Annotated in this window: 50 protein-coding genes and 2 riboswitches (2 of these 52 cut by a window edge); of the genes, 36 read left to right on the top strand and 14 right to left on the bottom strand. The window is 38.4% G+C overall.

Annotation, left to right across the window (positions count from 1 at the left end):
- Both mtnK and A5N88_RS09020 read right to left on the bottom strand, forming a co-directional pair.
- Positions 1–185, bottom strand: the beginning of a protein-coding gene (gene mtnK, locus A5N88_RS09025; RefSeq protein WP_066264988.1) for an S-methyl-5-thioribose kinase. The gene continues 1,018 nt to the left of window position 1, outside the view; 185 of the gene's 1,203 nt are visible here — the first part of the coding sequence; the start codon lies at positions 183–185; its stop codon lies beyond the left edge, outside the window.
- Between the two features lie 109 nt (positions 186–294).
- Positions 295–449: riboswitch (SAM riboswitch) on the bottom strand.
- A gap of 228 nt (positions 450–677) precedes the next feature.
- Positions 678–1,460 carry a carbon-nitrogen family hydrolase gene (locus A5N88_RS09020; RefSeq protein WP_157090630.1) on the bottom strand — a complete coding sequence of 261 codons (783 nt, stop codon included), beginning with the start codon at positions 1,458–1,460 and terminating at the stop codon, positions 678–680.
- Positions 1,461–1,751: 291 nt separating this feature from the next.
- Between A5N88_RS09020 and A5N88_RS09015 the strand changes: the two genes are divergently transcribed.
- The 5 genes from A5N88_RS09015 to A5N88_RS08995 all read left to right on the top strand — a co-directional run bounded on the left by A5N88_RS09015 (position 1,752) and on the right by A5N88_RS08995 (position 6,377).
- Positions 1,752–2,927: a pyridoxal phosphate-dependent aminotransferase gene (locus tag A5N88_RS09015; protein ID WP_066264984.1), complete on the top strand. Its 1,176-nt coding sequence runs from the start codon at positions 1,752–1,754 to the stop codon at positions 2,925–2,927.
- Positions 2,928–3,000: 73 nt separating this feature from the next.
- Positions 3,001–3,112: riboswitch (SAM riboswitch) on the top strand.
- Positions 3,113–3,326: 214 nt separating this feature from the next.
- Positions 3,327–4,547: a 2,3-diketo-5-methylthiopentyl-1-phosphate enolase gene (locus A5N88_RS09010; protein WP_066264982.1), complete on the top strand. Its 1,221-nt coding sequence runs from the start codon at positions 3,327–3,329 to the stop codon at positions 4,545–4,547.
- Positions 4,544–5,203, top strand: coding sequence for a 2-hydroxy-3-keto-5-methylthiopentenyl-1-phosphate phosphatase (locus tag A5N88_RS09005; protein ID WP_066264979.1), 660 nt, complete (start codon positions 4,544–4,546; stop codon positions 5,201–5,203). Before A5N88_RS09010 ends, A5N88_RS09005 begins: the two co-directional genes overlap by 4 nt.
- Positions 5,203–5,841, top strand: a complete 639-nt coding sequence (locus tag A5N88_RS09000; RefSeq protein WP_066264977.1) for a methylthioribulose 1-phosphate dehydratase — start codon at positions 5,203–5,205, stop codon at positions 5,839–5,841. The genes A5N88_RS09005 and A5N88_RS09000 overlap by 1 nt, the downstream gene beginning before the upstream one ends.
- Positions 5,838–6,377: a 1,2-dihydroxy-3-keto-5-methylthiopentene dioxygenase gene (locus tag A5N88_RS08995; protein WP_066264975.1), complete on the top strand. Its 540-nt coding sequence runs from the start codon at positions 5,838–5,840 to the stop codon at positions 6,375–6,377. Before A5N88_RS09000 ends, A5N88_RS08995 begins: the two co-directional genes overlap by 4 nt.
- Positions 6,378–6,665: 288 nt before the next feature.
- Here the strand turns inward: A5N88_RS08995 and A5N88_RS08990 are convergent, their stop codons facing one another.
- The gene (locus tag A5N88_RS08990; RefSeq protein ID WP_083953090.1) at positions 6,666–7,067 is read right to left on the bottom strand and encodes a YkvA family protein; all 402 of its coding nucleotides are present in this window, start codon (positions 7,065–7,067) and stop codon (positions 6,666–6,668) included.
- Positions 7,068–7,526: 459 nt separating this feature from the next.
- On the opposite strand from A5N88_RS08990, the gene A5N88_RS08985 reads away from it, so the two are divergent.
- The 4 genes from A5N88_RS08985 (at position 7,527) to A5N88_RS08970 (ending at position 12,938) form a co-directional block, all read left to right on the top strand.
- Positions 7,527–7,802 (top strand): aspartyl-phosphate phosphatase Spo0E family protein, encoded by a 276-nt coding sequence (locus A5N88_RS08985; protein ID WP_066264972.1) that lies wholly within the window; start codon positions 7,527–7,529, stop codon positions 7,800–7,802.
- A gap of 1,011 nt (positions 7,803–8,813) precedes the next feature.
- Positions 8,814–10,409, top strand: a complete 1,596-nt coding sequence (locus A5N88_RS08980) for a bifunctional metallophosphatase/5'-nucleotidase (RefSeq protein ID WP_066264970.1) — start codon at positions 8,814–8,816, stop codon at positions 10,407–10,409.
- Between the two features lie 67 nt (positions 10,410–10,476).
- Positions 10,477–10,926, top strand: a complete 450-nt coding sequence (locus A5N88_RS08975) for a MarR family winged helix-turn-helix transcriptional regulator (RefSeq protein ID WP_066264968.1) — start codon at positions 10,477–10,479, stop codon at positions 10,924–10,926.
- 317 nt (positions 10,927–11,243) lie between these two features.
- Positions 11,244–12,938, top strand: coding sequence for a M3 family oligoendopeptidase (locus tag A5N88_RS08970; RefSeq protein ID WP_066264967.1), 1,695 nt, complete (start codon positions 11,244–11,246; stop codon positions 12,936–12,938).
- Positions 12,939–13,060: 122 nt separating this feature from the next.
- Here the strand turns inward: A5N88_RS08970 and A5N88_RS08965 are convergent, their stop codons facing one another.
- From A5N88_RS08965 to A5N88_RS08955, 3 genes are all read right to left on the bottom strand, one after another.
- On the bottom strand, positions 13,061–14,413 hold the full coding sequence (locus A5N88_RS08965) for an MFS transporter (protein WP_066264965.1): 1,353 nt from the start codon (positions 14,411–14,413) through the stop codon (positions 13,061–13,063).
- Between the two features lie 299 nt (positions 14,414–14,712).
- Positions 14,713–15,462, bottom strand: coding sequence for a hypothetical protein (locus A5N88_RS08960; protein ID WP_066264964.1), 750 nt, complete (start codon positions 15,460–15,462; stop codon positions 14,713–14,715).
- 413 nt (positions 15,463–15,875) lie between these two features.
- Positions 15,876–18,011, bottom strand: a complete 2,136-nt coding sequence (locus A5N88_RS08955) for an ATP-dependent Clp protease ATP-binding subunit (protein ID WP_066264963.1) — start codon at positions 18,009–18,011, stop codon at positions 15,876–15,878.
- Between the two features lie 951 nt (positions 18,012–18,962).
- Here A5N88_RS08955 and A5N88_RS08950 point away from each other — a divergent pair.
- Entirely contained in the window at positions 18,963–20,003 is a 1,041-nt protein-coding gene (locus A5N88_RS08950) for a YkvI family membrane protein (RefSeq protein ID WP_066264961.1), read from the top strand.
- A gap of 5 nt (positions 20,004–20,008) precedes the next feature.
- On the opposite strand, the gene A5N88_RS08945 is transcribed toward A5N88_RS08950, so the two are convergent.
- The 3 genes from A5N88_RS08945 to A5N88_RS26105 all read right to left on the bottom strand — a co-directional run bounded on the left by A5N88_RS08945 (position 20,009) and on the right by A5N88_RS26105 (position 21,267).
- Positions 20,009–20,617, bottom strand: coding sequence for a CPBP family intramembrane glutamic endopeptidase (locus A5N88_RS08945; RefSeq protein ID WP_066264960.1), 609 nt, complete (start codon positions 20,615–20,617; stop codon positions 20,009–20,011).
- 160 nt (positions 20,618–20,777) lie between these two features.
- A complete protein-coding gene (locus A5N88_RS08940; protein WP_066264959.1) occupies positions 20,778–20,969 on the bottom strand; it encodes a YkvS family protein in 192 nt (63 codons plus the stop codon).
- A 166-nt stretch (positions 20,970–21,135) separates the two neighbouring features.
- Complete coding sequence (locus A5N88_RS26105) at positions 21,136–21,267, bottom strand: hypothetical protein (RefSeq protein WP_260525550.1); 132 nt, start codon at positions 21,265–21,267, stop codon at positions 21,136–21,138.
- Positions 21,268–21,742: 475 nt separating this feature from the next.
- Here A5N88_RS26105 and ykzS point away from each other — a divergent pair, with 475 nt between their 5' ends.
- The 8 genes from ykzS (at position 21,743) to A5N88_RS08900 (ending at position 30,473) form a co-directional block, all read left to right on the top strand.
- The gene (gene ykzS / locus A5N88_RS08935) at positions 21,743–21,937 is read left to right on the top strand and encodes a protein YkzS (protein WP_066264958.1); all 195 of its coding nucleotides are present in this window, start codon (positions 21,743–21,745) and stop codon (positions 21,935–21,937) included.
- A 336-nt stretch (positions 21,938–22,273) separates the two neighbouring features.
- Positions 22,274–23,212, top strand: a complete 939-nt coding sequence (locus A5N88_RS08930; RefSeq protein WP_066270389.1) for an AAA family ATPase — start codon at positions 22,274–22,276, stop codon at positions 23,210–23,212.
- The gene (locus A5N88_RS08925; RefSeq protein ID WP_066264957.1) at positions 23,212–24,378 is read left to right on the top strand and encodes a DUF58 domain-containing protein; all 1,167 of its coding nucleotides are present in this window, start codon (positions 23,212–23,214) and stop codon (positions 24,376–24,378) included. Before A5N88_RS08930 ends, A5N88_RS08925 begins: the two co-directional genes overlap by 1 nt.
- A complete protein-coding gene (locus A5N88_RS08920) occupies positions 24,372–25,628 on the top strand; it encodes a hypothetical protein (RefSeq protein ID WP_066264955.1) in 1,257 nt (418 codons plus the stop codon). The genes A5N88_RS08925 and A5N88_RS08920 overlap by 7 nt, the downstream gene beginning before the upstream one ends.
- 394 nt (positions 25,629–26,022) lie before the next feature.
- Positions 26,023–26,289, top strand: a complete 267-nt coding sequence (locus A5N88_RS08915; protein ID WP_066264953.1) for a phosphocarrier protein HPr — start codon at positions 26,023–26,025, stop codon at positions 26,287–26,289.
- Complete coding sequence (gene ptsP / locus A5N88_RS08910; protein ID WP_066264951.1) at positions 26,289–28,004, top strand: phosphoenolpyruvate--protein phosphotransferase; 1,716 nt, start codon at positions 26,289–26,291, stop codon at positions 28,002–28,004. The genes A5N88_RS08915 and ptsP overlap by 1 nt, the downstream gene beginning before the upstream one ends.
- A gap of 645 nt (positions 28,005–28,649) precedes the next feature.
- Complete coding sequence (locus tag A5N88_RS08905) at positions 28,650–29,435, top strand: SDR family oxidoreductase (protein WP_066264949.1); 786 nt, start codon at positions 28,650–28,652, stop codon at positions 29,433–29,435.
- Positions 29,436–29,600: 165 nt separating this feature from the next.
- Positions 29,601–30,473 (top strand): NAD(P)-dependent oxidoreductase, encoded by an 873-nt coding sequence (locus A5N88_RS08900; RefSeq protein ID WP_066264947.1) that lies wholly within the window; start codon positions 29,601–29,603, stop codon positions 30,471–30,473.
- A 310-nt stretch (positions 30,474–30,783) separates the two neighbouring features.
- Here A5N88_RS08900 and A5N88_RS08895 read toward each other — a convergent pair whose 3' ends face one another.
- Entirely contained in the window at positions 30,784–31,944 is a 1,161-nt protein-coding gene (locus A5N88_RS08895; protein ID WP_066270387.1) for an aminotransferase A, read from the bottom strand.
- 385 nt (positions 31,945–32,329) lie between these two features.
- Here A5N88_RS08895 and A5N88_RS08890 point away from each other — a divergent pair, with 385 nt between their 5' ends.
- On the top strand, positions 32,330–32,824 hold the full coding sequence (locus tag A5N88_RS08890; protein WP_066264945.1) for an RDD family protein: 495 nt from the start codon (positions 32,330–32,332) through the stop codon (positions 32,822–32,824).
- Positions 32,825–33,248: 424 nt separating this feature from the next.
- On the top strand, positions 33,249–34,151 hold the full coding sequence (locus A5N88_RS08885) for a chemotaxis protein (protein WP_066264943.1): 903 nt from the start codon (positions 33,249–33,251) through the stop codon (positions 34,149–34,151).
- Between the two features lie 493 nt (positions 34,152–34,644).
- Here A5N88_RS08885 and A5N88_RS08880 read toward each other — a convergent pair whose 3' ends face one another.
- Positions 34,645–35,109, bottom strand: coding sequence for a YkyB family protein (locus A5N88_RS08880; RefSeq protein ID WP_083953089.1), 465 nt, complete (start codon positions 35,107–35,109; stop codon positions 34,645–34,647).
- Between the two features lie 159 nt (positions 35,110–35,268).
- Here A5N88_RS08880 and A5N88_RS08875 point away from each other — a divergent pair, with 159 nt between their 5' ends.
- The 5 genes from A5N88_RS08875 to fadH all read left to right on the top strand — a co-directional run bounded on the left by A5N88_RS08875 (position 35,269) and on the right by fadH (position 42,964).
- The gene (locus tag A5N88_RS08875) at positions 35,269–35,721 is read left to right on the top strand and encodes a MarR family winged helix-turn-helix transcriptional regulator (protein WP_066264939.1); all 453 of its coding nucleotides are present in this window, start codon (positions 35,269–35,271) and stop codon (positions 35,719–35,721) included.
- 2 nt (positions 35,722–35,723) lie between these two features.
- Positions 35,724–38,807, top strand: a complete 3,084-nt coding sequence (locus A5N88_RS08870) for an MMPL family transporter (protein ID WP_066264938.1) — start codon at positions 35,724–35,726, stop codon at positions 38,805–38,807.
- Positions 38,808–39,235: 428 nt separating this feature from the next.
- Entirely contained in the window at positions 39,236–41,281 is a 2,046-nt protein-coding gene (locus A5N88_RS08865; RefSeq protein ID WP_232317551.1) for a sensor domain-containing protein, read from the top strand.
- Between the two features lie 342 nt (positions 41,282–41,623).
- Positions 41,624–41,845 (top strand): hypothetical protein, encoded by a 222-nt coding sequence (locus A5N88_RS08860; protein WP_066264937.1) that lies wholly within the window; start codon positions 41,624–41,626, stop codon positions 41,843–41,845.
- A gap of 321 nt (positions 41,846–42,166) precedes the next feature.
- A complete protein-coding gene (gene fadH, locus A5N88_RS08855) occupies positions 42,167–42,964 on the top strand; it encodes a 2,4-dienoyl-CoA reductase (protein ID WP_198160207.1) in 798 nt (265 codons plus the stop codon).
- A gap of 277 nt (positions 42,965–43,241) precedes the next feature.
- Here fadH and A5N88_RS08850 read toward each other — a convergent pair whose 3' ends face one another.
- Positions 43,242–43,421, bottom strand: a complete 180-nt coding sequence (locus A5N88_RS08850) for a Sec-independent protein translocase subunit TatA/TatB (protein ID WP_066264933.1) — start codon at positions 43,419–43,421, stop codon at positions 43,242–43,244.
- A 493-nt stretch (positions 43,422–43,914) separates the two neighbouring features.
- Between A5N88_RS08850 and A5N88_RS08845 the strand changes: the two genes are divergently transcribed.
- The 7 genes from A5N88_RS08845 to A5N88_RS08820 all read left to right on the top strand — a co-directional run bounded on the left by A5N88_RS08845 (position 43,915) and on the right by A5N88_RS08820 (position 50,167).
- A complete protein-coding gene (locus A5N88_RS08845; protein ID WP_066264932.1) occupies positions 43,915–44,166 on the top strand; it encodes a YkuJ family protein in 252 nt (83 codons plus the stop codon).
- A gap of 560 nt (positions 44,167–44,726) precedes the next feature.
- Positions 44,727–44,861: a hypothetical protein gene (locus tag A5N88_RS26100; protein ID WP_260525549.1), complete on the top strand. Its 135-nt coding sequence runs from the start codon at positions 44,727–44,729 to the stop codon at positions 44,859–44,861.
- Positions 44,862–45,101: 240 nt separating this feature from the next.
- Positions 45,102–45,548, top strand: a complete 447-nt coding sequence (cbpB, locus tag A5N88_RS08840) for a cyclic-di-AMP-binding protein CbpB (protein WP_066264929.1) — start codon at positions 45,102–45,104, stop codon at positions 45,546–45,548.
- A 108-nt stretch (positions 45,549–45,656) separates the two neighbouring features.
- Positions 45,657–47,168 carry an MDR family MFS transporter gene (locus A5N88_RS08835; RefSeq protein ID WP_066264927.1) on the top strand — a complete coding sequence of 504 codons (1,512 nt, stop codon included), beginning with the start codon at positions 45,657–45,659 and terminating at the stop codon, positions 47,166–47,168.
- A 57-nt stretch (positions 47,169–47,225) separates the two neighbouring features.
- Positions 47,226–48,113, top strand: coding sequence for a transcriptional regulator CcpC (gene ccpC / locus A5N88_RS08830; protein WP_066264925.1), 888 nt, complete (start codon positions 47,226–47,228; stop codon positions 48,111–48,113).
- A 119-nt stretch (positions 48,114–48,232) separates the two neighbouring features.
- Positions 48,233–48,943, top strand: coding sequence for a 2,3,4,5-tetrahydropyridine-2,6-dicarboxylate N-acetyltransferase (gene dapD / locus A5N88_RS08825; protein ID WP_066264924.1), 711 nt, complete (start codon positions 48,233–48,235; stop codon positions 48,941–48,943).
- A 102-nt stretch (positions 48,944–49,045) separates the two neighbouring features.
- Positions 49,046–50,167 carry an N-acetyldiaminopimelate deacetylase gene (locus A5N88_RS08820; protein ID WP_157090629.1) on the top strand — a complete coding sequence of 374 codons (1,122 nt, stop codon included), beginning with the start codon at positions 49,046–49,048 and terminating at the stop codon, positions 50,165–50,167.
- Between the two features lie 234 nt (positions 50,168–50,401).
- Here the strand turns inward: A5N88_RS08820 and A5N88_RS08815 are convergent, their stop codons facing one another.
- Entirely contained in the window at positions 50,402–51,214 is an 813-nt protein-coding gene (locus tag A5N88_RS08815; RefSeq protein WP_066270381.1) for a mechanosensitive ion channel family protein, read from the bottom strand.
- A gap of 297 nt (positions 51,215–51,511) precedes the next feature.
- Between A5N88_RS08815 and A5N88_RS08810 the strand changes: the two genes are divergently transcribed.
- From A5N88_RS08810 to A5N88_RS08795, 4 genes are all read left to right on the top strand, one after another.
- Positions 51,512–52,060: a peroxiredoxin gene (locus A5N88_RS08810; RefSeq protein WP_066264922.1), complete on the top strand. Its 549-nt coding sequence runs from the start codon at positions 51,512–51,514 to the stop codon at positions 52,058–52,060.
- 94 nt (positions 52,061–52,154) lie between these two features.
- Positions 52,155–52,613, top strand: coding sequence for a TlpA disulfide reductase family protein (locus A5N88_RS08805; protein ID WP_066264921.1), 459 nt, complete (start codon positions 52,155–52,157; stop codon positions 52,611–52,613).
- Positions 52,614–52,876: 263 nt separating this feature from the next.
- Positions 52,877–54,631, top strand: a complete 1,755-nt coding sequence (locus A5N88_RS08800; RefSeq protein ID WP_066264919.1) for an ABC transporter ATP-binding protein — start codon at positions 52,877–52,879, stop codon at positions 54,629–54,631.
- A gap of 11 nt (positions 54,632–54,642) precedes the next feature.
- Positions 54,643–56,460, top strand: a complete 1,818-nt coding sequence (locus tag A5N88_RS08795; protein WP_066264918.1) for an ABC transporter ATP-binding protein — start codon at positions 54,643–54,645, stop codon at positions 56,458–56,460.
- 94 nt (positions 56,461–56,554) lie between these two features.
- On the opposite strand, the gene rnjA is transcribed toward A5N88_RS08795, so the two are convergent.
- A protein-coding gene (gene rnjA, locus A5N88_RS08790; RefSeq protein WP_066264916.1) for a ribonuclease J1 crosses the window boundary here: on the bottom strand, positions 56,555–57,671 show its 3' portion. 551 nt of this gene lie beyond the right edge of the window; the window shows 1,117 of its 1,668 coding nt (coding positions 552–1,668); its start codon lies off the right edge, out of view; it ends in the stop codon at positions 56,555–56,557.

The raw sequence follows: 57,671 nt of genomic DNA, 5'->3' as shown, positions 1-57,671 counted from the left end.
GCTTGTTTAATGATGATTCCTTTTTGGCTTTCTTGATCCTTGATATGAAAAACAAGGTTGAGGTTTCCATCACCAATTTCGTTACACATTAATATTTCGTTTGAAAAAAGCCCCAGGCTTTTTGCTAGTGTGACAGCTGTTTTTTCTGTTAATGGCTCATATTCCTTTACTTCGGTATAAGACATAGAAAAATCCCTCCAATTTATTCTGAATGTTGGAAGAGGCTTTTCGAATATCCTGGATTAAAAAAGCCTCTCTCAGTAATGAAAGAGGCTCCGAAGGTATTCTCCGAACCTCTTATCTGCCAGAAAGAATTCTTTCTGTTGGAATTAGCACCGTGCCTTACGGAAAAATCCGGCACTTTAAAAAAGCGCCCCATTGAACAATGGTATTACGGTCGGTTGCTGGGCTTCATAGGGCCAAATCCCTCAGCCTGCTCTTGATAAGAGAATTAATTTTCATATTTTTTAAAAGAATTACAATTCACGATTGCTATATTATCAGTATTTATTTCATTATGTCAATCACTATTTTCAAAAATTAGTTAAAAGCAATGGCTGCTTTTTCACTTTAAGGATGAATCTGTACGATGTTATTGTTGGCGGGCAGCCTACTCTAAAGCTTGAATGATTCAATTTTTATAGCATTCGAGCTTTAAAAGGCTTTGAAATTAATAGTTAATAATATTCCGGCAAACGATCGCTAAAAACAGGAATTTTTCTCCGGACTTCTTTAACCAGGGAAAAATCCGCTTCTTTAATGACGAGACCTTCGTCTTCTCCCCCCTCTGCGAGAATCTCTCCCCACGGGTCAATGATTAAAGAATGCCCGCCAAACGTGTTATTCGGATCATTCCCAACACGGTTACAGGCAATGACATAGCACTGATTTTCGATTGCCCTTGCTATTAAGAGGTTTCTCCAGTGGGAAAGACGGGGCTTTGGCCATTCAGCACTAACAAATAATGCCGAGGCTCCTTCTAAAAAAGGCTTTCGTATCCATTCAGGAAATCGAATGTCGTAACAAATTGCACCTGAGAAGCTTTCGCCATATAAGGTAAACTCACCACTGTTTGTTCCGTGCTGAAGAAACAAATGCTCATCCATCAATTTAAATAAATGGAGCTTACTGTATTCCTTAATAAAATTTCCTTCTCTGTCTACAATCAGCATCGTATTGTAGTGGCCTTGTGCTGTCTTCTTCGCAATGGATCCGCCAATAATGTCCACCTGATATGTTAAGGAGCATCTTTTTAAAAATTTGAATGTTTGTTTTGCTTCTTCATCTGCTATCTCTGAAAGCCTGGTCAGGTCATATCCAGTCGTCCAGAGTTCTGGTAAAATAACCAAATCACATTTTTCCTCACTAGCCTTGTGAATCCATTTCTCAGCATTTTCATAATTTTTTTCAGGCTGCCCAAAATGAATATCCATTTGAATACATGCCATTTTTTTCAGCAAAGGATTTTTCCTCCTCATTTTTAGATTATCTCTTTACATTGGCTTCTTTTCGTTATAACATTTGTTACTAGATTTTAAAAGTTCAAAATTAAAAGAAAAGCGGAAGGGACCTGCTAATCGGCGACCAGCATATGACGGGCCGTCAAAGAAGGTACGATCTTTAACCTTCTTGACGGAATGGCATATGACCTCGAGCCGATGGTTAGGAAGGATTGATTTGTATCCTTCCAGCTGGAGCTGGACAAAAGAAAAGCGGAAGGGCCCCGCTTTGATTGCAGTAAGGAGGAAAAAATGAAAACTTTTTCGAAATCAGATTTGTTAAAATCCCTGCCATCCCAATTTTTTGCTTCTCTTGTAGGTAAAGTCGAAAAAGTAAAGGCAGAGGGTTATGATGTGATAAATTTAGGCCAAGGGAACCCTGATCAGCCTACTCCAGGCCACATTGTAAAAAAACTTCAGGAGGCTGCTGCAAACCCTGTAAATCATAAGTATTCCCCATTTAGGGGTTTTTCCTATTTGAAGGAAGCAGCGGCAGCTTTTTATGAGCGTGAATACGGTGTCAAAGCAGATCCAGCCAAGGAAATAGCCATATTATTTGGGGGCAAGGCCGGGTTGGTAGAGCTTCCTCCATGCCTTCTAAATCCAGGGGATACGGTCTTAGTGCCTGATCCCGGTTATCCGGACTACTGGTCTGGAGTAGCACTTGCCCAAGCGAAAATGCATACTATGCCTCTTTTGGAGGAAAACGGATTTAAGCCTGATTTTTCATCCATCAGTACAGAAGAGGCTGAAAAAGCAAAATTAATGTTCTTGAACTATCCGAATAATCCGACAGGAGCTACTGCTGATTTGGCCTTTTTTAAAAAAACCATTGAATTTGCCAATGAACATGATATCTGTGTCGTGCATGACTTTGCCTATGGCGCTATTGGCTTTGATGGAAAGAAACCTGTTAGTTTTTTGCAGGCTGAAGGAGCGAAAAAGGTCGGAATTGAAATTTACACCTTTTCTAAAACCTATAACATGGCAGGCTGGCGGGTTGGTTTTGCAATAGGCAATGAGAGTGTAATCGAAGCATTGAATCTTTTTCAGGATCATCTATACGTAAGTCTTTTTGGAGCAGTACAAGAGGCTGCAGCGGCCGCATTATTGGAATCACAGGAGTGTGTAGATGCACTTGTTTCTATGTATGAAACAAGAAGAAACATTTTGGTGGAAGGACTCCGAAAGATTGGCTGGAACATTGCCGCTCCAAAGGGATCATTTTTTGCCTGGCTAAAGGTCCCTGAAGGATATACTTCTGAACAATTTTCTGATGTACTTTTATACCAGGCAAAGGTAGCAGTAGCACCCGGAATTGGTTTTGGTACCTATGGTGAAGGATATGTGCGTGTTGGCTTGCTGGAAACGGAAGAGCGGCTTCGGGAAGCGGTTGAAAGAATCGGAGACTTAAAAATATTTAAATAATTTTCAATTGACAATATTGTGTATGGATGGCATAATCCTATTTGAATTAACAATCTGATAATTATATAACTATTTCTTATCAAGAGCAGGCGGAGGGACGAGCCCATTGAAGCCCGGCAACCGATCTAAGGATTTTCTTTAGGCACGGTGCTAATTCTTGCAGCTAAAAGGCTGAGAGATAAGAAGACGGTAGAATTCCACCTCTTCTTATCGAAGAGGTTTTTTATTGTTTATGAAAAGAAAAGGTAAGAAATCGCTCGAGTCATAAGCCCAGCCATCATTGAAGGGGAAGAACACCCTTCAAAGCTGCCTTGTCTTATGCTGTTCGCCGATGGTCAATCGCCCTCCGCTTTTATTGTAGTCAACAAGTTTTTGCATAATTGGTTAAGAGGTGAGGAAATGAGTGAAGTAACAGCAACGTATAAATTTTATGGAAAACCGGGAACTTTCGAAAAAAAGGCTGAGGACATTGCTCTTGGATTAACAGTGGGATCATGGACGAACCTGGCCATATTGGAAAAGGAGCAGCTAAAAAAGCATAAAGGTTATGTTTTGAAAGTTATTGAGGGAGTAGATGAAGATGGCAGAACCTTTGCTGAAATTATCATTTCTTATCCATCAGTAAATTTCAGTCCTGATCTGCCAGCCATTCTTACTACGGTTTTTGGAAAGCTTTCGTTAGATGGAGAAGTAAAACTTTTAAATTTGGAATTTTCAGAGTCGGTTGAAAGGAATTTTCCCGGTCCGAGATTTGGAATCGATGGCATTAGAGATAGGCTGGGCGTAACAGATCGTCCGCTGGTGATGAGCATATTTAAAGGGGTAATCGGCAGAGATTTACTATTTCTTGAAAAACAGCTTCGAGATCAGGCTCTGGGGGGTGTAGATTTAGTTAAGGATGATGAAATCCTTTTTGAAAGTAATCTAGCTCCATTTGCTGAGCGTATCAAAATGGGGAGAAGAGTCCTGGATGAAGTGCATGAGCAAACGGGACATCGAACACTCTATGCGGTCAATCTTACAGGACGCACATCGGAGGTTATTTCCAAGGCACGGCTTGCAAGAGAACTTGGTGCAGATGCTCTTCTTTTCAACGTATTTACATACGGTTTAGATGTATTGCAGGAACTTAGAGAAGACCCGGAAATTGACATTCCCTTAATGGCTCACCCTGCATTTAGTGGAGCGTTTACCCAATCGAGCCACTATGGGGTTTCCCATAAGCTATTTCTTGGAAAACTTCTTCGGTTGGCTGGAGCGGACTTTGGTTTATTTCCATCTCCATATGGAAGCGTTGCCCTTGAAAGAGAAGCAACCCTTGGGATTGGACATGAACTTACAGTTGAACGCCGTTATAAAAAGTCCTTCCCTGTTCCTTCGGCAGGCATCCATCCAGGTTTAGTACCCTTAATTTATAGAGATTTTGGAGAAGAATCTGTGATCAACGCCGGTGGGGGAATCCATGGACATCCAGATGGAGCAATAGGCGGCGGGAAAGCATTCCGTCAAGCGGTTGAAGCTGTTCTTCAAAAACAAACGTTGAGGGAAGCAGCAAAAGAACATAAAGAGCTGGAAAAAGCCATAGTGTTGTGGGGCAGCCAAGAGGTGAGTGAAGGGTGAAGAAGCCAATTATTTTTTGCGACTTTGATGGAACTGTAACGGATAATGATAATATTATTTCTTTAATGAAACAGTTTGCACCTCCTGAATGGGTGCCAATAAAGGATAGGGTGCTGAACCAAACCATTACCATACAAGATGGGGTTAGCCGGATGTTTTCTTTAATAGAGTCTGATAAAAAAAAGGAAATGATTCATTTTTTAAAGAAAACGGCCGCAATTAGGGAAGGATTTCAAGAATTTCTGGAGTTTGCAGAAAATCGCTCTATCCCTTTTTATATTGTAAGCGGAGGAATGGACTTTTTTGTAGAGCCTTTACTGGATCCATATGGGCCCATTAAAGAAATTTATTGCAATCAAGCCAGCTTTAAAGGGGAGTTTGTAGAAATTAAGTGGCCATATCCATGTGATAAGGAATGCCAAAATGGCTGCGGCTGCTGTAAGCCGACCATTATTCGCTCTCTTTCAAGAGAAGAGCATTTTACGATTGTCATTGGCGACTCCATTACAGATTTAGAAGCGGCAAAACAGGCAGATTTGGTATTGGCCCGTGATTTTTTGAGTAAAGCCTGTGAGAAACAGGGAATTCGCTATATACCTTTTGAGACGTTCTTTGATTGCCGGGCAATTCTAGAACAGAATTTGGAGGTGGTGTAATGAGTCTATATCAAGAAAAGTGGAATGAATTAGCGGATATCAAAGCGGAGCTTGCTGAAAGAGACTGGTTTATGGGCACCAGTGGAAACCTTTCGATTAAGATTACAAATGAGCCCTTAGAGTTTTTAGTAACAGCAAGCGGCAAGGATAAACGGAAAAGAACAGCTGAAGACTTTCTACATGTCAATTCAGAGGGAGAAAAGATTGAAGAAACCCATTTAAAGCCCTCCGCTGAGACACTTCTTCACAAGGAAATTTATCAAAAAACCAATGCTGGCTGCAGCCTGCATGTTCATACTGTTGCCAATAATGTCATTTCGGAGCTTTACTACCAGGATTTCGAGGTGGTTTTTAAGGGACAGGAATTGATTAAGGCATTTGATCTCTGGGAGGAAGATGCTGAACTTTCCATTCCTATCATTACAAATCATGCTGATATATCGGTCCTTGCACGGGAGTTCGGCCGTCATATTAAGTCAGATAAAGGAGCCGTTCTCATTCATAATCATGGAATAACGGCATGGGGAAGAACAGGATTTGAAGCGAAAAAGATTCTGGAGGCCTGTGAATTTTTATTCCAGTACCAGCTATCTTTGCTGCAAATAAATAAATTTAGTCGAGGAGGAGTATTATCATGACAACGATTTTAGTACAAGGAACGAAACGCCGTATTGAAAATCAGGAAGAAGTTATTGAATTTTTAAATGATCAAGGAGTTATTTATGAAAGCTGGAATATTGAGAAGCTTCCACAGGAGCTTAAGGAGAAATTCATTTTAACGCCTGAGGAAAACAATCAGATTCTTGAGGTATTTAAAGAAGAGATTGAGGATATTTCTAACCGAAGAGGTTATAAGACGGCTGATGTCATATCGCTTGCTGAGCACACGCCTAATTTGGATCAGCTCCTTGAAAACTTCCAGCGTGAGCATCATCATTCTGATGACGAAGTTCGTTTTATTGTCAGCGGCCATGGAGTATTCATTATTCAGGGAAATGACGGGCACTTCTTTGAAGTACACTTAAATCCTGGAGACCTTATTTCTGTGCCTGAAAATGTTCGGCATTATTTTACTTTAGATGAAGATCGAAAGGTAGTGGCTGTCCGAATCTTTGTCACACAGGAAGGCTGGGTTCCAATTTACGAGAGTGAGGCACAATCTCAGGAAGCTTGAACAGGTAATTGCACTTATCGGAATTTCGTTTTTTTAAGCTTCTTCGTAGAGACTTCATAAAAAAGATACTGCTCGTTTTTTAGCTCATTTTACAGTAAAGAAAGAGACCAAAAGCAAACTTGTTTGCTTTTGGTCTCTTTCTTTACTGTAACCTTTCAGCTCTGCTGAAAGGCGTGTGAAACGGCCGTTTCACACGAATGAGCTAAAAAACAACAGTGTCCTATAACACAGCCAAAAGATTAAGCCGGTTGAAAAAACTTCCACTGGCTTATATTATGTAGGCGGCATTTAATCCAGTTGCTGCTGTTTCCAAGCGGTAAATTTTTTAAGATCTTTATCCGTTTGTCCTAAAATGAAGGCAATGACGGCTGCATCATCCAAATACCCTATACCAGGAATGAAATCCGGTATTAGATCAAAGGGAGAAAGGAAATATACAAGGCCAATCATAATCATCAGGATACTGCGATAAGGGACCAGCTTATATTCACCTGAAACCCATGCTCTAATAAGCTGGATGAGGATGCCAAGACGCTCCCATACCCCTTTAATACTCAGCTTTTTAGACAAAGCTTTTCGTTCTATCCTTGTTAACACAGAATCTGTTTGGTTTCTGTTTTTTAAATAATTGTTTGCCCTTTTGTAAAATAACCAGTACGCAATCTTTTGAATAAGCCATCTTATCAGCATTTTTTCCCTCCTCAGATTAAAGTTACATTGTCGGTTATTTCAATACGTTAGTCCAAATTTGTAAAAATTATAGTTCTTCTTATTTTAGAGGAGGGGCTGATTAGTATGCATTCTACAATTTTCCTCCTTTTTCCAATATAATTGCCTTGTAATACAATTATATTTACATTCATTTATAATCTTTATAAAGCTCCGGGTTTAATGGGCCTGAGCTTTTCTATTATTATTTTCCCAATTATCCTTTTTAAAAAACCCAGTAAATTGAAGGCTTTTGTCGAATTTTTATATGAGGAATGTAGAAAAGAGGGTGTTTTATAAAAAGAATGTCTTATATTGCGAATCTATTTACTTTTCAATCAATTATTGCGATAATTCACAAGTAATCGAATGAGAGAGACAAAATCTGAGATATTCTGCTTATATGAGAGAGGGTAAATAAAAAGAAGGAGATTGGATCAAGTGTACAGTAATACGATGAATGAAAGTAAATTTCTAAAGAAAATTCAAACCAAGCGTGAGGAAATGATTAGACTAGGAAATTGTTATGGACTGTTGGACGCGAAAACCATTGATTGCAGTCAGCAGCTGGATAGCCTGTTGAATGAATATTACAAATGCTTTCAAGTAACACATACTAATCAAAAATTTCCCTTGATGATTAAAGAAATATCATTCTTTTTATACAAAAGGGAAGATTATGCTGCAACTGAAGTCAATGCTCTCGCTTATCAGTAGATATCAATGCTGGGCCTAATACTAATCGGTTGGGAAACATCCTCAATTGCTAAACCTCAATACCGCCATCATAATATTTTCAAAACCCGCTATATGAATAGACTTTGGTCTTATGCTTTTAGGTAAGTGCGTTCAATTAAAGGTATTCCGGATAAAATGAGCCTGCTTGGGACAAGCAGGCAAAGGGTGATCCTACAGGCGCGATTAGCGCCGGAGAGACTCCCTGTCTGCCCTGCGGAAAGCGAGTGCCTGGAACGGAAATCAATAGCTAATTTATAAGAAAACCTTAAGTTCAATCTATATTGAAGAACTTTTTCAATCGAGCCATTACAAAAAGGGCACTAACCGTCATCACAGGCTGTCATTAAACTGCACCCGGTGCATGTGGAAATAGTTTAATGGCAGCTGCTTAGTTTTCTAATTACTTTTTTACCGATTTTTTAAACATAGCTCTGTTAAAGCAAAGACATCTACGGGGGACTGGAAAAGATATGAGCGATTTCTGCAAATATGCATCGAGGAGACTCACGAGCAGTCCGGAAAAGAGAGTGCCTGAATTGGAAATCAACAGACATGATTAAAAATAAAGATGGATTCCGATTGCTTCCTCCAATATTCTTCTTGCTAATCTTCGCCTAACTGCTGCATTTTTTAATTCATTTGTTTTTTAAAGCTCAATACTAAATTTAAACCTTATAATGGCAAGCTGATTCAAATACGAACAGGATTACTTTTACACCTTAGCGCTATTGGTATGTGAAATAATTTTACTGAGAGAGAAGGAGCACAATTCGCTGCATTAAGTGATAGAATAGAAGGAGAAGTCATAGGTAAATAATGGGTCACAGGAATGGAATTGAGATAACCTTTCACTTTTGGCATCTTTTCCATGTGCCTTTATACGAGCTTTGGACTCCAATGAGGGGTAAGATATTTTATTTTTTATGCGGAAAGGGTTTTCGGGTGTGCAGCAGAAGGAAGTATTTATGTATAGAAGGGGAGGATGCGAATATGAAGAACGACAGTGGAAAAACCAGCTTGACCATCCTTGTGACGAGCGATATACATGGACATCTTTTACCAATTGATTATGGCAGCAACCAGGAGATATCCTACAGTCTAAGTAAGCTTGCCCCTATTATTAAAGAAATTAGATCTAAAGAGGAAAATATCTTAATGATCGACAATGGAGACTTGCTGCAGGGAACTCCCCTTACCCATTTTTACGCGAAATATATGAACAGTCTTACAAACCCTATGATTAATGTCTTAAATGATTTGGAATATGATGCTGCAGTAATAGGGAACCATGAATTTAATTATGGATTGCCATACTTCAGAAAAGCAGTTTCCCAGTCAAACTTTCCATGGCTGTCTGCAAATATTGTACATAAATTTACAAAGGAAACGTATTTTGGTGCACCATATCTAATTAAAACCTTCGAAAATGGACTAAAGGCTGCTGTGCTTGGTATTAGCACCCATCATATTCCACATTGGGAATATGCTGATCATATCAAAGATCTAGCCTTTGAAGAAGCTTTATTTGCCGCAAGGCGCTGGGTGCCATATATACATGATGAGGAGCATCCGGATATTATGATTGTATCCTATCATGGAGGATTTGAACGTGATATACAAACAGGGGAATGGCTGGAAACTCAATCAGATGAAAATCAGGCCTTTAAAATTTGTGACGAGGTAGATGGAATAGATATCATGCTTTCCGGCCATCAGCATCGTACGGTAACTGGTGAAATTAATGGCGTTACCGTCCTCCAGCCCGGCTATAATGGCCAGGTTCTTGGCAGAGTCAATATTGGTTTCGAAATGATGGATGGTGAGTGGAATATAAAAGATAAGTTTGGAGAGTTCATTTATCCTGAAAATGAAGTGCCTGATCAGGAGATCATCAAAATTACTGAAAAATATGAAATGGAAACGCAACAGTGGCTGCAAAAGCCTGTATGTAAGATTGAAGGAGATATGGCCATCTCTGATCCTTTTTCTGTCAGGCTTAAAGAACATCCTTTAATCGAACTCATCAATAAAATACAAATGGAAGCTGCGGAGGTAGACATCTCTTTAACCGCCCTTTTTAATAATACATCAAAAGGTTTTTCATCACAGGTTACGATGAAAGATATTGTAACAAATTATATTTATCCCAATACGCTTACAGTGATTGAAATCAAAGGAAGCGATATTAAGGCAGCCCTGGAAAAATCGGCATCCTATTTTTCCCTAACGAAAGAAGGAGAGATTGTGGCTAATCCATCCTTTTCTTATCCAAAACCCAAACATTATAACTATGATATGTGGGAAGGCATTTCTTACATTATTGATGTATCCAAAAATATTGGCAGCAGAATTGTTGAACTGACTTATCATGGTGAACCTCTTAATCCTGAAGGGGATTATCACGTCGTTATGAATAATTATCGTGCGGGCGGGGGCGGTGAATACAGAATGTTTAAAGGAAAGAAAGTGGTGAAAGAGGTTAAAACAGACATGACGGAATTAATTGCAGTCTATCTGAAAAAGCAAAAAACCATAAAAGCAGAAGTAAACACTAATTGGAAAGTGACAACCAGCATAAATCATTGACATTCACGGTATTCATCTATATAATTTGTTTAATTTTAACTGAAGTATACATGAAGGAAATGATTAAATGGAAAATAGAAAAGAAACACAGCAGTCATTAAAATTATTTATTGTCTTATCAAAAGCATATCGGGCAATTAGCGAATATACAAACCACTTTGTACAGCAAAATGGTTTGAATCCTACAGAGTTTGCTGTTCTTGAGTTACTCTATCATAAAGGGGACCAGCCTCTTCAGCAAATAGGCGGTAAAATACTGCTGGCGAGCGGAAGTATTACCTATGTTGTGGATAAACTGGAAGGCAAGGGATTGATGAGGCGTATTGCCTGCCCAAGCGACCGGCGCGTTACATACGGACAGATAACGGAAAACGGTAAAAGCTTTATTGAGTCCTTTTTTCCAGGACACGAAGAAAGAATCCATGAACTTATGTCGGTCTTAACAGAAGAGGAAAAAGAAACAGCAATAGAATTAATTAAGAAGATCGGTGTTAATGTTAAAAAAATGAATCATTAAAGGATACCATTAAAAGGTCTTAATCCCTAATAGAAGGATGAACAAATAAGCCAATTAGGGCTTATTTTTTTCATATATTTTGTTTTTGCAAGGATGGTTGCTCTGTGCGTACAAAGGATAATTCTGAATAATGTCTTTGTGTACTTTTTCGTGTCCTATTTACAAGTTTTAAGCTAGAAAACAACAGAGTCCTTTAACAAAGCCTTGTGATTAAATCTCAACATTCCTTTTTTATGGAAATGGAAGCGGAAATAAAGGGAAAATTAATTATTATCCCGAATATGTAAAAGAGTGAAAATAAGAGAGGTGTCTTTAAAATGAAATTTGAAGAATATAATTACGAACGCCCGGATTTTGATCAAATTGAGGCTTCATTTGGTACTGCTTTGGAACAATTCAAAAAGGCAGGAAGTCCGGAAGAGCAATCCGAGGCTATGAAAAAAATTAATGAAATTCGCAACCAATTCAGTACCATGTACAATATTTGCTATGTACGGCATACGATTGATACAAATGATGAACAGTACAAAGAAGAGAACGATTTTATGGATGAAGTGACTCCTGCGATGGAGGGCCTTTCTTCTCAATACTATCAGGAACTGGTTAATTCACCCTATCGGAAGGAGCTTGAAAGCAAATGGGGCAAGCAGCTTTTTGCATTAGCAGAAGTTCAGCTGAAAACATTCTCTCCTGAAATTATCCCATTGCTTCAAAAGGAAAATAAATTATCCTCTGAATATACCAAATTAGTAGCATCTGCAAAGATTTTCTTTGAAGGAGAAGAAAGAACCCTTCCTCAGCTTCAGCCGTTTGCTGAATCCAAAGACCGTTCCATGAGAAAAAAAGCCAGTATTGCAAGGGCAGACTTTTTTGCAGAGAACGAAAAACAATTTGATGACATCTATGATCAATTGGTAAAGGTAAGAGACGAGATTGCTAAAAAACTGGGGTATAAGAACTTTGTGGAGCTGGGCTATTACCGAATGGGACGCACGGACTATGATGCAACTATGGTGAAAAATTTCCGTGAGCAGGTAAAAGAGCATATAGTTCCGCTTGCAAGTCAGTTATATGAGCGTCAACAAGAAAGAATTGACGTAGATGAATTGAAATTCTATGATGAGGGATTCTCTTTCGTTTCTGGAAATGCCACCCCAAAAGGGTCTCCTGAATGGATTATTGAAAATGGTAAGAAGATGTACAAGGAGCTTTCTTCTGAGACGGATGAGTTTTTTACATTCATGAATGAAAAGAACCTCATGGATTTGGTAGCGAAGAAAGGAAAGGCAAGCGGGGGATATTGCACCTATATTGAAGGCTATCAATCACCATTCATTTTTTCCAACTTTAATGGAACCTCAGGAGATATTGATGTACTGACACATGAAGCTGGGCATGCATTCCAGGTTTATTCCAGCCGCGATTTTGAAATTCCTGAATACGCCTGGCCAACATCAGAAGCAGCGGAAATTCATTCTATGAGCATGGAGTTTTTTACCTACCCATGGATGGAGCTGTTCTTTAAGGAAGACACAGACAAATATAAATATTCCCATTTAAGCAGTGCGTTGTTCTTTCTCCCATATGGAGTGGCGGTGGATGAATTTCAGCATTTTGTTTACGAGAATCCCAATGCAACACCTGCAGAAAGAAAAGAAGCATGGAGAAATCTCGAAAGAAAATATTTGCCTCATCGCGATTATGATGGTGTTGATTATCTTGAGCGCGGGGGATACTGGCAGCGCCAAGGGCATATTTATGAAGCTCCTTTCTATTATATTGATTATACACTTGCACAAATTTGTGCTTTTCAATTTTGGAAAAAATCACAAGATGACAGGGAGAATGCTTGGAAGGATTATATCCATTTATGCAAACAGGGAGGGAGTAAATCTTTTATTGCTCTAGTAAAGGAAGCAAATTTGATCTCTCCTTTTGAAGATGGCTGTGTGGAGTCGGTTATTGGCACCATCCAAAGCTGGCTTGATCAAGTTAATGATAAGAGGCTTTAAAAAGAAGCTTTATAACCCACAAAAAAAGCGGAACTGCCTGGCAGTCCCGCTTTTTTATTATAAAATGCCTCTTGTCCAGCTCCGTTGAAAGGATAAAAAACAATTCTTTTTGACGGCTTATCTTATGCTTGTCGCCGATAAGAAGACGCCTTTTCATGTTCGACTGAGCTGGCTTCAGCAAGGGTTTTTCCTTTGGTTTCTGGAGCCCATGCTATAGCTACAAGAAGCCCTAATAGTGTGAGTCCTGCTCCAATCAGCATTGTTACCCCAATTCCCATTGAACTAAGGGAATATGGAAGCAGGAAGGTACCAACAAAGGATCCTATACGGCTGAATGCCGTTCCCATACCAACTGCCGATGCCCGGATTTCCGTTGGGAACAATTCGTTTGGATAGATATAATCCAGGACACTTGGCCCTCCGGAGAAAAATGCATAAAGAGCAAATCCAAGTAGAATGACCCATATTGAAGAATTAGGGAAGATTCCCAATACGAGCATCCCAACTGTCATCATCACAAATGACCATATAATGACAGGGCGGCGTCCCAGCTTATTAACAAAGAACAGAGCAGGAATACACCCTATTAAAAAGAACAGACTGATAATGATTTCACTGAGAAATGAAACATTTTCCCCCTTTAAATTGAAAGCCTTCAAAATTTCAGGCCCGAAGGTATAAATAGCAAAGGTAGGTATGATTTGGAAGGTCCAGAACAGCCCCACAAACAGTGTTCTTTTCAAATAACCTCCTGTAAACATTTTTCCAAAGCGAGTTTTTTCTGTTTTTTCTATAGTTGTGTGACTTAAATCAATTTCAACGTCATAGACAGTGTGAATAACCTCTTCTGCTTCCTTGTATCGTTTTTTACTCACTAGCCATCTTGGCGATTCAGGTGTACCCCAGCGCATGACAAGCAGAATGAACGTTGGGACAGCGCTGCTGACCAACATCCATCTCCAGGAATTATCCCCCAGAGGCAGTAAAAAATAGGCAACAATATAAGAAACTAATGCACCTAAATACCATGTAGACATTAATATCCCAAGCATTTTACCACGATGCTTTTTGGGAGAGAATTCAGCCAGCAGTGCAGTAGCAATTGGATAGTCGGCTCCAATTGCTACACCCATTAAAAATCGTACAATCGTCAGCTCAATTGCATTATGAACAAAGAATTGGAGGACAGAAAATACAAGGATAGCTGCCAAGTCAAGAGTGTACATGACATGACGGCCCACAAGGTCAGTAATATAACCGAATACTAAACCTCCCAGTAATAAGCCGGCCAGGGCAGATGCCCCGATCATCGCACTCCAAAATGTGCTTAAGTGCAGTTGCTGCATATGTGATAAGGCCACTCCGATAATAGTCAGGATATAACCGTCTAAAAATGGACCGCCACAGGTATAGATGGTCAGCTTACGATGAAATGAAGTAAATGGTGATTCATCCATTATAGTTTGTAAACGCATTTGCTCAACTCCTTAATGATAATAATTTCTTAAATTGCACATTATCATCCAGGAAAGATAAAGGGAAAAGTGAGAGATGTTAGAAAGAAAATAGAAGACGTTATCAGCAAAATAAAAAAGTAAGCCTGTTTCCGCTTTTTATGCTTGTTCTATTTGTGTAAGTCTTTACTGACAGCATTCCTGCAGTGGATGCTAAGTAAAAATCCAAGCGACAGACTTTCTTTTTACTTTTTTACTTTACCGATATTTTAAAGAGACTTATCTTAATGATTTGAGAAGATTTTTTAAGAGCCGGGTGGTTATGTTAAAGAATAGGTATCCGGCCAAATAGCTGTTCTTGCCTGAGGATATCGCCGATATAATTCACCGCGTTCAGCAAGTTCATCCCACCCTCTAACGGAACCATCCTGCGCCCGATAGCTTGAGAGTGCTTGGGCTGCCTCAGTGAGTCCAGCGCCCTTGAGTCTGATAATTGCCTCATTATATGATACTCTTTCCTTCTTGGTAAGCTCGAGATATTGATTTATTAAAATGAGCAGCTCATCCTCATTTAAATCAGGCTGTGCCTGTAATTGTTCCATAATTCGAATAGCAGTTTCTTCTTTTAGGGCGTATAAAGTTTCTCCAATACGAGGACGTATGGTCAAAGCTGTTTCTGCTAACGTAAGACCAAGCTTCGGACCAATAACCCATTCAAGATCAACAGCATATGGCCATTTACCTTCAACAGCTTTTACAGTGGAAATGACCCTGGTTAAACCGATAATTCTTTTTACGGGCTTTGTTACATAAATAAACATCTTTTGTCCGGTTTTAATTTGATCAGCTATTTTCTTTCGATTTTTTGGAAATCCAACAGAAGGAGTCATTCGCTGATCATAGATGCCTGGATACACAACCTTGATCATCCATTCGCCTGCTTTATTGGCAGCCCAATCAAAGTCTGCCTCTTCAGTGGTAATTTTAAGTAAGCTCTTTATATGTTTCATTTCTTCTTTGAGTATTGCCAGTTCATTTTCCAACTCAATAACTCGATGTTCAAGGGACATTAGTTCCCCTCCTGGAGTGCAATATAAATACTTTATTATATTAACGCTTATATTTATTGGAGTCAAATAAAGTATACGACTCTATAGGGGATGGATAGTTAGTGTGAGTAATAGGAAAACCTGTAGAAATTATTTGGAGATAAACAGGCATGACAAACATCGTTACGCATATCTGAGTAATACTCAGTGTTAAATTGAATCCATTTTTGATTGCAGTGATAGGCACGAGACTTCTGCATAGAAAAGTTAAGGGAGAACCCGAAGGAGCATGGGGCGATCAGGCCCCCTTGCGAGTATTGCAGCGGAAACAAAAGGCAAGATTATCAGAGCCAAAAAAAGAGTTTTGGCGGTAAAAAAAAGATAGACAAAGCACAGTTGGCTTTATCTATCTTTTTCTAATCAGTTACATATTATTATTCAGACTGAACTGTAATTTTATCATCTGCCATAACAGCTTTAAGTTGTTTAGCTTCTGGATGATCGAGAATAAAGTCTGCGATTTGATCCTCCAGCTGTTCTTGGATAACACGGCGTAATGGGCGTGCGCCAAAGGCAGGATGATAACCAAGCTCAGCAATTTTTTCTTTGACATCTGTAGTAATTACAATTGAAATCTGTTGTCCGCTTAATGCATTATTTAATTCAGATAGCATTAAATCGACAATCTTAATAAGATGTTCATTTCCTAAGGACTTGAATTCCACGATGTTATCAAAACGGTTCAGAAACTCTGGTTTGAAGAAACTTCCAAGTGAATCAAGAATGTTAGCTTCTTCCACAGCCTGGCTTGCACCGAACCCCATATGTTTAGGTTTTTCAGTTACACCAGCATTACTTGTCATAATAATAACAGTGTCCTGGAATCCGACTGTTTTACCCTGGCTGTCAGTTAAACGGCCATCCTCTAAAATTTGCAGGAACATATGCTGTACATCAGGATGTGCTTTCTCAATTTCATCCAACAGAATAATGCTGTAAGGATTGCGTCGGATTTTTTCTGTTAATTGACCAGCTTCATCGTGCCCTACATATCCCGGAGGTGAACCAATCAATTTTGCCACACTGTGTTTTTCCATATATTCACTCATATCGAGACGAACCATAGAATCTTTTGTTCCGAACAATTCTTCTGCCAATGTTTTGGCTAACTCTGTTTTACCTACACCTGTCGGCCCTACAAAAAGGAAGGAACCAATTGGGCGGTTTTTGGATTTTAACCCAGCACGGCTTCTGCGGATAGCCTTTGCTACTTTTTTAACAGCATCTGCTTGGCCGATCACTTTTTGAGCTAAATGATTTTCTAAATTCTTCATTTTTTTCTGTTCATCTTCTTCAAGCTTGCCTACAGGGATGCCTGTTTTGTTTTCAATGATCTCCTGGATGTGTGCAACCTTTACAACAGGCTTTTCGGTTGTCACCTCATCCTTCAGCATTGCTTCAAGCTTAGCTTCTTCATCGCGCAGTTTAGCAGCCATTTCATAATCCTCTTTTTGAAGAACTGCCTGTTTTTGCTGCTGTATTTCTGCTAATCGCTGTTGTACTTCTTCCTTGCTTGGTACTGTAATGGTTAAATTTATTTTAGAACCTGCTTCGTCCATTAAGTCAATTGCTTTATCTGGAAGGAAGCGGTCTGAGATATACCGATCAGATAAGTTTACACAAGCTTCAATGGCTTCTTTAGAAAATGTCACCTGATGGTATTGCTCATATTTATCCTTAAGTCCCATTAAGATCGTTTTTGCTTGTTCAAGAGTAGGCTCGTTTACTTGGACAGGCTGGAAACGTCTTTCAAGAGCCGCATCTTTTTCAATTTGGCGATACTCTTTTAAAGTGGTTGCACCGATGACTTGTAGCTCACCGCGGGCAAGGGCCGGTTTTAAGATATTGCCAGCATCCATAGAACCCTCAGCAGAGCCAGCCCCTACTAATTGGTGAATTTCATCAATAAATAAAATTACATTCTTACGGCTTTGTAATTCCGTAATCAATTGTTTCATTCTTTCCTCAAATTGGCCTCGGATGCCTGTATTTGCTACTAATGAAGCTACATCAAGTAAATAAACTTCTTTATTTTTCAGCTTAGCAGGTACTTCGTTCTGCACAATTTTTAATGCAAGCCCTTCAGCGATAGCAGTTTTACCTACACCAGGATCCCCAATTAAAACAGGATTGTTTTTATTTCGACGGTTGAGAATTTCAATGACACGATTGATTTCATTTTCACGGCCGATAACGGGATCAATTAGGTCAGCTCTTGCACCATTTGTAAGGTTGCGTCCAAATTGATCAAGTAAGCCATTTCTGCGTTCTTCTGTTTGAACGGTTTGTTTTACACCATCCATAGAAGGGCCAAAAGGAGATTCTGAACCATTGAAAAAGCCTGATCCGCCTTTAAAAGCATTGAATGTATTTCCTCCGAATGCACTTCCCAGCTTTGATTTTTCTTCCTGGTAACAGGTTGAGCATAAGTGAAGATTTTGAGCATTTCCATTTATATTTACATGCAATTGAACATTTGCTTGATTTTGATTACATTTTTGACATAACATCAGTCATTCCTCCTAGCAAATAGTTTGATATTGACTAACTTTGACTTTTAAGTTGAAACAAAAGTCAATTTAATTTTTGTCTGCCTGCCTTAATGCGGAGTGAAATTAACCTTGACTAACTTTGACTTTTAAATTCAAAAAATGAAGCTAAGAAAATATCTTTAGCTTATATGAGCAATGTATCAGGTCTTGTCAGTTTTTGTCAAGAATAAGTTTGACCAACATTGACCTTATGGCATTATCATACACGAAGTTCATTTGATTTGCAATACTTTTGTTTGATTAATTTTGACCAATTGCAGCAAAGATTCTCGGAAAATGAAACATATCGATAGAGAGGCGGCATAGCTATATAATTAAGAATAATTTTATCAATTGTAATGGAGTTCTTTTTACATTGCAAATAAAAGATCTTTAATATAGGTTGAACTTAAAAATTGATTCTTCGTGGTTTTTCTTTGTGCTTTAAGAGCGGATAAAACGAGACTCCTGCGGCACAAGCAGGCATAGGGATACCCCGCAGGTGCTATTAGCGCCAAGAAGGCTTCCTGTCTGCAGTGGAAATCAACAGGTATGCCTTTGTTTGAAAAATAGGAACAAGCACCGGGTCAGTATGCAAACCTTTTTAATATTGGAAAATATGAGGACTAACTAAAATTACTCAATTGTACAAAAGAAACGATTTAAATAAAAACATTAAGAGTTAACTTCTTTTTCCAGCATCCTTCATTAATATGTCTTATTTTAAATGCTCGTACATAAGGATAATTAATAGGAGGCTTTGTTAATGGAATCTTTTTTTTTTGGCTCATTGACGTTAAAGGAAATGATCTAAAAAACGAGCAGTTATCAACATAAAAATTTAAGGGAGACATTAGACAATGAACTGGTGCGTTACCATAGTGCTGCTTTTAAGGCAGGGGGCCGTGTTCGTCTAAGGGGAGATGAGGAATGAAAAAGTGGACGGGTGCTTTACAGATAGCTGCTGTATATGTAGGAACAGTAGTAGGAGCTGGATTTGCAACTGGAAGAGAAATTGTAGAGTTTTTTACAAGATTCGGGCTTGTGGGCTTTGCTGGTTTGCTTGTCAGTGGATATTTGTTCACAGTTCTGGGGTCAAAATTAATGGTGAAAGCTGTTGAACTGAGGGCAAAGTCTTTTGAAGACTTCAATACACATTTATTTGGAAAAACATTTGCTTCCATAATGAATATCTTGATGATGTTTATGCTAATGGCAGTAACCGGAGTTATGCTGTCAGGAGCTGGAGCGGTTTTTCAGGAACAGTTACATATGAATAAGGAAATGGGAATCGCAATAACGATTTCTTTAACAATTGGTGTTATGCTTTTGGGAACAAAAGGGCTTTTCGCTGTCAATACCTTCATAGTCCCCATGATGATATTGTTCAATTTATTGCTAATGAGCAGGTCTATAACGGGCATCCATTTTATACAGTCTCTGTTATTTATCCCCCATATTCATAATTGGTGGAAAGCAGCTGCAGCTCCTTTTGCCTATGTAGCTTTTAATTTAGGGCTTTCTCAAGCTGTACTGGTGCCCCTTGCGGCAGAAATGAATGACCGTGAAGCAGTAAGGCTTGGAGGGAAAATAGGAGGTATTGCATTAACACTAATTTTAATTTCCAGCCATTTTGCTTTAATTTCGCTGCCGAATGTAACGATTTATGAGATTCCAATGGCTGTTATTGTGAAAAATACGTTTTCTGGTATTTATTTTATCTACGTAATGGTGATTTTTGGAGAAATTTTCACATCTATTATTGGAGATATCTACGGTCTTGAAAAGCAGTTTAAACAATTTTTGCCCATTAATAGTATTTGGATAAACATCATTATTGTTATGATTATCTATTTTATCAGTAAGTTGGAATATGGTGCCTTGCTTGGGCTTTTGTACCCACTGTTTGGATATGTAAGTATTATTTTTATTGCATTATTATGGCTAAAACCAAACGAAAAGGTAAAATAGCTTCTTTAATGTAGAGGCAGGAAAACCAAAAGCAGTAAATCGAAAATTAGATGGGCTGTAATGACACCTATGATATTTTTCTTTTTTATGTATAAGATTCCCCAAATTAATGCACTGACAAAGGCAGCCATCGGCAGGATCAGATAACCGGAATAAATTAAGGCAGCCCCATTTAAAACAGCAGTAACAAATACGGTTGTATAGGGTTTGAAAACCTTCACCAGTAAACCATGAATGACCCCTCGCCAAAAAAATTCCTCAGCAGGAACGAATACAGCACAAAGAACAATATAATGCCACCACTTTCGGGGGGCTAGCTGCTGATATACTTCAACAACCTGTTGATGTAGAAGCGGAAACAGCCATTGTAAAAGCCAATTACCCGCCATAAAAGCAAGATAAGTCGCTATTCCTGTTACAACACCAGGAATAACGGCTTTCTTTTGCTTATTTTCAAAAGGCAAATTTGTTAAAGTGGAAATTCCTAATAATATGAGCATAGAGCATGTATTGATATGCCAAAAAACTGGAATAAGATTATAGGTAAAGTAGTACAAGATATTGGCAATGCAAATGAAGGCAAAAATTCTGGCGGAAATATGTTTAGTAGTCAAACGAGAGAAAGCTCCTTTAGGTTAATAATAATTATGTTTTTATTATGATAACCAGTAAAAGGAGAAAAGAAAAGGTTCAGGATGGGAGTGAAAAGTAAAAAATGGCCAAAAAGCCATTTTAAACGAAGGGTCAGAATATATTTTTTGGAGAAATAAACAATTAAGCGTTTACTGAGTCTTTAATCACTTTGTAATTTTTATGATTTACCACTGTTTTTTCTTCAAGATCGAGGGCACGATAATTTTTCATGTAGGTTAAATCAACAATTACTGAATTCTCATTTACCTTTTCAACGATGCCCTGTAATCCATCTTTAAATTCAATAATACAGCCCACTTCTGCTTTTTTCATATGTTCTCCCCCAGTGATATTATTTTCCTAATATTTCTTTTTTTTAGTTTGCACTATTTTTCTGAAAAATTCAAGCGCTTATAATCAATTTATTAAAACGTTTACAATTGAATGTGAGGGCGAAGGGTAAAATGCTCATTATCCGTGGGATTCATATCTTTGTTTCCTACATGTTGATTTCCGCTGCAGGCACTCGCTTTCCGCGGGGCGGTAGGGAAGCCTCCTCGTCGCAAGCTCCTGCGGGGTCTTCCCTAACACGCTGATCCCGCAGGAGTCTCGTGCCTTTCGCTGCAATCAACGGTGAATTCATATTTGTATTGGACTATAACACAGACAGGCATAGCTTGTTGATCCTGCATGTTGATTTCCGCTGCAGGGACTCGCTTTCCGCGGGGCGGTAGGGAAGCCTTCTCACCGCAAGCTCCTGCGGGGACTTCCCTAACACGCTGATCCCGCAGGAGTCTCGTGCCTTTCGATCAATCAAAAGTGAATTCTTATTAGTATTGGGCTATAACTCTGATAGGTATAGCTTGTTGGTCCTGCATGTTGATTTCCGCTGCAGGGACTCGCTTTCCGCAAGAGTCTTGTACTTAACGTTTCAATCAAACATGATATTCGATACACAATGAGCTTTAACATAGATTAAGTGATAAATAGATTGTCCTCGTTTCAATTTGACTAAAGAGGCATCGCTAAGATGTATGGAATCTAAGTAAAGAAAAGAGTATATGTCTGTGGTAAAATAAGTTAGCAAAAGATAAGGAGGGATAGCGATGACCCCAGAGGAAGTATTAGAGATACTAGAACAATTAAGAACTGGAACGATCAAGGAATACTATGTTGAAAATCAGTTTTTTTTGGACTTCAGGAAGGAACTTGTTAAACAAAAGGATTTCAAACACTTTCAAGGAACGGCTGAAAGGGGCGGGAATGTAAGATATCAGTATTTACAAGAAGCCAGGAGCTGATTGGTAATATAAGAGAAAGCGCCTTACCAATCGGTGTATGGATTTAAGTAGTCTTCAACTGAGATAAAGAAAACACAGCGATACCTTTTACGAGCTGATGCTGACTTATCGGAGGGAAGAGAAGCAGAAATACGGTAGCCCATAGGCGCTAGAGCTAGACAGTACATAGGTTAAATAACTTCTTTCCTTTAATAAAAGGTATCCTAAAAGGATGCCTTTTTGTAATGGTTATATATATTGATTCTTGTGTGGATGAAAACTGAAATTAGAAAATATTTAATTAATTATGTTATTATAGCCTTATAAAAAGATAGGATTTTTGGGGGGACAAACTTGATACAGGCAATCGAAGAATTGAAAAAGGAAATATCAAAAGTGATGGTTGGGATGGAACAAGAGTTAGACTTACTTATGATAGCCTTGCTGCAAGGCGGACATATTTTGATGGAGAGTGTTCCGGGGACAGGTAAAACCTTGCTGGCAAAAACCTTTGCAAATTGTCTGTCTGCGGATTTTAAACGAATTCAGTTCACTCCGGATGTACTGCCTGGAGACGTAACAGGCATTCAATTCTTCAATCCCAAAACGCAGGAATTTCAGCTCCGCAAGGGACCAATTTTAACAAATATCTTGCTTGCGGACGAAATCAACAGGGCAACACCAAGGACACAATCCAGCCTCTTGGAAGCCATGGAAGAACGTCAGGTGACAATAGACGGGGAAACACTCATCCTGGAAGAGCCTTTTATGGTCATAGCAACACAAAATCCTGTAGAATCGCTGCAAGGAACCTTTGCTCTTCCTGCAGCCCAGTTGGACCGCTTTTTTATGAAATTAACAATAGGCTATCCATCCTTAAAGGAAGAAAGTGAAATCTTGAAGAGATTCCGCAACGGCAATCCTTCTGCTAGTGTCAGGAAAGTGATGGACAAACATGAGCTTTATACTATAAGGGAAGAAATGAAGAAAATTCAAATACATGAGGATATAGAAAAGTATATTCTCATGATTATCCGCGAGACAAGAGAACACCCTTCCATCATGAATGGTGCCAGTCCCAGAGCTTCATTGGCTTTGCTAAAAGCCTCTGAGGGATTAGCTTTTATTAATGGCAGAAGCTTTGTAACGCCAGCAGATGTTAAAAGCGCTGTTCCGTTTTGTTTGTCACATCGTTTGCAGTTATCGATTGAAGCTTCTTTAATGATGACACCAGAAAGCGTATTGGAAGAAATTCTTTCCAAGGTTCCTGTTCCTGTTGAAACAGAGGTATCTTGATGTTCTGGGAACGGGATATTTTAACGGATAAAATTCTGTTGGCAGTGGGCCGTTTGATGTTTTTCTTTTCAATATTTGCTCTCCTATATGGCCAAAGTTTCTTATTCCTGGGTTTTTTAGTGGGGGTAATATTAATATATGGCCATAATTGGTATATAGAAAATATAGGGAAGGAATTCGTTTTTCAAAATGAAAAAAAGATACAGAGAATTAATATAGAAGAAAAAGGAGAATGGAGACTCTCGTTTCTTAATAATGGTCTCCCCATTTTAAAGGGAGTATTGACCATAACATTTAATAATAAAGTAGAACCTCTTTCAGGAAATTTTCAGGAGATTGGTTCCACCATTCATATGAATATTCCGTTTAGAGCGTGGAAGAGGGAGGCTGTGACGGTAACAATTCCTTATTCTGCAAAACAAAGAGGGATTGCAGCTATCCAAAAAATTGAAGTGAAAATCCTTCATATGTTTGGAAGCGGAGTCGTTATTATGGAGAACAAGCGGCCAGTGAATACGAAGATTTATGTTTATCCTAAGAGAAAAAGAGTTGCATGGAAGGGAAAGGAGAAACTGCATTCACAAGGGCTCCAAAATGACCCCAACTCATTATTTTTTAATCCTTCAGATCTCATAGGGACAAGAGAATACCAGACAGGTGATGCTTTTCAGCATATTCACTGGAAGGCCAGTGCCAGAATGCAGGTGCTGCAAACAAAAGTTTATTCGAACGTCTCTTCTAAAAATTGGCTTTTCATTCTTAATGTAGAATGTGAGGGACTTTATCCGGACAGCCTTGAGAATTTCATCAGCTTTTTGGCCTATGTAGTGGACTTTGCGTTAAATGGAAATATTCCTTTTACTCTCGTTTCCAACGTCAGGTCGAGCCTGGATATTCCTTATTATTATCTGAAGGAAGGAGAAGGAGGAGTTCATGGACAAAAAGCCTTTGATTTTTTGTCTGCGATATCTTCTTTATCCTTGAATGTGCCGGTTCAATATATGATGAAGCATTTAGAAACACAGGCTTTAGCTTTTTCGACGATTGTGTATTTCGGAAAATCGGATCCAAAAACTATGAACACTTTTTCCGCTTTTAAGCAAGCAGGTTCTTCTGTCTTTGTTGCAGAGGCTGTAAGCGGACAGGGAGTTATCAAAGCATGGTAGAAATGAATAAACTGAACCGCCGGTCATTCTTGGTTTTTGTTTTGGAATTAAATAGAAGAATAATGATGGATTGGACTGTATTTCTGCTTTGTTTAAATGTAATAAACCCACTAACATCAACGAAGCCAATTTGGCCATTTATCATTGTTCCCGTCATTTCCATAGGATTTCCGCTTTTCGTGACCCGATTTATTGCAGGTCTCAAAATAAAACCCGCTTTATTTATTCTTTCATTCTTAATTTGTGTCGTTCAAGGGATAGCATTTTCCTGGCCGCTTTGGCTGAGTATATGTACGGCTCTTTTTATACAATGGAGGCTCCATGCGAATCTCAGGGAAAACTTACTTGAAGATGACGAAAGTGAAAGTAAAAAGATTTTAACTGCTTTTATCCTGATCTTTGTAAATTATGCAGCAGGTATGATTTCAAGAGTGAATATTGGCCTGGATCCGCTATTATTGGTGGTTTTCCAATTATTTTTATACACCTTTGGGTCGTTTATAAGAAAATATTTTGAGAACGGGCCGATTGAAAAACGTCATGTTATGTACGTAACGGGATTTCTTGTAATTATTCCGGTGGGATGTGCATCTCTAATAACAGCGGCTGCTTTCATTATCCGTTTTCCTTTCGAGAAAATCTTCACTTTTCTGCTCTATCAATTCTTATATATGATTGGCCCGCTTCTTACTATATTAGTCCATTTTTTTTCACCAGGAACAAATAAGATTTTTGGAAAAAAAGAAGTACTGGCTTCAAGAAGCATCAAAAAATCTATAGTACCTGATAAGATCCCTGTCCACCACTATGAAATCATTGGCATAATATGTGTAGGAATCGTAATTGGGCTGATCATTTTGTTATTTATTAAAATGAGAAAATGGCAAATATATGACAAGGGCAGCCTTAATACAGCTTTCTTTTCTGTCACAAACAGTCCTCAGAAAGACCGGGACGATGAAGGTGTTCAATTGGATTCTGGTTATACAAAGGCATCTAATCAAATCAGAAAACAAATGAGGTCTTTAGAAAAGTTTGCGAGGAAAAAGGGGTTGGAAAGAAAGGCTGAGGAAAACGTTGAAGAATGGCTGAATAGAATCGGTGTAGAATGGAACGATAATTGGCTTAGGGTATATGAAATGGCCAGGTATGGAGCCTATGGGGAAACAAAAACCGCTGCAGCTGAATTTAGCAACGAGCTTAAGTTTATCTATCGTCAAATGAAGGGTAAACAATTGGAGAAAAAATAATTATATATGTTGACTTTAAGTTCTTACTCTGATTATTGGAGCTAAAAGGCACGAGACTCGAGCTGGACAAGCAGGCAAAGGGATACTCCACAGGCGCAATACGCAACGAGGAGGCTCCTTCTCTGCCCCGCGGAAAGAGAGTAACTGCAGCGGAAATCAATGGCCAACTTATAAGAAAATACTAATTTCAATTTATAAAGAAAAAAATACTTTTTTTTAGTTATAATAATTGTGAGCACTTTATTTGTTTTATATAATAAAGAGTGGTATGCTATTTCCTTGGAAACACCAACTCGTATATAAAGGGAAACGCTTTTAGATAAATATGAAGCTTGGTGGTTAAATTTTATTATATGGGAAATTCTAAATTTATAAAGGTAAAGGAGTAAATAAAATGGCACAAAAACAATTTACTGTAACTGCAGAAACAGGGATTCATGCTCGTCCAGCAACTTTATTAGTTCAAACAGCTAGCAAATTTGATTCAGATATTCAATTGGAATACAAAGATAAAAAAGTTAACCTTAAATCCATTATGGGTGTTATGTCTCTAGGAATCGGTAAAGATGCTCAAATTTCCATTATTGCTGAAGGCAATGATGCACAAGAGGCTTTAAACAGCCTTGAAGAACTACTTGCAAAAGAAGGTTTAGCTGAATAATGTCGACTATCCTTAAAGGCATTGCTGCATCAAATGGCATTGCTATTGCAAAGGCATACCGCCTGGTTGAACCAGATCTTTCTTTTGAAAAGAAGAAGGTTGAGGATGCTGAACAGGAGGTAAACCGATTCAAGTCTGCTGTGTCTGCAGCTGGAGCTGAATTGGAAAACATTCGTGAAAAGGCCAATACTGAGCTCGGTGCGGATAAAGCTGCAATATTTGATGCGCATCTTCTTGTTTTAAATGATCCAGAGCTGTTAACACCAATTGAAGATAGAATTAAAAACGAAAATGTGAACGCAGAAAGTTCTCTTAAGGAAACGGCTGATATGTTTATTTCTATGTTTGAACAAATGGATAATGAATATATGAGAGAACGCGCTGCCGATATACGCGATGTAACGAAGCGTGTATTATCACATTTATTAGGCGTGAAAATACCTAATCCTAGTATGATTGCCGAAGAAGTGATTGTGGTTGGAGAAGACTTAACCCCATCTGATACTGCCCAATTGAACAGAGATTTTGTTAAGGGCTTTACGACCAATATTGGAGGCCGTACTTCCCACTCAGCCATAATGGCCCGTTCACTTGAAATCCCTGCGGTTGTTGGAACGAAAACAGCAACAGAAGAGATTCAAAACGGAGATTTTGTTATTGTTGATGGAGTAAATGGAGAAGTACATATTAATCCTACTCCAGAAGTGGTCGAAAAGTATAAGCAAGAACAAGTCAATTTCGATAAGCAAAAGGCAGAATGGGCGAAACTTCTTAATGAAAAGACGGTTTCAAAAGACGGACATCATGTAGAACTGGCTGCTAATATTGGTACTCCAGATGACTTACAGGGTGTACTTGACAATGGTGGAGAAGCTGTTGGACTATACCGTACAGAGTTCCTCTATATGGGCAGAGACCAGCTTCCTACAGAGGAAGAACAGTTTAATTCCTATAAGGCTGTCCTTGAGGGAATGAAAGGGAAGTCTGTCGTTGTACGTACACTTGATATTGGCGGAGACAAAAAGCTTCCTTATCTTAAATTGCCTGAAGAAATGAATCCTTTTCTTGGATTTCGTGCAATTCGCTTATGCCTCGAAGAACAGGACATGTTCCGCACACAATTACGAGCACTATTGCGTGCAAGCGTGTATGGCAATCTGAAGATTATGTTCCCTATGATTTCAACGATAAATGAATTTCGTCAGGCTAAGGAAATTCTTCTTGATGAAAAAGAAAAGCTGAAAGCTGCAGGTGTGAATGTTTCCGATAATATCGAAGTTGGTATTATGGTGGAAATACCATCTACAGCAGTGATGGCTGATCAGTTTGCAAAAGAAGTTGACTTCTTTAGTATTGGAACAAATGATCTTATTCAGTACACCATGGCAGCTGACCGTATGAATGAACGCGTCTCCTACTTATATCAGCCATATAACCCTGCTATCCTAAGAATGGTTAAGATGGTTATCGACGCTTCTCATAAAGAAGGCAAGTGGACAGGCATGTGTGGTGAAATGGCCGGTGATGAAATGGCTATTCCGATTCTTCTTGGCTTAGGTTTAGACGAGTTTTCCATGAGTGCATCATCCATCCTTAAAGCCCGTACTCAAATTCTTTCCCTTTCAAAAGCTGAAATGGAAATCCTGGCTAAAGAGGTACTTCAATTACAGACCACAGAGGAAGTAATTGAAGCTGTTAAGAAAAAAACTTTGTAAAAAAAGTTTATATTCGGGGAATTCGTGGTAAAGTTATATATCTCAAGGAAAGCGTAGGAAATGTTCTTTCCTTGCGCTGGATTAGTTGATTTACTTGAGGCAAGTCATTTCTTTCTCATTTTTCCCCCTATTTTTGCTGAATAATACCGAGTATTATTCAGCCTTTTTTTGTTCTTTTCTAAGCGGGCGGGTTCTAGCAAATGCGTTCCAATCAACATGTGGTTAAAGCCAATTGATTAATTGATTTTTAACTATGCCAAAAATTTTAAAGGCTTGAGAAGAGCTTATATTTTATTCATTTTGATTTTTTGATTATACTTAATATGGGCATGAGAAAATCGATAACTAGTTAGTTCAATGTTTTTGAACTTGGCTTTGTTACATTTCTTTGTTGATAACTGCTCGTTTTTCAGCTCAGCTGAAAAACAACAGTGTTCTTTAATAAGGTTCTTTTCGTAAACTTTGCTGCTGTTAGTATAAATGAATCAAGGATACACAGGATTCAGGATTGAAAACAAAATGACTGAAGACGAAAAGATGCCACGACGCCTCACTTATTACGGATTTAACACTTTTACGAAAAGCAACAAAATATGCGAAAACAGCCTTTAATAAAGTCTTTTATTTTGAAAGGAGTGTGCCTCTTTGGAACTTAATTTAAACGGAAAAACAGCTTTAGTTATAGCCTCCAGCCAGGGGTTGGGAAAAGCTATTGCAGAAGGGCTGGTAAGAGAAGGAACGAACGTAATGCTTACAAGTCGCGATGAAGACAAGCTGAAATTGGTAAAAGACGAGCTGTTGTCATTAGAGAAAGGGAAAGTAGAATATTTCCCGTGTGATATTACAGATCCAAGTGCTATCCATTCTCTTGTTGAAAAGACAAATGAAACCTTTGGATCGCTTGATATTCTGATTAATAATGCAGGCGGCCCCCCTGCTGGAAGCTTTGAGCAGCTAAGTGACAAGGAATGGCAGCAATCCTTTGAATTAAATTTACTTTCATACATTCGTATTATTAGGGAATCTCTCCCTATGTTGAAGGTAAATGGAGGGCGAATTATTAATATTGCTTCTTCCTCTATTAAGGAACCAATTCCAGGCTTGATTCTTTCAAATACCTTTAGGACAGGAATTGTGGGCCTTTCCAAAACTCTTGCTGAGGAGTTTGCACCCTACAATATTTTAGTGAATACAGTTGGGCCTGGCAGAATTGCTACTGACCGTGTTAAACATTTAGACCAGGTGAATGCGAATAAGTCTGGAAAATCCATAGAGGATATTGAAAAGGAAGAAAAAGCAGGTATTCCATTAAAAAGATATGGTACACCTGAGGAGTTCGCCAATGTAATTGTTTTTCTCTGCTCAGATGCTAACTCTTATATGACGGGGAGCAGCTTTCTAGTGGATGGGGGAAAAATTAAATCCATATAAGAAACAAAAAGGGTTTGAAAAATAGTGAAGACGGGTAGGGTATGAATATGTAAAGCATTAAATTTCCCACATACCCCCATTTTTTTTGAGGAGCCTTTATAAAGGCTCCCCTTTTTTTGAGAAAATGACATAAGTTTTTTAAAAATTACATAGGAGTGGTGTTACATGGAAAATAAAAGTGTTAAGGTAGGCTTTATTGGAACAGGAGTAATGGGAAAAAGCATGGCAGGACACCTTATGGATGCTGGAAATGAGCTTTTTGTTTATAATCGAACGAAAGAAAAAGCAGCTGAGCTTCTTAATAAAGGTGCTCAATGGTGCTCTTCCCCTGCAGAAGTTGCAAGCAGGGCTGACATTATTTTCACCATTGTTGGTTATCCTCAGGATGTAGAAGAAACGTATTTAGGAAGTAAAGGAATTATCCCGCATGCGAAAGCGGGTTTGATCGTGGTAGATATGACGACTTCTACTCCGACGCTTGCGAAAAAAATTTATGAGGAAGCGAAAAAACACGACATATATGCATTGGATGCACCTGTGTCAGGGGGCGACATTGGGGCTCAAAAAGGTACTCTTACAATCATGGCAGGAGGAGATCAAGAGGTATTTGATAAAGTGCGTCCTCTTTTTGCAGTAATGGGTCAAAACATTGTCTACCAAGGAGCTGCCGGCTCTGGCCAGCATACTAAAATGGCCAACCAAATTGCCATTGCCTCCAATATGATGGGCGTTACAGAAGCGATTGTCTATGCAAAAAAAGCAGGACTTGACCCGGAAACGGTGCTAAAATCGATTAGTGCCGGTGCTGCAGGAAGCTGGTCACTTACGAATTTAGCGCCAAGAATGCTAATAGAGGATTATTCACCGGGTTTCTTTATTAAACACTTTATTAAAGATATGGGCATTGCTCTTAATGAGTCTGAAAAAATGGGTCTTGAACTTCCTGGGTTGTCCATTGCCAAAAAATTGTATGATGAGCTTGCTGAAAAGGGTAATGAAAATGACGGAACACAAGCCCTAATTAAGTATTGGTTATGAGAGAATGATTAAAAAATAAGGCTCAGTTATTCTTGCCTGTTGATTTGCGCTCCAATCAAAATAGGTTTTAATTCAACATTAATCTTTAACATAACCAAAAAAAAGGGAAGCGGTATAATTGATTACTGCTTCCCTTTTTAATAAGGCTTTTTTTATCTTGGGTTCAATAGTCCAAATGGAATTTTTTTCGCAACAACTTTATTAATGTAATCTGTAGTATACTAACTAATTTGTGTAAAACGATGCTTCAAACGAACGAGCAGAAAAAAAGGAGCTTTAGAAAAATTGAAGTTGTAACGACAGGCTTCTCTTATTCTGTCTTTAACTGTTTTATAAATGTTTCCATCCTGTTCAGGCCGATTTCTAATTTTTCTTGAGAGCAGGCATATGAAAGACGAAAATATCCTTCTCCGAATTCTGAAAATGCACTTCCTGGTATAACAGCTACTTTGGCTTTATGGGCTAGCTCCAGAGCAAAATCAAAGGAAGACATATTCGCGTTTTCAGGAAGCTTTACGAAGAAGTAAAAAGCCCCGTCGGGATACACAAATTGTACATCCATTTCCTTTAGCCGCTTTGCAACGTATTCTCTTCGTTTTGTATATTCCTCCCGCATGCCATCCGCATCATTTATCCCCTCAGTTAAGGCTTCCAGTGCAGCTTTTTGAGAAATGGAGGATGCACAGGATACATTGTATTGATGAACCTTCAGGATATGCTTAGCGATGTTTTCTGGAGCAAAAAGCATTCCGATTCTCCAGCCTGTCATTGAATGAGACTTTGAAAGGCCATTAATGAGAATAGTTTGTTCTTTCAGCATAGAAGCGATCGATACATGCTTGCCGCTGTAAACAAGCTCACTATAGATCTCATCTGCAATGATAAAAATGTCTTTTCCTTTTACAAGTTCAGCAATTTCACGCAATTCTTGCTCTGACAGACTGACGCCGGTAGGATTAGAAGGATAAGGAAGAATTATACAGCGAGTTTTTTCAGTCACATAATTTTTAAGCTTTGCAGCAGTTAATTTAAAATTTGAATCGCGGGTATCAATATGAACTGGCTTTGCTCCGCATAATTGAATAATAGGTTCGTAACCAGGGTAAACGGGTCCTGGCAAAAGAACTTCCAAGTCTTCGGATAATATGGCACGAAGAGAAACATCAATTGCTTCACTTGCACCTGTAGTAATTAAAATCTCAGAAGATGGATCATATTCAACAGCGTACTTTGTTTTCATAAATTGCGCCGCTGCCTCTCTCAATTCGAGCATGCCGGCATTATGAGTGTAGATAGTATAATCTTCTTCAATGGCTTTAATTCCTGCACGTTTGACGTGCTCTGGAGTAGGAAAATCCGGCTGACCAATGGTAAATGAGATCATGTCCTCGACATGGCTGACCATATTAAAAAATTTACGTATGCCGGATATTTCTATTTTCTTTACTCTTGGATTGACTAAATGTTCCAAAGCTTTCATCCTTCCTTTGTTATTATTAGTATTTTATCATGATTTTTTAATAAAAGATTAGTATTATGTTATCTATGAATAATATCTTTGTAAAAAGTATCACAATCTATAGAGCTGAACGATTTTACATGTCTGCTCATTTAAATGATAAGGCTCATTTCGTAAACTTTGTTGCTATTTGTATAAATGAATCAAGGATACACAGGGTTCAGGCTTGAAGGCAAGATGACTGAGGACGAAAAGATGCCACAATACCTTACTTATTACGGATTTAAAACTTTTGCGAAAAGCAACAAACTATGCGAAAACAGCCAATGATAAATAAGACCGCAGGTACACATAGCCTGAAATTAAAGGGCTGGAAAGTGTATAGGGAGGATTGAAAATGGAATTACAGCAAGAAGAATGGAAGTACGGCGGATTTTGGAGACGATTTCTTGCGTATGTTTTGGATACGTTTATAATATCTATTCCCTTGGGAATCATTTATTTATTATATTGTTCAATGATAATTATAAATAGCAGAAAGAACGCTCCTCAGGAGTCATCTGTTTTTGCCATTATTACCAATGGAGAGGTAAATATGCTCACAAACACTTCATATGTTTTGTTATTAATCGGGTTTGTTATTTCCGTTATTTATTTTACTGTACTTCATGCATCTAAATTACAAGCTACAGTTGGTAAGCTGGCGTTCGGATTGATCGTTGTAGATGAATCGGGAAATCGCATCACTTTAGGGCGCTCCTTAGGGCGTTACTTTGCCGCAATTCTGTCGACCATTCTTTATATTGGATATATTATTGCTGTATTTACAAAAAGAAAGCAGGCATTTCATGATATTATTGCCAGAACGTATGTAATAAAAAGACCTTGTTAATGAACATTGGTGTTATTAGTTAAGGCTCTTTTCGTAAACTTTGTTGCGATGGGACACAGAAATATCATTTAAAATATATATTCCGTATTAAAACTTGTGAAGATCATACGAAAAGATGCCACGAAGACAGACAACACACGGAATAATCCTTTATACGTAAAGCAACAATCTATGCGAAAACAGCCTTAGTTAAAGTGCGTGCAAAACGTCTGTTTTTCTACTCCATTCAGTTCAGCTGAAAATAAGCAGAAAAAAGAGTACTTATCAATATATAATTCTAATAGAGAATCCTTTATGCTTGGATATCTAATAAGAAGAAAAAACTGTCTGTTATGATAACACCCGGAGCTAAAAAGTTTACCCGAACAAACCGATATAATCCTTGACGTATAAAAGGAACAACGACCATGGAAGGGTGCTTATCATGACGGATAGAAACAAAATTCTGCTTGAAAGCGGAACTAATGAATTAGAAATGATTGAATTTGAAATGGGCAAAAATAAGTACGGAATTAACGTGATAAAGGTTAAGGAAATTATCATGCCAGGGACGGTAACGCCCATCCCTCATGCCCATCCGTACATTAAGGGAATTATTCAGCTCAGGGGAGAGGTCTTGCCTGTTATAAATATGGAAAAAGTGTTGAATCTTCCCCAAGAAAAGTGTCCAACTGAGAAATTTATTGTCACAGAATTCAACCAGCAAAAAGTTTGTTTCCGTGTTCATAATGTTACACAAATACACCGCATCTCCTGGGAACAAATAGAGAAGCCTTCAGATATGTATTCTGCTGCTGATAGTCAAGTCATTGGAGTGGTAAAGCGGGAAGAAGATATGATTTTAATGCTTGACTTTGAAAAGATAATTACAGATATTAATCCAGAAACAGGAATTAATATTCAGAAGCTACGACACCTGGGAGAACGCGAACGTTCAGACAAAAGAATTGTCGTTGCAGAAGATTCTTCTTTATTAAGAAAACTGTTAATCGAAACTTTGGAAAAAGCAGGATATGTAAAGGTTCAATGTTTTGAAAATGGGAAAGACGTTTACAATTATCTTGACACATTGCTTTCTGAAACAACAGATATCTTAAAAGAGGTTCAGCTTGTTATAACGGATATTGAAATGCCATTAATGGATGGTCATCATCTGACCAAAAAGATTAAAGAACATGACCAGTTATCAAAAATTCCTGTCATCATATTTTCTTCTCTTATTACTGAAAGCCTGTTTCATAAGGGAGTAATGGTTGGGGCGGATGATCAGGTAAGTAAACCGGAAATTGAAAAGCTAGTAGAAAAGATAGATCAGTATATTCTATAGTTAAATTTATTTAGTTTAAGTTGAACATACCAGAAGCAGAACTCATAAAAATATTTTTTTAAAAGAGTATATCCTGTGAAAACCGATAGCCAAACAACTGCTATCGGTTTTTTAGTGTAACGTATAAAATCCTTTACTAATTCTGTTGCGACGAGGAAATGTACTTATCGCTGACATCTATTTGCTGGATTCTTTGTTGTCTAACTCCAGCAGTTAAAGAGGATACAGTTGTTTTTTAGTTCATTCGTGTGAAACGGAGGTTTCACACGCCTTTCAGCACAGCTGAAAGGTTACAGTAAAGAAAGGAAACAAAAGCAAACTTGTTTGCTTTTGTTTCCTTTCTTTACTGTAAAATGAACTAAAAAACGAGCAGTTTTCAACATGGAAATTTCTTTATTTCAGCTCACGGTAATCCGTACATCAATTAGTAAGACGCTTGTGCTTTTCCTTATGATAATTCCAAAACGAGATGATGGAGATCACAACAAGGAAATTAGAAAAAGCTCTCGCCCAATTTTTTAAATACAGGCTTATTTTGCTTTCTTGGATTGCGATGTTTGGACGAAGGAGTTTCATCTTTTATACCGGTATAAAATTGCAGAAGCTGTTTTGCCTGGTGCAGGGGCATACGGCATTTTGGATTACGGGAAGAGTAATCCAGTTTTCCTAGATGTGGAAGCTCACCGAAATCCTGTTTGGAAGGAGGAATATGAAATGAATAGTTCCCGCATTTAACCAGTACATCCGATTGCTGCTGGCTCCATTTGGGGTTTTCTGAAAAATGAAGGCCCAATTTCACAGCTTTTCCTTCTTTTATCATTTTCTCAATAGCAGCCTTTTTAAGCTTGTAGAGAAATTTTGGATTTGTTGCTGTCTTTGCATGTCTATTCACTGTAAATATGGCTTGTGAGAGGTTTTCGTTTGTAGGTTTTAACGGAGCGGATGACTGCAGATTCAAACTAAGATCTCCTTTCAGGGTTTAACGGCTTTTGAATTTCCTTTATTATACTACTTTTTAGTGAAGATGGAAAGGTGGGCAGGACGCCGGAAAAAGATTGACATGAAATGGGCATTTATATATAGTTTATACCGTAAACAGTTAAGGGGTTGAACTAATTTGGACAAAACAAAAATCAAGCTTTTAATCCAAAGGTACGAAGACGTTTATTTATTTGCGACCAAAAGTATTTCATCTATCATTTCTGAACAAGTTCTCGAGGATTTATCATTGGAGCAATATTCGATGCTGCGAAGAATACATATAGATGGTCCTGTGCGTGCTTCTGAATTAACGGATAAATTGGGGGTTCACAAAAGTGCCATCACAGCAAAGGTAGAAAAGCTTGTGAATAAAGGTTTAATCACTCGTGAGAGAGATGAAAAGGACCGGAGAAATGTTTACTTAACCACAACTTTAGAAGGAAGGAGTGTTTACGAAAAGGTAGAAGGCAGAATTGTTTCTTTCGTAGAGGAATATCTCGATGATCTTTCACATGAAGATCTTGAAAACTTCGTGAACTTATATGAAAAAATATTATTTATTATTAAAAACCATAAGGGGGCAAACTAATAATGAGATTAATCGTTCGTTTTCGCTGGGTGGTACTGCTCCTTTGGGTGCTGGCTGTATTTTTGCTGGCATGGAAAGCTCCGGGAATGGAGGGCCTTGTTAGGGATAAGGGTCAAATTTCTGTTCCGGATGGCTATCCTTCTAAAATAGCAGAAGAAATAAAAGCAAGGCATTCATCAAAGGACAAAAACACGGAATCCTTTATTGTCGTTTTTCATAGCGCTCAAAAACTCGGCACAAGCCAGATGCAAAATATCCATACAACAATTGATAGATTAAAAGATGATGAGAAAGATCTCAGTATCCGTGATATTACAAACTATTTCGACCAAAAGGACCTGAAGAATCAGTTGGTTTCAAAGGATGGAAAAACCATGCTGGCCCTGCTGGATATAAATAAGGGGAACCAGGAAATAAAGGATATCCGCTCCCGTCTGGACAAGGCAATAAAGACACCAAATGTAGAAACCATGATGACGGGGGAGGCGCTTATAAATGAGGACGTGGTTATTAGCTCTCAGGCAGGACTAAAGAAAACGGAAATTATTACTTTTGTCTTTATTCTTGCAGTATTAGTACTCGTTTTCCGGTCGGTGGTTGCTCCGCTTATTCCTTTAATTACGGTTGGATTTTCGTATATTATTAGCCAATCTGTTGTTGCTATTTTAGTAGATAAGGTTAATTTTCCTTTATCTAACTTTACACAAATATTTTTAGTGGCAGTTTTATTTGGAGTAGGTACGGATTATTGTATTTTACTTCTTAGCCGCTATAAAGAGGAGCTATCCAGCGGGAAGGAGACCATTCCCGCTATCATCAGCACCTATAAAACTGCAGGAAAAACAGTTCTTTTTAGCGGGATTGCAGTTTTAATAGGATTTGCTTCCATCGGTTTTGCGAGTTTTAAGCTCTATCAATCTGCTTCTGCCGTTGCTATAGGAATTGTTTTCTTATTAATCGCATTGTTGACGATTGTGCCTTTCTTTATGGCTACCTTGAAAAAAGGTCTTTTCTGGCCTGTTAAAGGGGATATCTCACATTCTCAAAGTAAATTGTGGGGCCGTATGGGCAATTTGGCGATAGCAAGGCCCCTTATAGCTGTTGGGATCGTTGCCATCATAACCATTCCTCTGTTGATCAGCTACGACGGAAAGCTTTCCTATAATTCACTGGATGAAGTCGGAAATAAATATGAATCGGTGAGAGCATTTAATCTCGTAGCAGACAGCTTCGGGCCTGGAAACATCATGCCGGTTGAAGTTGTACTGGAAAATGATGTGTCAATGAAATCCAAGGATTATCTTGGGCTGATGGAAAAAATAAATAATGATGTGGCAACTGTCAGCCATGTAGATAAAGTGAGGAGTGCAACACGTCCGCTTGGTGAAATCATGAAAGAAATCTATGTGAAAAAACAAGCGGGTTCCCTAAGTCAAGGAATTCAAAAGGGAAATAAAGGAATAGACAAAATAAAAAATGGTTTAAACAGCGCTGCTCAAAACCTTTCTGATTCCAAGCCGAAAATTAATCAAGCTACTTCAGGAATTGGAAGCTTACAAACGGGAACGAAAAGTCTGCAATCCGGCATTGGAGATCTGCAAACAGCCTTAACTAAAATTGAAAAAGGAATTCGTTCAGGCTCTAAAGGAGCGGGAGATTTAAAAGCTGGAGTAGAGCAGGCACAAAAACAGGCAGCTTTTTTACAAAGCAGTACTCAAACCCTGCTCAGTCATTATGATGAAATTCATAACGGAGTAGGAGAAATCTTAAAAAATTACGAGGCCATTCCTTCTCAATTAAATCAAGCCTCAGTTAATTTGAAGGAACTTGCCGGGCGCCATCCGGAAATTGCAGCTGATCCTCAATTTCAAGGAACGATGAAAAACATTGCCATTGCGAATGGAACAGCATCCATTTTGAACAGCAAGCTGTCTGATTTAAATAATGGTTTAAGCCAGGCAAATTCAGCCCTTTCACAAATTACAGGCGGATTAGGCAAGTTTGAATCAGGCTTCACTCCAATCATCAGCGGACTGGCAAGCTTAGAAAATGGGATAGCCCAGGCGGCAGATGGACAGTCGCAGGTGATTGGCAAGCTGCCAGATGTGACATACGGGCTTGGAAAGATTGCAGACGGACAGTCGCAGCTTCAAGAAGGATTTGGTTCACTTGGCGGGCAGCTGGATCAACTGTCTTCCGGCTTAAACCAAAGCGTGGATGGCCTAAACCAAATTGGCACTGGCCTTGACAAAACCGGCAATTACTTAAATAAGCTTTCTCAAACTGCCAGCCTGAAAGACGCCGGTGTCTATATTCCAGACGAACTTTTGACAAATAAGGATTTTCAAAAATCTTTTGATGCGTATGTTTCAAAAGATGGAAAAATGGCCACTTTTGACATTGTATTAGACCAAAATCCATATTCTAATCAAGCAATTGATACAGTAGAGAAAATTTCTGATACCATAAAACGCTCATTGAAAGGCACAAAGCTTGAAAATGCCCAAATTGGAATTGGCGGAGTTTCGAGTATGAACCATGACCTGCAAACCATGTCCAAATCCGATTATAGCCGCACTGTTTCACTGATGCTTATAGGTATTTTTATCGCTTTGGTCATCATGTTAAGGTCACTGATCATGCCAATTTATATGATTGCTTCTCTCCTTTTAACCTATTACTGTTCTATTTCTGTAACAGAAATTGTGTTTGAGCATATACTTGGCTACTCAGGAATCAGCTGGGCTGTCCCTTTCTTTGGCTTTGTTATTCTTATGGCTCTCGGAATAGATTATTCTATATTCTTAATGGACCGATTCACTGAGTATCGCCACTTACAAGTAAAAGAAGGTATTCTGATGGCAATGAAAAATATGGGGACGGTTATTATATCTGCTGCTATTATTCTGGCAGGAACATTTGCAGCCATGCTGCCATCAGGAGTATTGTCCTTGCTGGAAATAGCAACAATTGTCCTCACAGGTTTATTGTTCTATGCTTTAATCTTCTTGCCGCTGCTGATTCCGGTTATTGTGAAATTACTGGGCAAAGCCAATTGGTGGCCATTTATCTCTATGAAAGAATAATATAACAGTGCCTGCTTAAAGATGATGTTCCAGTCACAGGGATATCCATTTTTAAAGCAGGCTTCTTTTTTTCATGAAGGCTGTGTTAAATTCCAATGCGGATAACTGCTCGTTTTTTAGCTTATCCGTGTTAAAAACAACAGTGTTCTTTAACAAAGTTTTCATGAAAGTACTATTAACCAAAGGCTTGGTGCAATGAATATTGATGAATGGTATGGGAGGAAAATGAAAAAACGCTAAACCTTCTCTATTTTTAACCGAAATAAAAAATGGAGGTCTGTTTACATAGTAATAAATTTTTAAATCAACATGATTTTTTCGTTATCATTTATTCTTGCTAACATTCTATTAATTTCGACTTTTTCCTTGTAAAATGATTAATATATAAATAATAAACAATATTAGGGGTTATTAAAAAGGATGATTGTATGAATCAGATTAAAAATGCTATGCCAGCCGTGTACAAGAGACATCCTATTCCATTTAACAAAGAAAGAGCTGAATTTATTTATATTGTTGGTGTAGAGCCTGGGCCTACATTTCGTCTGTTATTTGCTAACGAAGATGGACTTGGAATTGGTAACATTAATATGGGGAATGCGGGAAAGCTTATAGAAGAATTAGTGAATGCTGAAGATTTCCAAGCAGTATATTCAAGCTTTCAAAAAGTTGTGGATACAAAGCGGCCTTTTTGGGTTAAAGAAACAGTACAGAGAAATAATCAGATTCAATCCTACGAGACCCATTTAGAAGGAATGAAGGATAATGAAGGAAATATCCAGTGCATTATTTCAATAACAAGGGAAGTGAGTTCTCTCATTGAAGAGTTTTCCCGGCATCCATTATTTGAATCTAATTCGGATGGAGTCATATCAATCCACGAAGATGGCTCGATAATAGAAGCCAATAATGCTATGGGCAAATTGCTTGGTATTCCGGAAAACGAGCTTGAGAATATTTCCATTTACAGCCTTTTTGAGCAGGAAAAAACTCTAAAGTTGAAAAATCTTCTGGATGCCGCTTTTAAAGGGATAAACCAAGAGCCCTTTTGTCATCTTATCCTAAGTCCTTTCGGGAATGAAGTTAAAGCACAGCTTAAGCTTGTCCCTTTTTATACTGGCGATCAAGTTACTTCCGTTTACATCGTTGTTCGAGATATTACAGAAAACACAAAAAATCTGCAGACAATTGAGTATATGGCTTACCATGATTATTTGACAGGGTTGGGAAACAGGCGGTCGTTAATGGAGGATTTAACGGGACTGGTGGAAAAATCAGGTGGAGATCAAGTGAATTTTGCCGTTCTATATATGGATATAGACCGCTTTAAATATTTTAATGATACATTTGGACATCAGGCAGGCGATGAATTACTCAGACAAATTGCAAAACGATTGAAGGGATTGTTTTTAAAGGAAACGCATCTTTACCGGCAAGGCGGAGATGAATTTGTCATTGTTTTGAAAGACAGCGATAGGAAAAAAGTTTGTACAATTGCACAAAAACTTCTTGTCATATTCCATGAACCCTTCATGATAAATGAGCAGGACTACTATATAACCCCTTCAATTGGGATCAGTATGTATCCCTCAGATGGAAAAGATGCTGAAAGTCTGATAAAAAACGCGGATAGTGCCCTCTATAGAGTAAAACAAAAAGGGAGAGGGCATTTTCAGTTTTACCGTTCAGATATGAATGAAGCATTTCCCAGCTATATCCTTATGGAATCTCACCTGCGGAAGGCCATTGAAAAGAACGAGTTTACCATTCATTATCAGCCGCAGGTAAACTTAAATACGGGAAGAACAACTAGCTTTGAAGCATTGCTCCGTTGGAATAACCGGAAATTTGGGAACGTGCCACCTGCTCAATTTATCCCTCTTGCAGAAGAGACGGGTTTAATTATTTCAATTGGAGAATGGGTGATTGAAACGGTGTGCCGTCAAATTTCAGAATGGCATTTAAAAGGGTACAAAGATATACGGGTAGCTGTAAATATATCGCCTAAGCAATTCCAACAGCCAAGTTTGCCCGTTACGATTTGTGAAGCACTTCAGAAATATGGTCTGCAGCCATCTTCCCTTGAAATTGAAATAACTGAAGGAGCTATGGAGGATACAAGAGTAACTCTTACCATGCTCCAGAGATTAAAGGAAATAGGAGTTATTATTTCAGTAGATGATTTTGGAACAGGGTATTCATCCTTAAATTATCTCAAACAATTCCCAATTGATATTTTAAAAATCGATCAATCCTTTGTTAAAGAAATTCAAGTAAATGAAAAGGACGCTGCCATAACCAAAACAATTATTCATTTAGCGCATAATTTGGGGATGGAAGTAGTGGCTGAAGGAGTGGAGGAAAAGGGTCAGGTGCAATTTTTGCTTTCAGCCAGGTGCCAAAAAGCACAAGGCTTTTACTTCAGTAAGCCCGTAACCGCCGAAGAAATTGAAAAAAAGTTAGAATGCGTTTAATGCATTTTACTAGGTGTATTCTCTTACCCGTATAGGAATCAAGCATAAGCAATCTTAAAACAATATTGCTCATTGCTTGATTTTTTTTATTCTGTATATATTGGGAAGAATTAGATATTTCGTCGATACAGCGGCCAACTTGATCATACAAGGCTTTTTTGGTTGAAATCTGCTGGGTATACATGTATATTTTTTATAATGGCTTAATAAGGTATCTCACTTTATCTCATTTTACTAGTATTTAGTACCGCAACCTTCTCTTTAAACAAATGTATTTCTTCATACACTTCATTTAGCAAGAAAAGAAGGTTCAGTAAAACGAGGAGGAAAGGAGAAATGTGCATGTTAAAGCAACACAAGCAAATGGACATTATGATTGTCCCTACAGAGACGGGAAATGTAAAAATTTTCTCATACGGGTTCATACCACTTGGATCGAGGGGACAGGTATATATAGACTATAACGGCGTAACTATATCTGTAAAAGGCTACCATCGAAAAAAAGCCATTATTCGTGCCATTACCAGATTAAATGAGTCGTTGTTGAATAAAAAAGAAGATTAATATCAAAGTACCGTTTTAAAAGTTTATAAGGAGCCGGCTGGAAAAATCCTTTTCAGTCTGGCTCCTTTATTTATTTCTCTCTGCTGAAGTTTATTTTTAAATGCAGTCAATGGTGAAGTCAGCAGGTAGGCTGGATTCCAGGGGAAAAAGAGGGGCAATGCCGCTCGCGGAAAGCGTGTACCTTAGAGGAAATCAACAGGCAATATTACAGAGAGCCAGGAATTAAAGGTCTGTGTATCAAATATCAACAACATTTTAAATAGATAATTTCAAATATTAATTGAATAATAGTAAAATGAGTAGCGCTTTCATGGTACAATTATGAGTGAATACTCATTCATTGGAGGGGTCAGCGTGAAGGATAAAGTCGTAATTATTACAGGCGGTTCAAGCGGTATGGGAAAATACATGGCGTTAAGATTTGCCAAAGCAGGGGCGAAGGTGGTAGTCACTGGAAGAAGCGAAGAACGGTTAAATGAAGTGGAAAGAGAATTGAAAGAGATTCATTCAGACATATTAACCATTCCTATGGACGTCAGAGAGCCAGAGGATGTCGAAAGAATGGTTCACGAGACAGATAAGGCTTTTGGAAGAATTGATTATCTAGTGAATAATGCAGCAGGCAATTTTATTTGTCCAGCCGAAAAATTATCCGTAAATGGCTGGAATTCGGTGATTAACATTGTTTTAAATGGAACTTTTTATTGCTCAAGGGCAGTCGGTCATTATTGGATTGAAAAACAAGTGAAAGGCAGCATGATAAATATGGTTGCTACATACGCATGGGGAGCAGGAGCAGGTGTCATCCATTCTGCAGCGGCTAAGGCCGGTGTATTGTCGATGACAAGAACTCTTGCAGTTGAATGGGGCATAAAGTACGGGATTCGAGTGAATGCCATTGCACCCGGTCCTATAGAACGTACAGGAGGTTCAGATAAACTGTGGGAATCCGAAGAAGCTGCAAAGCGTACAATAAAAAGCGTGCCCCTAGGCAGGCTGGGAACGCCGGAAGAAATAGCGGATTTAGCTTATTTTATTCTCTCCGATCAAGCAGCTTATATGAATGGTGAATGTATCACATTGGATGGAGGACAGTGGTTGAATCAGCACCCTTTTTAAAAAGGCTGTGTTGAATTTCAATGTTGATAACTGCTCGTTTTTTAGCTCATTTTACAGTAAAGAAAGAATTGAGCTAAAAAACAACAGTATCCTTTAACAGAGCCTTTAAAAAAGAAGCTGCTATTTTAAAATAGATTACAATTTTAGAAGCAATGGATATATCGATAAATTGTCTTCCTAAATAAATCTTTTCGTAAACATATCTTTTACGGAAAGACCGCTAAATAAAAAAGGCCCCCATAGGATGGGAAACCATTGAAAGTTTTGGGAGCCTTTTTTATTTTTTTTCGTCTGGATCAATCTCGGTTTCTGATTCTTTCCCTAGGTTGTTTAATCCCTTTTTAAATTCTCCCAGTGCCTGCCCGGCGGCTTTTCCGATGGCTGGGAGCTTTTTAGGCCCGAATACTAATAACGCTACAATAAGAAGTAAAATGATCTTCCCGACTCCAAATTCCATATGTATTTCTCCTCTCCGTGAAAAAATAGTATAATGAACTTGTAGAAATTGGGTTTCCTCAATCATCTAAAATATAGAATTTATTAACTTTACTATAACCCTATTTATTAGAATATTCAATAATAAAACACATTCATTCCAACCTTAAAATATCTCCATCTTATAGATTAATAAGTGAAGGATTTCTTGATTTTATGCACTTTTTTTCAGAAATATTTGTTTTTGAACTTTCTTTTTGCGTGAAAAAGAAATGTTAGGGAATGATAATATCAGACAAATATCGCTTGGAGGGACTTCTTAAACGAAAATAATAAAATTTTACACGCTGAATAATAAAAAAAACCTTAATAGCCTTTCACAACATCGAAATTTGCTGTAAAATTCCTTGTGGGAGTATTCATCATTAAAAGATGAAAAATCATCATTTTAGAAGATGCCATGATTTCAAACAGCATGTATAAATGCTGTTTGATTATTTGAAAGGAGTATAGATATGTCTCAACTATTAGGGATTATCCAAAGATTAAAAACCATGCAGGAAGCGAAAGACAGCGGTGAAGTACAACAGCGCCGTTTTGAGGTAAATGGGAAAACATTATGCCAGGTGAAATATTTTCCTGCGACAGATACTTTTGAACTGGAAGTATACGATGACGATAAGAAAACAAACAAGTATCAATTTGATGACCTTGACATAACATCCATTGAAATCTTTGATCTGGTTCAGGAAGCCAATCAGGAATAAACTTTCATAATTATTTTTTCATGCAAAGGTGATGACTTTTTAGTCACACCTTTATTTTTTTGGATAAAGTATAAAATTTTTATTTCATAGGATCTGTTAAAGCTCAATGTATTTTACACTGCTTATTATGAATGGAGCTGGAGGCACGAGACTGCTGCTTAGAAAAGTGGGAACGGGGAGACGACCCCGCAGGAGCGTGCAATGATGAGGCTCCAGGCCGCCCCGCGGAAAGCGAGTCCCTAAAAGCGCAAATCAACCAGCGGAAAACCAGAGCACAACCATTGTCTCAGTTAAAGCTCGAAGTATAATTGAATAACATTGATCATTCCGAATATAGTCTGTCTTCATGGCATCTTTTCATAAACTATTCGCAAGTTTTAATACTGACCCTGAACTATTAATCATTTTTTTGTCAAATAGCAATGAAGTTTACGAAAAGAGCCTTTCTCAAAGACCGTTTATAATCATAAAAAAGCTATGCTCTATAATGGTATGTATAATGGTTATAAATAATACTTTTGCATTTATTGATAATAGGAAGGAAAAGGAGGAAAAATGGAATGATTTATATATATATACTTCTTGGAATTCATTTGCTTTTAATGCTGATAATGGCAGCTGAATTAATAAGTACAAAAAAGGAAATAATTGAATTGAAAAATCAAATAAGAAATTATTTTGAAAACCGCAGGTAACTCCTTCCTATCCTTTTGTTCTGTGCTAAAATATTCTAGGGAATATTTAATTACAAGGCTCTGGTAGTCATGCCTGTTGATTTCCCACCCAGGTGCTCGTTTCCCTGCGTTTTGCGGTTGAAAAGTCTCTCCGTTAACCCGCTATTTTAAGCAGGAGTCTTGCGCCCTCCGTTGCAATCACCAACGGGTCAATATCAATATTAAGCTTTCACAGAGCCAATAACAAAGAGGAGTTTTCGAATGATTTCCTTACAAAGCAAGGATTTTTTAGAGCCAAAAATCAGTCATTTTATGATTGAATCTGAGAAAGTTGCGCATGTACAATTGGGCAATAATCTTGAGCACGCCCTTTTAGTTTTAACCAAAAGCGGCTATTCGGCCATTCCTGTATTGGATGCGAAATTTACCCTGCATGGACTGATTAGTTCCTCCGGTATTACCGAAGCCATATTAGGGTTGGAACGTATAGAATTTGAAAAATTAAGTGATATTAAAGTAGAAAGTGTGATGACGAGGGAAATTCCACGTTTACATATTGACGACCAATTTGAAAAAGCACTGGGCCTTTTAGTAGATCATCCTTTTTTATGTGTCGAGGATGACTCAGGTTTATTTGCTGGGATTTTTACCAGAAGAATGCTTTTGAAAAAACTGAACGAGCATGTTCATAAATTAAATCATTTTTAAAGAGGCTCCCATTTGGGAGCCGCATTCTTTTATGAAGTAAGCAGGATATGCTTAAGCAAGCCTTAAAGAAAGTAATCCCAGGGTGTATTACAATATAGGAGAAGAATTATGAGCCAAACTGAAACAATGCAGGGTAACCGTTCAAAGCGCATATATATATTAGTATCTATTATGCTCGCTCAATTTATGGGTGCAATTGAAGGAACAATTATTGCGACGGCCATGCCCTCCATCGTTAATGATTTAGGCGGCTTTTCCTTATATAGCTGGGTTTTCTCAGCCTATTTACTTATGAATACTGTAACCGTTCTTATTTATGGGAAATTGGCTGATTTACTCGGACGGAAGCCAGTATTGATTTTTGGGATTCTAATTTTTTTGATCGGGTCCACCCTTTGTGGATTGGCTGACAATATCCATCAATTAATTGTATTTAGATTTATACAAGGATTCGGGGCAGGAGCCATTATGCCGGTAGCTAGTACAATCGTGGGAGATATATATTCGAATGAAGAAAGAGCGAAAGTTCAAGGCTATTTATCGAGCGTTTGGGGAATTTCAGCTATCGCAGGACCTGCAGCAGGAGGGCTGCTTGTGCAATTTGCGAGCTGGCGATTAGTTTTTTGGATTAACATTCCATTGGGACTGCTCTCAGTAGCAGGACTTTTGCTTTTTCATCGAGAGTCCCGCCAGTCTGTGAAAACAAAAATTGATTATTGGGGAGCAATCCTCATTATGGCTGCCCTTTCTGTATTAATGGTTGTTCTTGTAGAAGCGGGGTCTCATTGGAAATGGCGTTCAATGAAAACGTTCAGCTTTTTATTAGGTTCCATTCTATTGTTTGTCCTTTTTATTTACCAAGAAAAACGTGCAGACGATCCAATGATGCCTTTTGGAATATGGAGGCATAGGCCAATATGGATTGCCAATATGGTTTCCTTCACTGCTGGCATTATGATGATTGGAATTACAACCTATTTGCCTTCTTTTGTGCAAGGAGTAATGGAGAAAAACGCAACTGTAGCAGGATTTACCTTAACGGCTATGTCCATTGGCTGGCCGGTTTCTTCAGCAATCTCCGGAAGGCTTCTATATAAAATCGGCTTAAGGACAACAGCCTTCATCGGTGCTTTTGCATTTATGGTTTCTGGATGCTTATTTGTGTCCATGCAGCCTGGTTTCGGTCCGATATGGGCAGCAGCAGCTTCCTTTTTATTAGGAGTAGGGATGGGCATGACATCAACAGCATTTATTGTGTCGATACAGGGAAGTGTAAATTGGGAACAACGCGGCATAGCTACCGCAGCTAATATGTTTATGAGAAATCTGGGAAATACTTTAGGGGCTGCATTGCTGGGTGGAATTCTTAATAGCCGCATTGCTGTTTTTTTAAACGGGAAAAGAGATCAGACAGGACATATACTGACTTTAAACTCAACAAATTCTCTTCTTAATCAGCAGGAACGGGACAAGCTTGCTCCAGCAGTGAGAAGAATAATTCAGGATGCATTAACCGCCTCGCTGCATACAGTCTATTGGGTTGTTTTCTTATTTGCTGCTGTAAGTTTGGTGTTTATATTTTTTCTTCCAAAAAATGCTCAAGTTAAAAAGAATAAATGAAAGTTGTGAAAAATTACTATATAATATAAGAAAATCTTATGAGGTAAGGTATTCAATATGTCGTTTTCTGACTTTCATTTATTATCAGTCTTAGCACAGGAAATGAATATGCGCAAAGCTGCTGAAAGGCTTTTTGTTTCGCAGCCCGCACTTTCACAACGCCTGCAAAACCTCGAAAAACAATGGGACACCAAATTGTTTATCCGCACTCAAAAGGGGCTCACCCTGACCCCCTCAGGAGAACTGGTAATCCGTTATGCGAATGATGTTCTGGAAATGGGTGAGAGAGTGAAAGAGGAAATACAGGCTCTCGACTCAAAGGTTCATGGTACCTTGAAAATTGCTTGTGCTTCTATTGTGGGACAAAACTGGCTGCCACAGGTACTTAAGCAATTTGTAAATAAATATCCTCAAGCAAAAATTTCCCTTATTACTGGATGGAGCAGTGAAATCCTTAAATCCTTATACGATGATGAAGTACATATTGGAATTATAAGAGGGTCAACGGACTGGAAAGGACCAAAAGTTCACTTGTTTGAGGATACATTATATTTAGTAGATAAAGAAATACGTCATATTGAAGATGTGTTGAAAACAGACCGTCCTTTTATTCAATTTAAAAGTGATTCGAATTATTACCAGGAAATTTTGGATTGGTGGCACAGGGAATTCCAAACTTCCCCAAAAAGGACCATTGTGGTGGATCAAATTGAGACCTGTAAACAAATGACCTTTAATGGAATTGGCTATGCAATTCTGCCTGCAATCACATTGAATGGGGCAGAAAAGGATCTTCATAAAATTCCGCTGCAAGGCGATCATGAACAAAGGCTGAAGAGGGATACGTGGCTGCTTGGTTATGAGTCTGCGTTTCAATTGAAACAGGTACAGGCGTTTTTAGAGGTTGTTAATGAATTCCTTGAAACACAACCCCATACATTTTAAAGGTAATTTAACTTGTACTGTTTCGACATGTTTGCTAAAGTATTTTTCAGGTGTACGAAAATTAGACTGCTTTATGCTTAAGTATAGGGTAAAAGTAAAGTCACTTAGGAGGAATAATAATGAAAATGATGGATGCAAATGAAATCATCGCTTTTATATCAAATAGCAAAAAAATGACCCCTGTAAAGGTTTATGTAAAAGGGCAACTGGAAGGCATCGATTTTGGCAAAGAAACAAAAGCCTTTATAAATGGCTCCACAGGTGTTCTTTTTGGTGAATGGGCAGAAATATCAAATGCATTAGAAGTACATAAGGAAACTATCGAAGATTATGTGGTGGAAAATGACAGAAGAAATTCAGCCATTCCAACCTTGGATCTGAAGAATATTAATGCCAGAATTGAGCCTGGTGCCATTATTCGCGATCAAGTCGAAATTGGCAATAATGTTGTCATCATGATGGGTGCCTCAATCAATATCGGTTCCGTAATTGGTGACGGAACGATGATTGATATGAATGCCGTATTAGGCGGCCGTGCTACAGTAGGAAAGAACTGCCATATTGGTGCTGGTGCTGTTCTGGCAGGAGTAATTGAGCCGCCATCCGCTCAGCCTGTCATCATTGAAGATGACGTTCTTGTTGGAGCGAACGCTGTCATTCTTGAAGGTGTTAGAGTTGGAAAAGGTGCAGTAGTAGCGGCAGGCGCAATAGTAGTAAGCGATGTAGAACCGAATACCGTAGTGGCAGGAACACCTGCTAGAAAAATAAAAGATATTGATGAAAAAACAAAGTCAAAAGTAGAAATTAAACAAGAGCTTAGAAAATTATAATAGCAGGGGCCTGCTAAGGCACAAATGATTAAAGGTCATGGTCTGGAAGCTTTATGAAGCTTCTGGCCAGGGCCTTTACTATTATTTATGGGGGGAAAACAGTTGGAAGAAGTAAATCGGTTTGTTCAAATTAGAAGAGATCTGCATAAAATTCCTGAGCTTGGATATCAAGAGTTTAAAACACAAGCCTTTCTTTTAAACTACTTGTCAGGCCTTTCCAAAGAACGTGTTGAAATTAGGAAATGGAAAACGGGCCTGTTTGTAAAAGTTCATGGAACTGCACCAGAGAAACTTATTGGTTGGAGGGCGGATATCGATGGACTCCCTATTGAGGAGCAAACAGGACTGCCATTTAAGTCTGAACACCCCGGACAAATGCATGCCTGCGGCCACGATGTACATATGAGCATTGCGCTAGGGGTATTAACCGCATTTGTTAAAAAGCCGTTGAAGGATGATCTATTGTTCATTTTTCAGCCTGCAGAGGAAGGGCCAGGCGGTGCTGCTCCTATGCTTGAGAGCGAAATGATGAAGGAGTGGAGGCCGGATATCATTTTCGCCCTTCATATCGCTCCTGAGTATCCATTGGGAACAATAGCAGTTAAAGAAGGTCTTTTATTTGCTAATACCTCGGAATTATTTATTGATCTAAAAGGCAAAGGAGGCCATGCTGCATATCCGCATCATACAAAGGATATGGTGGTTGCATCAGCATATCTCGTTACGCAGCTGCAGTCGATTGTCTCAAGGAACGTAGACCCTCTTGATAGTGCTGTCATAACAGTTGGGAAAATAACTGGAGGAACTGTCCAGAACATTATTGCGGAAAATGCAAGATTGGAAGGCACAATAAGGACACTTTCTGCAGAAGCAATGTCAACTGTCAAAAAGAGAATTGAAGCCTGTGTGAAAGGGATAGAAGCGGCATTTGAATGTGAAGCCGATATAGACTACGGCTCAATGTACCATCAGGTTTACAATGATCCAGAAAGAACTGCCCATTTTATCGAGTATCTTGAAAAAAATCAAAAAGAAAGCTTAATTATATGCAAGGAAGCCATGACAGGAGAAGATTTTGGATATATGCTTAAGGAAATTCCGGGTTTTATGTTTTGGCTTGGGGTTCAATCACCTTTTGGACTTCACCACGCTAAACTGCAGCCGGATGAGAAGGCAATAGAATTTGCCATATCTGTTTTAACCGATTATTTTCAAACTTTATAAACCGTCCTGTTAAGTTTATTTGCTAAGCTTTGCTCGTTATTCAACTCTGTTGAAAATGAACTGAATAACAACAGAGTCTTTTAATAAAGCTTAAAAAAAAGTTTGGCCAGGCATCATTAACGCCTGGCCAAACTTTCTTAAAAGGATAAGAAATAATGCTCACTGTATTTCCTTTATATCTGTCGGGGACTACGGAATCCGTACACCGATGAGCAAGGCGCTTGCGCTTTTCTTTTACCCTTCCTGCTCTGATTGTGCGAGGGCTTCCTTTATTACCTTTTTGAGCCTTCTTTCCACATTCCATTGTTCCCCGTTTAGTGTTCTAGCGATGATTCTGAGTACCACTTTCGAGCTATCAACTGTTTCTACGCCGAGAACATGTGGTCCATCCACAATGGCTTTGTCTCCTTTTGCAATTGCTTTGCAGGCATTTTGGATCGATTGGATGGCTTGGTCTAAATCTTCATTGTAATCAATTGGAAAATCAACCAAGGCTCTCATATTTCCACGAGAGTGATTGCTTAAACTCGTTATTTGGCGATTTGGAATAAAATGCAGGGTACCATCAAAATCTCTAAGCTGAGTAGTCCTTAATCCTACTTGCTCAACAATCCCATTAAAATTACCAACTGTTATATAGTCATCAACATCTACTTGTTTTTCAAGCAAAAGAAAGAAGCCTGTAACAACGTCACTCACTAATCCCTGAGCACCAAATCCAACTGCTAAACCAACGATGCCGGCACCAGCCAATATACTAGTAACGCCAATGCCAATACTTTGTAGAGCGGTAACAAAAAAGAAAAAGATAAGAACATATGAAAATGTATTTTTAACTAGGTGCTCCAAGGTTTTGGCACGTCCAACCGATACATGCTGCCTTTCCTGATACCTGACAAAAATGGTATGTATTATTTTTGTACCGATGCTTCTAATTATAAGATAAATAATATACAACACAATAATCTGCAGGACAATGGTTCCAGCTTTAATAAGAAGTCCTGTCCAATTAAAATTTGCTAAATGGTCAATATTCAAACGGATCATCCTTTCAAAAAAGTTAGTATCTAAGATGTTAATTTGCTGCAGGGCGTTTTGTTTTATTCCCGTCAATAGAAATGATAAACTATTCCTGTAGAAATTAAAACCATGTTTATAATCATGGCGAATGGGGCAAAACAAGTATGGGCACTATCCATAAATAGAATAATTTTTTATTTAAATTTATTTTAATTAAATTTGACTGAAATCTAGATTTAAATTATAATATCAATGTATTTAATAAAAAGTAAATGAGAAAATGATCTCTACTTTATCATTTGAAAACATTTGGAGGGATTTATAATGGCAGAACGCATGGTAGCAAAACAAGCTCCTCGATTTGAAATGGAAGCAGTATTGCCTAATAAAGAATTTGGCAAAGTAAGCCTTGAAGAAAACATGAAAAATGACAAATGGACGGTTCTTTTCTTCTATCCAATGGATTTTACTTTTGTTTGTCCTACTGAAATTACAGCATTATCTGATCGATATGATGAATTCGAAGATCTTGATGCTGAAGTAATTGGAGTATCTACAGATACTATTCATACTCATTTAGCTTGGATTAAAACAGATCGTAAAGAGAATGGGCTTGGTGATTTAAATTATCCATTAGCTGCAGACCATAACCAATCAGTATCCCGTGATTATGGTGTATTAATAGAAGAAGAAGGTGTGGCTCTTCGCGGATTATTCATTATTAGCCCTGAAGGTGAATTAATGTACCAGGTTGTTAACCATAACAATATCGGCCGTGATGTAGATGAAACTCTTCGTGTACTTCAAGCTCTTCAAACTGGCGGCCTTTGCCCTGCGAACTGGAAGCCTGGACAAGCTACTCTTAACGTTTAATCTTTTTAAAGATTTAGGCCTGACTTTTGTTAGGCCTTTTTTAAAAGGTTCAGCAGAAGATCGTATGTAATGTTTTTAGAAAAGGGAGGATAATATGAAACTTCGTGAACAAATGCCCGAACTAAATGGAGCTGTTGAATGGCTGAATGGGGAAGTGAAGAAAGAAGATTTAGTGGGTGAAAAACCCACTCTTATCCATTTTTGGTCCATTAGCTGCCATTTATGTAAAGAAGCAATGCCTCAAGTTAATGAGTTTCGAGATAAATATAAGGATAAGTTAAATGTGGTAGCAGTCCACATGCCTCGTTCAGAGGATGATTTAAATATAGAAGATATTAAAAAAACTGCAGCGGAACATGGGATTACTCAGCCTATTTTTGTGGATAGTGAGCATAAGCTTACGGATGCCTTTGAAAATCAGTATGTGCCTGCATATTATGTTTTTGATAAGGAAGGCAAGCTTCGCCACTTCCAGGCAGGCGGAAGCGGCATGAAAATGCTTGAGAAACGTGTGAATCGAGTACTTGATGAAACAGAAGCCGGCAAACAATAAATCTAAAATATTAAAGAATGGAGAGCGGATTTCTCCATTCTTTTTTTATGGTTTGGCTTAGTAAAAAACGTGAGGCTATCAACATAGAAATTCAAAAAAGACTATAGTTTGACATACTTTTCTCCTGGGTAATTTCCGAAAAAACAAAAGAGAAAAATTTATTAAAAAATTTTTAAAAATTGATGAAAAATTATGGAAAAATACTTCGAAACCCGATATATTTAATATTACGTGAAATGAAATTGAACAACTGGGGGGAAAAAATGGATACGTTTAAAAAATTGAAAAGCTTTTACTGGCCGTATAGGCATTTATTCTTTACTTCCATGGTTCTATTGCTCTTTGTAAATGTCATTACAGTAGCTTATCCGATCATTTTGCAAATTACAATTGACGACGGCATTACGAAAGGAGAATATGGTTGGATTCCTTATTTAGCCTTAGGATTTATTGCTGTCATGATTTTTAGAGGGCTTGCAACCTTCGTGCAGCAGTACACAGGTGATTTGTTTGGTATAACCTCTGTGTATAAACTGCGGAATGAATTATATAAAAAGCTTCAATATCTGCCGTTCCGTTATTATGACAACGCCAAAACAGGTGATCTGATGTCAAGGCTGACAGCAGATGTAGAAGGTTTCCGCTTTTTTCTTTCTTTTGGATTTACAGAACTATTACGCTTTGTATTTACACTTTCAATATGTTTTGGTGTGATGTTTTATTATTCTGTTTCACTGACACTCATGACGATGATTTCTTTGCCCTTCCTGGCAATAGCAGTCTATCGTTTTGATAAACTGATTCATCCTGCTTTCCGTGGCATAAGACGATCATTTGGCAGATTAAACACAAATGTGCAAGAAAACATAAGTGGAATAAATACTGTTAAATCTCTTTCAAGAGAAGGATTCCAGACTAGCAAGTTTATGAATTCGAATGAAGACTTTAAAAATAGGGAAATATCAACCTCTAATATCTGGGCGAAATATTTTCCTTTAATGGAACTCTTGGGGAATGTGGGAGTTATTGTCATATTGAGCTACGGTGGATACCTCGTTATCCATGGAGATTTAAAGCCTGGGGAACTGGTTGCATTTTATAGCCTGATTGGCTATATCCTTGATCCTATTATTACTCTTGGTTTTACTATTAATATGTTTTCCCAGTCAAAGGCCTCAGGTGAAAGGCTTCTGGAAATATTGGAAGCAGACGAGGAAATAACCGATAATGAAAATGCATTGCAAGCTGAACGCTTAACGGGAGAGGTAGAATTTAATAATGTGACCCTTCAATACTTTGGGGATGAAAAAGCAGCTTTAAAAGAAATTACATTTAAAGCTCAGCCTGGAAAAGTCATTGGACTAATCGGGTCAACGGGATCCGGCAAAACAAGTATTACACAGCTGATGACTAGATTTTACGAGCCGGCAGGGGGAGCGGTATACATTGATGGAAAGAAGGTTAATGAATACAGTCTTCATTCTTTAAGGTCGAATATTGGTTTTGTAATGCAGGAATCATTCTTATTCTCTTCTACGATTAAGTCGAATATTGCTTATGGAAAACCGGAAGCATCAATGGAAGATATTATTCATGCTGCTAAGATGGCACAAGCCCATGATTTTATCATGGAACTTCCTGATGGATATGATACGATGCTCGGAGAGAGGGGACTTGGTTTATCAGGGGGGCAAAAACAAAGAATTGCCATAGCCCGTGCCATTTGTCTAGATCCAAGTATTTTAATTCTTGACGATGCAACGAGTGCTGTTGATATGGATACAGAGTTTAAAATTCAAGAAGGCTTGCGTGAGGTTATGAAAGGCAGAACAACATTTATCATCGCCCATCGTATCTCATCTCTTAAGCATGCTGATGAAATTTTAGTACTTGAAAACGGAAGGATTGTCGAAAGAGGGAAACATGATGAATTGCTGGAAAACGGCGGCCCATATGAAAGGATTTACAAAATACAATTCAGGGACCAGCAGGCAATTCTCCAATCACAAACGGGCTGAGGTGAAGATAATTGACACAAAAACTAAATCCAAAAGTATTGGAGAGATTCCACTATTCAACAGACCAGCTTATTGATAAGCCGTTCAACTGGAAACAAATGTGGAGACTCTTTTATTACTTAAAGCCATATACAAAAACGCTATTGCCAAAGGCTTTTTTTACAGTATTGATCAATACGTTTATTAAATTGATCCTTCCGACCTTGATTGGTGTATATGCCATCGGTCAAGGAATTACAGGGAAAAATACCGGTTTTCTGACAGAAATGATAGCAGTCATCGCTGTGCTGTATGTCGTTTCCTATATTTCTAATATTTTGAGGGTAAGATGGTTAAATATGCTGGGACAAAGCGTTATCTTTGATATTAGAAGTAATTTGTTTACACATGTACAAAGCCTTTCTCATAACTTTTTTGACCAGCGCTCAGCAGGTTCTATTCTTGTCAGAATTATGAATGACACAAATTCACTTCAGGATTTGTTTACAAACGGTGTTATCAATATGCTAATGGATATGCTGATGCTGCTGGGCGTCATTATCATTTTATTTAGCCTTAGTCCGCAGCTGACATTGGCGATTCTTATTATTATGCCGATCATGTTTTTTATTTCAACAAAACTTCGGAAGAACATTCGATTAGCTTGGCAGTATATGCGGCTGAAACAATCAAAATTAAATTCCCATCTTAATGAGAGCATTCAAGGGATACGCATCACTCAGTCATTCACGCAAGAACAAGAGAATATGGCGTTTTTTGATGGGGTCAATAAAGAAAACTATGAAGCATGGAGAATTGCAACAAGAAGGAGCGCAAAATTTCGCCCGATGGTGGATATGACAAATGCTGTCGGAACGGCTGTCCTTATTTGGTATGGCGCCCATTTGATTGAAAATCACCAATTGCAATTAGGAGCCTTTGTATCTTTTGCGTTTTATCTTGGGATGTTCTGGCAGCCTATTTCCCGAATGGGGCAGGTCTATAATCAATTACTTCAAGCGATGGCTTCTTCTGAAAGAATTTTTGAATACTTGGATGAAAAACCATTAGTGGACGAAAATAATAGTGCAAGAGACCTAACTAATATAAAAGGACAGATTGTCTTTGACAAAGTAGAGTTTTCTTATGATGACAAACGCAAAGCGTTAAACGGAGTAAGCCTGGAAATGAAACCGGGTCAAACCATCGCCTTGGTTGGGCACACGGGATCGGGCAAGACAACCATAGCCAATTTAATAAGCCGATTTTATGATCCTACTGGAGGATCTGTCAGTATCGATGGGAATGACTTGAAAGAAGTATCCTTACGAAGCCTGAGGAACCAGATCAGTGTTGTTTTACAGGACACATTTATCTTTTCAGGCACAATTATGGAGAATATCAAATTTGGACGTCCGGATGCCAGTGACGAGGAGGCAATGGAGGCTGCCAAAGTGGTAGGTGCAGATCATTTTATTCAGATGCTACCAAACAAATATCAAACTGAAGTGGAGGAGCGAGGGAACATTCTGTCTGTTGGGGAACGCCAGCTATTATCCTTTGCACGGGCACTGCTTGCAGAACCTAAAATTATCATATTGGATGAAGCGACTGCGAGTATCGATACGGAAACGGAAGTTCAAATCCAGAATGCGCTTCGAACTCTGTTAAAGGGTAGAACCTCCGTTATTATCGCACATCGTCTATCGACAATTAGGGAAGCAGATAATATCTTTGTTTTGGATCATGGCAATATAATTGAAGAAGGGAATCATGATGAGTTAATGAAACACGGCGGAGAATATTATCGCCTTGTTAAAGCACAGTTTAAAGTGTTGGAAGCAATGTAACCCTGGCATCTGCCGGGTTTTTTGATAGTATAAGTAAGTAAAAAATTAAAAAGAAACACCTCCGATGTAAATGGGAGGTGTTTCTTTGTTTAATTTATACTTCCATAATGATTGGCATAATCATTGGTCTGCGCTTTGTTTTTTCATATAAGAAAGGAGCAAGCGTATCCGTAATTTCATTTTTAATTTCAGTCCATTGTGTTGTCTTACGCTCCATGACTTTATTCAAATGTTTCGTAATAATGGATTGAGCTTCGCTAATTAAGTCACCGGATTCACGCATGTACACAAATCCCCTTGAAATAATGTCAGGACCTGAAGCAATCTTAAACTCACTCATATTAATGGCCACAACTACAATGACTAATCCTTCTTCAGAAAGAATACGGCGATCGCGAAGAACGATGTTGCCGATGTCTCCAATTCCATTTCCGTCAATATAAACAGATCCAGAAGGAATTTTACCTGCCACCTGGGCGGTATGCTCGCTTAGTGCAAGCACTTCGCCATTGTCCATGATAAAGCAATTTTCTTCTGGTACACCACAGTCCATTGCCAGTTGGGAATGCATTCTTTGCATACGGAATTCACCATGGATCGGCATAAAAAATTTAGGTTTGATCAGTCGAAGCATAAGTTTCTGTTCCTGCTGGCCGCCATGGCCTGAAGTGTGAATGTCATTTAATGGTCCATGTATAACATCTGCGCCTGCTCTAAACAATAAATTAATGGTTCTGTTTACACTGATCGTATTTCCAGGTATCGGGGATGAGGAAAATACAACTGTATCCCCCGGCTGAATTTGTATTTGGCGGTGAGTGCCATTTGCGATACGAGAAAGAGCAGCCATTGGTTCACCCTGGCTTCCTGTACAAAGAATGGTTACCTTGTTTGCAGGTAGTCGATTAATTTGTTGTGCATCAATAAAGGTTTCCTTTGGACAGTTAATATAGCCGAGCTCATGACCAATTGAAATGGCAGCTTCCATGCTTCGGCCGAAGACAGCAACCTTGCGGCCGTGCATCACAGCTGCTTCTACTACTTGCTGCAGGCGGTGAATATTAGACGCGAATGTGGCGAAAATAACTCGGCCATCCACTTTTCTAAAAACGTCCTGAATGCTTTCTCCTACTCTGCGCTCCGACATTGTAAAGTGTGGAACCTCACTGTTTGTACTATCAGAAAGAAGGCACAGTACCCCTTCTTTTCCG

The sequence above is a fragment of the Heyndrickxia acidicola genome, assembly GCF_001636425.1.
GTDB classification, from domain to species: domain Bacteria; phylum Bacillota; class Bacilli; order Bacillales; family Bacillaceae_C; genus Bacillus_AE; species Bacillus_AE acidicola.
Note: the sequence above shows the minus strand (reverse complement) of the source record. Positions and strands in the feature narration are given on the sequence as shown.

Coding starts and splice junctions, on each gene's coding strand:
- A5N88_RS09015 (WP_066264984.1), top strand. CDS start 1,752: ATGAAAACTTTTTCGAAATCAGATTTGTTAAAATCCCTGCCATCCCAA.
- A5N88_RS09010 (WP_066264982.1), top strand. CDS start 3,327: ATGAGTGAAGTAACAGCAACGTATAAATTTTATGGAAAACCGGGAACT.
- A5N88_RS09000 (WP_066264977.1), top strand. CDS start 5,203: ATGAGTCTATATCAAGAAAAGTGGAATGAATTAGCGGATATCAAAGCG.
- A5N88_RS08995 (WP_066264975.1), top strand. CDS start 5,838: ATGACAACGATTTTAGTACAAGGAACGAAACGCCGTATTGAAAATCAG.
- A5N88_RS08990 (WP_083953090.1), bottom strand. CDS start 7,067: ATGCTGATAAGATGGCTTATTCAAAAGATTGCGTACTGGTTATTTTAC.
- A5N88_RS08980 (WP_066264970.1), top strand. CDS start 8,814: ATGAAGAACGACAGTGGAAAAACCAGCTTGACCATCCTTGTGACGAGC.
- A5N88_RS08975 (WP_066264968.1), top strand. CDS start 10,477: ATGGAAAATAGAAAAGAAACACAGCAGTCATTAAAATTATTTATTGTC.
- A5N88_RS08970 (WP_066264967.1), top strand. CDS start 11,244: ATGAAATTTGAAGAATATAATTACGAACGCCCGGATTTTGATCAAATT.
- A5N88_RS08965 (WP_066264965.1), bottom strand. CDS start 14,413: ATGCGTTTACAAACTATAATGGATGAATCACCATTTACTTCATTTCAT.
- A5N88_RS08960 (WP_066264964.1), bottom strand. CDS start 15,462: ATGTCCCTTGAACATCGAGTTATTGAGTTGGAAAATGAACTGGCAATA.
- A5N88_RS08955 (WP_066264963.1), bottom strand. CDS start 18,011: ATGTTATGTCAAAAATGTAATCAAAATCAAGCAAATGTTCAATTGCAT.
- A5N88_RS08950 (WP_066264961.1), top strand. CDS start 18,963: ATGAAAAAGTGGACGGGTGCTTTACAGATAGCTGCTGTATATGTAGGA.
- A5N88_RS08940 (WP_066264959.1), bottom strand. CDS start 20,969: ATGAAAAAAGCAGAAGTGGGCTGTATTATTGAATTTAAAGATGGATTA.
- ykzS (WP_066264958.1), top strand. CDS start 21,743: ATGACCCCAGAGGAAGTATTAGAGATACTAGAACAATTAAGAACTGGA.
- A5N88_RS08925 (WP_066264957.1), top strand. CDS start 23,212: ATGTTCTGGGAACGGGATATTTTAACGGATAAAATTCTGTTGGCAGTG.
- A5N88_RS08920 (WP_066264955.1), top strand. CDS start 24,372: ATGGTAGAAATGAATAAACTGAACCGCCGGTCATTCTTGGTTTTTGTT.
- A5N88_RS08915 (WP_066264953.1), top strand. CDS start 26,023: ATGGCACAAAAACAATTTACTGTAACTGCAGAAACAGGGATTCATGCT.
- ptsP (WP_066264951.1), top strand. CDS start 26,289: ATGTCGACTATCCTTAAAGGCATTGCTGCATCAAATGGCATTGCTATT.
- A5N88_RS08900 (WP_066264947.1), top strand. CDS start 29,601: ATGGAAAATAAAAGTGTTAAGGTAGGCTTTATTGGAACAGGAGTAATG.
- A5N88_RS08890 (WP_066264945.1), top strand. CDS start 32,330: ATGGAATTACAGCAAGAAGAATGGAAGTACGGCGGATTTTGGAGACGA.
- A5N88_RS08885 (WP_066264943.1), top strand. CDS start 33,249: ATGACGGATAGAAACAAAATTCTGCTTGAAAGCGGAACTAATGAATTA.
- A5N88_RS08870 (WP_066264938.1), top strand. CDS start 35,724: ATGAGATTAATCGTTCGTTTTCGCTGGGTGGTACTGCTCCTTTGGGTG.
- A5N88_RS08865 (WP_232317551.1), top strand. CDS start 39,236: ATGAATCAGATTAAAAATGCTATGCCAGCCGTGTACAAGAGACATCCT.
- A5N88_RS08860 (WP_066264937.1), top strand. CDS start 41,624: ATGTTAAAGCAACACAAGCAAATGGACATTATGATTGTCCCTACAGAG.
- fadH (WP_198160207.1), top strand. CDS start 42,167: ATGAGTGAATACTCATTCATTGGAGGGGTCAGCGTGAAGGATAAAGTC.
- A5N88_RS08850 (WP_066264933.1), bottom strand. CDS start 43,421: ATGGAATTTGGAGTCGGGAAGATCATTTTACTTCTTATTGTAGCGTTA.
- A5N88_RS08845 (WP_066264932.1), top strand. CDS start 43,915: ATGTCTCAACTATTAGGGATTATCCAAAGATTAAAAACCATGCAGGAA.
- A5N88_RS26100 (WP_260525549.1), top strand. CDS start 44,727: ATGATTTATATATATATACTTCTTGGAATTCATTTGCTTTTAATGCTG.
- cbpB (WP_066264929.1), top strand. CDS start 45,102: ATGATTTCCTTACAAAGCAAGGATTTTTTAGAGCCAAAAATCAGTCAT.
- A5N88_RS08835 (WP_066264927.1), top strand. CDS start 45,657: ATGAGCCAAACTGAAACAATGCAGGGTAACCGTTCAAAGCGCATATAT.
- ccpC (WP_066264925.1), top strand. CDS start 47,226: ATGTCGTTTTCTGACTTTCATTTATTATCAGTCTTAGCACAGGAAATG.
- dapD (WP_066264924.1), top strand. CDS start 48,233: ATGAAAATGATGGATGCAAATGAAATCATCGCTTTTATATCAAATAGC.
- A5N88_RS08815 (WP_066270381.1), bottom strand. CDS start 51,214: ATGATCCGTTTGAATATTGACCATTTAGCAAATTTTAATTGGACAGGA.
- A5N88_RS08810 (WP_066264922.1), top strand. CDS start 51,512: ATGGCAGAACGCATGGTAGCAAAACAAGCTCCTCGATTTGAAATGGAA.
- A5N88_RS08805 (WP_066264921.1), top strand. CDS start 52,155: ATGAAACTTCGTGAACAAATGCCCGAACTAAATGGAGCTGTTGAATGG.
- A5N88_RS08800 (WP_066264919.1), top strand. CDS start 52,877: ATGGATACGTTTAAAAAATTGAAAAGCTTTTACTGGCCGTATAGGCAT.